This is a genomic window from Streptosporangium sp. NPDC049248 (genome assembly GCF_040678965.1).
GTDB lineage: Bacteria > Actinomycetota > Actinomycetes > Streptosporangiales > Streptosporangiaceae > Streptosporangium > Streptosporangium fukuiense.
The window spans coordinates 695,838-753,508 of sequence record NZ_JBFAQY010000001.1 but is presented as its reverse complement, the minus strand read 5'-3'; the positions used below and the strand labels follow the sequence as shown (position 1 = coordinate 753,508).

Here is a 57,671-nt window from a genome sequence, read left to right as displayed (position 1 = left end):
CGGTGCGGTCCGGCGTGCCGGTGGCCCGGATCCGGCCGGTCAGCGCCGTGAGCCGCTCACCGGCGGCGACGATCCGCTCGTCCTCCACCAGCGGCGCCCCCTCCAGCCGGTTCTCGTGGACCTTCCCGTCCTGGCCGGTCACGGTGATGACGGCGAAGGGCTGGTCGGTGGCTCCCCCGGTACGGTCGAGTGTGCCCTCCCGTCCCGCCAGGGCCTCGACCAGCCCGGCCCGCAGGTCCCCCAGCTCGGTCGCGGAGAGCCGGACGGCGACCAGCTCCCCGTCCCGCAGCGAGACGGCCCGCCCGTCACCGGTGACGCTCAGGCTGTCACCGCCGACGCAGGTCATCGGGCCGCACCTGAGGAACCGGACCACGACGTCGTCGGCCTGAGCTCCTGCCCGCGCGACGGTCGCGGTGGTTTCGAGGGTCGCGGTGGTTTCGGCGGTCGCGGAACAGCCGGTCAGCAGGAGCACGGCGGCCAGCAGAGAACGGATCACACCACTGTGACGACCCGGGAACCGACTTGGTTCACCCGCCTTTCCCCCACCGGAGGCGGGTCAGGACCTGGCGGCCTGGGCGGTTTCCCTGGCCCAGCGGTAGTCGGCCTTGCCCGCCGGGGAGCGGACCATCTCGTCGACGAAGGCGAAGGTCCTGGGCACCTTGTAGCCGGAGAGCCTCGCCCGGCAGTGCGCGTCGAGGTCCGCCGCCGAAGGGGTCGTGCCGGGACGGAGTTCGACCACCGCGGCGACCCGGCTGCCCCAGCGTTCGTCGGGGATGCCGGTGACGACCGCGTCGAAGACCGCCGGGTGCCCCTTGAGCACCGCCTCGACCTCCTCGGGGAACACCTTCTCACCGCCGGTGTTGATGCAGACCGAGCCTCGCCCGAAGATCGTGATGGTACCGTCCTCCTCGACCTGGCCCATGTCGCCGGTGAGCAGCCAGCGCACGCCGCCCGAGTCGGTCACGAAGGTCTTGCCGGTCTTGTCGTCGTCCTTGTAGTAGCCGTAGGCGATCCGGCCGCTCCTGGCGACCATGCCCAGCTCACCCCCGCCGGGCTTGACCGGCTCCAGCCTCTCGTTGAGCACGGCCAGGTTGACCGCGACGTTGGCCTGGAAGCGCTGGCCCGACTCGGGCGAGGAGCCGGGGACCGCCGAGGCGGTGTATCCGGACTCGCTGGACCCGAAGTTGTCCAGGATCATCCTGCCGGGCAGCAGCTCCGCCAGGCGGTCGCGGAGGGAGCCGGTCAGGATGGCGCCGGTGGAGCTGAGCACGAACAGCGACGACAGGTCGTAGCCGCCGCCCGCGAGCTCGTCGATCAGCGGACGGGCCATCGCGTCGCCGGTGATGTTGATCGTCAGGACCCCCTCCCGCTCGATCGCACGCAGTACCTCGGCCGCGTCGAACTTGCGGACGTAGACCATGGTCCCGCCCATCCACCAGGTGATGAAGGTGGCCATCTGGGCCGCGCCGTGCATCAGTGGGGCCGCCGCCAGCATGGTGACGGGCCCGGAGGCCACCGCCGCCTCGATCACCTCCTCCGGCGTCGCCCGCGGCTCCCCACCCGGATTGCCGCCGCCGAAGGCGAAGAACAGGTCCTCGACCCGCCACATCACGCCCTTGGGCATGCCGGTCGTGCCACCGGTGTAGATGATGTAGACGTCGTCGCCGGACCGCGCGGGGAACCCGCGCTCCGGCGACCCGGCCGCCAGTGCCTCCTGGTACGGCACCGCGGTCTCGACCTCGGACACCCCGCCCACCGCGATCAGGTGCCGGAGCCGCGGGACCTGCGGGACGGTGGCCGCCACCCGGCCGTCGAACTCCACGTCGAACAGGAGTGCCACGATGTCGGAGTCCTGGTAGAGGTAGCGCAGCTCGGCCTCTACGTAGCGGTAGTTCACGTTGATCGGCACGGCCCGGATCTTGAGCGCGGCCAGCATCCCCACCAGGTACTCGATGCCGTTGTAGAGGTGGATGCCCACGTGCTGACCGGCCGAGACGCCCCGGTCGAGCAGGTAGTGCGCGAGCCGGTCGGCCTCCGCGTCCAGTTCCGCGTAGGTCCGGCGATCATCTCCGCAGATGGCGGCGGTGCGGTCCCCGACCGCGTCCACGATCCCCTCGAACAGATCTGCGTGGTTGAACTCCATGTGCCCCTCCCGGGGGGATCAGGGTCTGTCGCTGCCGACCATCCACATCGCGAAGAACTGGGCGCCTCCCCCGTACGCGTGCCCGAGGGCCCGCCTGGCGCCGTCCACCTGGTGTTCCCCCGCCATCCCCCTGACCTGGAGCGCCGCCTCGGCGAACCGGATCAGCCCGGAGGCGCCGATCGGGTTGCTCGACAGCACGCCGCCCGAGGCGTTCCACGGGATGTCGCCGTCCAGCGCGGTCGCCCCGGACTCGGTGAGCTTCCAGCCCTCCCCCTCGGTGGCGAAGCCGAGGTTCTCCAGCCACATCGGCTCGTACCAGGAGAAGGGCACGTACACCTCCGCCACGTCGATCTCCCTGCGCGGGTCGGTGATGCCGGCCTGCCGGTAGACGTCCGCCGCGCAGTCCTTGCCACCCTGCGGGTTCACCGTGTCACGGCCCGCGCGGAAGATCGGCTCGGAACGCATCGCGGTGCCGAGGACCCAGGCCGGCGTGCTGTCGGTCAGCTTGCCGGCGGCGGACAGCACCATCGCGCAGGCGCCGTCGGAGGACGGGCAGGTGTCGAGATAGCGGATCGGCTCCCAGAGCATCGGGGTCGACTCGACCATCTTCAGGTTGATCCCGGGGATCCTCAGATGGGCGTACGGGTTCTTCAGGGCGTTCTGCCGGTCCTTGACGGCCACCAGGTGGCCGATGTGCTCGGGGGCGCCGGAGCGGCGGATGTACTCGCGGATGTGCGGGGCGAAGTAGCCGCCCGCGCCGACGACCAGCGAGGCACTGAACGGCAGGTGGGTGGAGAGTGCCCAGGTCGCGTTGGACTCCGACTGCTTCTCGAAGGCCACCACCAGCACCCGGTCGTGCACACCGCCCTGGATCAGCGAGGCGCCGACGAGCGCGGTGGAGCCGCCGACCGAGCCCGCGGTGTGCACCCGCATCATCGGCTTGCCCGCGGCGCCCAGCGCGTCGGCCAGGTACGCCTCGGGCATCATCACGCCCTCGAACAGGTCAGGCGCCTTACCGATGACCACCGCGTCGATGTCCTTCCAGGTCAGGCCCGCGTCCTGGAGAGCACGCAGGGCCGCCTCGCGGACCAGGCCCGCGATGGAGACATCGCGCCGCTTGGTCGTGTAGCGGGTCTGGCCGACGCCGATGACGGCACAGGGATTACTCATGATCGCTCAGGCCTCCATCACGGTGACGAGGTTGTGCTGGAGGCAGGGGCCGCTGGTGGCGTGTCCGAGGGTGCGGCTCGCGGTGCCGTCCAGGATGTGCCGGGCCGCCTCGCCGATCCTGATGAGGCCGGTGGCCATGACCGGGTTGGCCGCCAGGGGGCCGCCGCTCGGGTTGACCCGGGTGCCCCCGGGAAGCTCCAGCGCCCGGCGCAGGATGATCTCCTCGTGGCTGAACTGGGCGTGCAGCTCGGCCACCTCGACGTCACCCTTGCCGACCCCCGCCGCTCGTGCGGCATCGGCGGCGGAGATCGACCGGGCGAGGTCCCTCATGCCCAGGTAATGGGGTTCTATGCGGTGCGCGATCCCGGTGATCCACGCGGGGCGCTCGCACAGCTCCCTGGCCAGGTCTCCCGCCGCCAGCACCACCGCGGCGGCGCCGTCGGTGATCGGGGCGATGTCGTACGGCCGCAGCGGCTCGACCTCGGCCCCCTCCCCCGCCGGTTCCGGCAGGTCGAGGGCGTAGGGGTTGGCTCTCCCGTCGGCGCGGCTGCGCCGCACGATCTCGTCCAGCTCGGCCCGCTCCGCCCCGGTGGCCGACGCCTGGAGCGCCGCGAAGGAGACCTGGTCCAGGCCGAGGGGGGCCAGGTAGTACGGGTCCAGCTGGAGCGTCATGATCTCCCGTAGGTCCCCCTGGGAGGACTTGCCGAAGCCGTAGACCAGGGCCGAGTCGACGTCGCCGTGCTGCAGCCTGACCCAGGCCTCGTACAGCGCCCAGGCCGCGTCCATCTCGACGTGGCTCTCCGAGATCGGCGGCCAGGCACCGAGCGCGTCGAGCGCGGAGACGAAGGAGAACGGGGCGCCCGCCAGGTAGTCACACGACCCCGAGCAGGTGAAGCCGAACTTCCGCAGCCCCGTGGCGGCTCTGACCGTCTCCAGCAGGGGCAGGATGAGCTCGGACTCGCTCTGCCCCTCGTCGACGGCGCTGTGCCGGGTCTGCGCGAACGCGACGACCGCTATCTCACGCATCTACAGCTCCACGTCCGGCTCGCCGGTGGGGGCGAACCACTTGATGTTCGACATGGACGTCGTCCGTTCCTCCTCGGGCACCCACACGGCCCGCACCCGCATGCCCTGGCGTACCTCGTGGGCCGCGATCCCGCCGACCAGGGCGATCATCGGGATGTCGGTGCCGTCGAGCTGGATGTAGGCCGAGACGAACGGCACCTCGGGGGCGCGCGGGTCGGGCAGGTTGTTGATGGCGAAGGTGGTGACCGTGCCGGTGTCGGGGACGACCACCTCCTCGGTGATCGGGACTCCGCACTCGGGGCAGGACAGCCGGTAGGGCACGTAGACCTTGTGGCAGCCGCCACACCGGCAGCCGATGAGGACACCCTCGGCGACGCCCTGCAGGAACCGGGCCAGCGCCAGGCCCGGCCGGAGCGAGTACTCGACGCGGACCTCGGAGACGATCCTGGTGACCTCGGGAACGAAGCTCTCGATGTCGGTGATGTGCCCGGTGCGCTCGGCCCGCCAGCGGGGGCGTACCCGCAGCCCGGGGCGCATGGCCTTGACGTCTCCCGCGTCCACCGCGTGCACCAGCGCGGTGTCGGCTCCGTCCAGCCGGATCAGTGCCCAGGCGAACGGCCGGTCCAGCGGATGGCCCTTCCTCGGGGTGTTCACCCACGCCCAGCTCTCGACGGTCCCGGCCGGACCGACCTCGACGAACTCCTCGGTGACGGCGTCGCCGGTGTCGGGGTCGTACTCCAGCGGCGGCACCAGGGTCCGCCCGGCCGCCGTACGGACCCCGACGACGCGTCCGTCCCGCAGCTCGGTGAGAAAACGTCCGATCACCGGTCCCGTCGTACGCGTGTAACCGCCGGGGAACTCCAGCGTGTGCCGGGCCCGCAGGGTCGTTGGATCGCTAGATGGCACGTTCGTGTCCCTCCCAGTACGGGTCACGTAGCTTGCGTTTGAGGAGCTTGCCGTTGGGCTCGCGGGGCATCTCGCCGATGAAGTCGATGGACCTGGGCCACTTCATCTTCGACAGGCGGCCTCTCAGCGACTCGATGAGCTCGGCGGCCAGTTCGGGCGAGGGCGCCACTCCCGGGGCCGGCTCGACCACCGCCTTGATCTGCTCGCCCCACTCCTCGTCGGGGATGCCGAACACGGCCACGTCGCCGACCTTGGGGTGGACCATCAGCTCGTTCTCGATCTCGGCCGGATAGATGTTGGCCCCGCCGGAGATGATCATGTCGGCCTTGCGGTCGCAGAGGAAGAGGAAGCCCTCCTCGTTCAGGTAGCCGATGTCGCCGACGGTGAAGTAGTCCTGCAACCGGCCGGCCTCGGTCTTCTCCCGGTCGCCCTTGTACTCGAACCTGACGCCCATCATCTTCATGTAGACGGTGCCGGGGGTCCCGGTCGGGACGGGCTCCATGTCCTCGTCCACGATGAGCAGCTCGCTGATCGGCCAGGCGGTGCCGACGGTGCCGGGGTGCTTCTTCCAGCCCTCCGGAGTGGCGATGGTGCCGCCGCCCTCGGTCGCCGCGTAGTACTCGTAGATGCAGTCGCCCCACCACTCGAACATGGCCCACTTGACCGGGACCGGGCAGGGGGCCGCGGCGTGGATCATCCATTTGAGGGAGGAGAGGTCGTACCGTGACCTCACCTCGTCGGGGAGCGCGAGCAGCCGCTTGAAGTGGGTGGGGACCATGTGCGAGTTGGTGACGCGGTACCTCTCGCAGAGCCGGAGCGTCTGCTCGGCATCCCACTTGTCCATGTATACGAGCGTGTGCCCCATCTGCAGGGCCGTCCCGCCGAACTGGGTGACGGCCGTGTGGTAGTTCGGTGAGGTGACCAGGTGGACGTTCTCCTTGCCCGGCGTGATGCCGAACAGGGCGAGCAGGAAGGTCATCAGCTCGGCGGCGTCGTCGGGGTCCATGCCGTTGAGCGGGCGGCGCACGCCCTTGGGCTTGCCCGTGGTGCCGGAGGTGTAGTGCATGGTGGCACCCGCCGTACGGTCGGCGGGTGCGGTGTCCGGCTGCCCGTCCGTCAGCTCCGCGGCGGGCCGCACCCCGTCCACCTGGCCGAACGCGAAGACGCGGTCCCCGGCGATGCCCGAGGAGGTCACGCCGCGCAGTCCCTCGACGGCGTGGCGCTCGTCTATGAAGAAGGCCTGTGCCTCGCTGTCCGCGACGATGTAGCCGATCTCGGGACCGGTGAGGTGCCAGTTGATCGGGGTGTAGTACCAGCCGGCCTGCAGGGCGGCCAGGTAGAGGACCAGCCCGTCGGAGCCGTTGGGCACGAGCCCGCAGATGCCGTCGCCGGTCTTCAGCCCGAGCTCTCTCAGCCCGTGGACGAGGCGGTTGGCGCGGGCGAGGAGGTCACCGGCACGGTGTTCCGTGCCGTCGGGATCAACGGCGGCCACCCACTCGGGGTCCGCCTGCGCCAGTCTCCAGAAACCGAGCGTACCCATCGGAAATCCTCTCTGTCGAAAGGCCCCGGCTCGCCGGAGTGAATCATGTTCTCTTTATGGCGACAAGCCCTGGCGGAAAGGGGTAAATAGAACAGGAATCTGTTCTTGTACGCATGGGCAGACTAACCCCAGGAAGCACACCTAGCAAGCGCTTGATACGCGCCCTGGCCACTGGATGGACCTTGACCATTTCACGATGATCCGGCCCCCGGAAGGTGTCCGGGGCGGACTTCTCACAGCCGGGCGGCCTGGCGGTGCGGACCGCGCCGGATCTAAGATTGCCTACCAAGCGCTTGGTAAAGTAACGGAGGTCTTCCCGTGGAACTTCTGCCGATCAGCACGCCGCACTGCCGGATCGAGCGCGACGGTCATGTCGTCGTCGTCACCCTGAACCGGCCCGAGGCGAGGAACGCGCTCTCGTCGGACATGCTGGTCGGCCTGGCCGACGCCTGGGCCTACGTCTCCGGCGAGCCCGAGGTCCGCGTCGCCGTGCTGACCGGTGCGGACGGGACGTTCTGCGCGGGCGCCGACCTCAAGGCCATGGGCACTCCTTCGCAGGACCCCCGGGTCAGGGAGCGGGCCGCGGCCATCCCCGACTTCCACTGGAAGGGCCTGCTCCGCGATTCGGACGCGCTGCCGACCAAGCCGATCGTCTGCGCGGTCGAGGGATACGCCGTGGCCGGTGGCACCGAGTTGCTGGTCGGCACCGACCTGCGGGTGATCGCCGAGTCCGCCACCCTCGGCCTCTTCGAGGCCCGCCGCGCGCTGTTCCCGATGGGCGGCTCGGCGATCCGGCTCCCGCGCCAGATCCCGTACGCCTTCGCCATGGACATCCTGCTGACCGGCCGTGCCGTCACCGCGCAGGAGGCGCTGGGCATGGGCCTGGTCAACCGTGTCGTCCCCGACGGGCAGGCGCTGGCCGTCGCGCTGGAGATCGCCGCCCAGGTCGCCGAGTGCGGCCCGCTCGCCGTCCAGGCCATCCTGCGCACCTACCGCGAGACCCTGGGCATGCCCGAGGCCGAGGCGCTCAAGGTCTCCGACGGCATCGGCTGGCCGGTCATCGGCTCACAGGACGCCAAGGAGGGCTCCCGCGCCTTCCGCGAGAAGCGCCCGGCCGTCTACCGGGGCGAGTGAGACCGCCAGGCTCGGGAGGCCCCATACGGAAGAGGGGACGCCCGGCGGGCGCCCCCTCTCATCGGTTCATCGCGGGTTGTCGCGACTCAGCTCAGCTGAGCGCGTCCGCCAGGTCGCGAAGAGCCTTGATCAGCGCGGCCTGCGCGCTGTCGGCGGCGTCGAGCTGGTTGGAGACAGCCCTCAGCTGCGCCACGGCGGCGTTCTTCTGCGGGCCGTCCTTGAACTTCTCGGCCCGGTCGACGAACTTCCGCACGTTGTCGGCGGTGTTCTTCTTCATCGTGCCGGTACGCAGCGCCTGCGCGTAGTACGCCCGCACGACCTCGAAGCTCGGCGCCCACATCACCTTCGGCTGGGTCTGCGCGTTGAAGCCGTCGAAGCGCACCAGGGCCGCGGCGTCGACCTCGGCCTTGTCCAGGTGCTCGCTCGGCGTCAGCGCGAACGTGTCGAAGCCACGGGCCATCTCGCTGCCGTAGACGTGACCGTTGTAGTAGTACGCGGACCAGAACCCGCCGGTGAGCAGCGAGGTCGCGCTGACCGGGCCGCGGTCGAAGAAGGCGATCTCCTTCGGGTTGGCCGAGTCGGTGAAGTCGAAGGCCGAGATGCCGCCCTGGTACCAGGCCTGGACCATGATGTCGCGTCCGGGCACGGGGACGAGCGACCCGTTGTGGGCCACACAGTTCTCCTGGTTGACCTGAGGCACCGGGAGCTTGTAGTAGCTACGGAACTGCATCTTGCCGTCGACGATGTCGAAGATGGCGTTCGCGCCCCACGAGGGATCGTCGGTCGTCCGGCAGCGCGCACCGGTGCCGCCACCCCACTCGTCGGTGAAGACGATCTTCGTCCCGTCGTTGTTCAGGGTCGCCGAGTGCCAGTAGGCGAAGTTCGGGTCGGTGACCTCGTCCAGCCTGACCGGGTTGGCCGGATCGGAGATGTCGAGCAGCAGACCGTTACCGGCGCAGGCCGCCGCGGCCAGGCCGATCGCCGGGTAGGCGGTGATGTCGTGGCAGTGGGTCGTGACCGGCTGCGGCGACCAGGTCGAGCCGGACGGGTGCCGAGGCGCGGGCGGGGTGTTCTGCAGGCCGTTGATCGCACCGGTCTCCCGGTCGGCGAACAGGCGGGGCTGGCTCACGATCGCCGCGTTCTGCGGCGCGGCCAGCGGCACCTTGATGACGTCGATCCGCCACTGCGCGGTGTTCGGGTCCGTCGCGGCCCCGTTGACACAGCCGGCCAGCTCGCTGCCGGACCGGATGCTGGAGGTGCCCGAGACGTAGACGTAGAGGTTGTCCGGGTCGTTCTTGCCGGTCACCAGCGACAGGGTGTGCGATCCGCGGCAGGTCTGGACCGCGGCTACCTGCACCGGGTTCCGGACGTCGCTGACGTCGAAGACCCGGACACCCCGGAACCTGTCGGGGTTGACGGTGCCACTGGCGCCCTGGGTGCCACAGTCGAGCCGACCGCGCGTCTCCTCGACGGCCATGAACAGCAGGTTGCCGTGGACCGACACGTCACCCTGTCCACCCGGGCAGACCACCGAGGTGGTCAGGGTCGGGTTCGCAGGGGTGGAGATGTCATAGATGTTGAAACCATGGAAGTTGCCCACGAAGGCATGGTCGCCGCTGAACGCCATGTCCGAGTTGGCGTACGAAAGACTGCCGACGTTCGTCGGCTGGAAGAACCCCTCGGGCTTGTCGCGGTGTGCCTGAAGCTGCAGTCCGGCACCGGCCTCCTGTGCGTCCAGCCATCCGGCACCGAGACCGATCCGCGGATCGACGTCGGCCGCCACGGCCATGGCGGGCAACATCCCGACCACGACCGCCCCCGTAGCGATCACCACCCCTAGCTTGCTCAACTTGGCACGTCCCCAACGTGCCGCACGGCCCTCACTCATGGGTCGCTGCTCCTTATCTAGTGTTCCATTGACGTGACCCATCGCAGTGCGATAGGGGACCTCAAAGCCCATATCTATACAAGCATCCAAGATCAGCACGTCAGCATAGAAACAGTAACGGAGTGTCGAGAGATGTGCTATACCCTGCGATATCGATTGATTACGGACTTTCAGCACCAATAAGTCGAAAGCGGGTTTATATCATGTTCTCACCACCCCCGCTACGGCAAGTCATATCTCTTATTCTTGTCGTGACAATTCTCTCCGCCTGCACGTCCGAGAACCCCGAGCAGACCGCCGAACGCGCCCCCGTGGTCGTACAGCCGGGCGTCCCCGGAAAGTCAGGTCAGGTGCTCACCGGCAAGAAGCTGCCCCAACCCGAGGAGCAGCGGTACACCGAGGCCGACGTACGCTTCATGCAGGGGATGATCCCGCACCACGCGCAGGCCCTGGTGATGGCCGAACTCGTCCCCGCCCGCAGCACCCGCAAGGACCTGTCACTGCTCGCCAAGCGGATCAAGGCATCACAGCAGGACGAGATCCTGCTGATGCAGAACTGGCTCCGGGCACGCCTCAAGCAGGTGCCGAACGGATCCTCCGGCCACGCGCACGGCGGGATCATGCCCGGGATGCTCACCGAGGCGCAGCTCACCGAACTGGAGAAGGCGAGCGGTGCCGAGTTCGACAAGCTCTTCGTCCAGTTCATGATCCGCCACCACACGGGCGCGCTGAGCATGGTGGAGAAACTCTTCGCCGACGGCGGCGGCCAGGAGCCCGAGACCTACCGCTTCGCCACCGACGTCGACGCGGACCAGCGCATCGAGATCGACCGCATGCAACAACTCCTCGCCCAAATGGGCGGCACCCCACTCGACTGACCGTTCACCGACCGTCCCGAGAATCGTCGAATGCGGGTGACTCACCGCACCGCGGGAACAACGGCTACTCGGCGGTCTCCATGTGCGGGGCATTTCCCGCTCTCGCCCCGCGGCCGGTGGGTGAGTGAGCGCCGACGCGGGCCTCGCCGCCGCAGTGGCGGCAGATGACCAGCGCGTCGAGGGCCTCGCCGCAGGAGTGCCGCCAGCGGACCGGGGGGTCGTCGGGATGCAGGTGGCGGTCGCCCCACCTCATGAGCGTGATCAGGACGTCGCACAGTTCGACACCCGCGGGCGTGAGGTGGTATTCGAAGCGTACGGGGTGGTCGCTGTAGCGCTCCCGCCGGATGATCCCGGCCGCCTCCAGCTTGCGCAGCCGGGCGGTGAGGATGTCGCGGGAGGCTCCGGTGTTGAGCACGATGCCGTCGAACCGCCGCACGCCGTAGCTGAGTTCGCGGATCACCAGCAGGCTCCACCGCTCGCCGACCAGGTCCAGGGTGTCGGCGATGGAGCACTCGCGCGGCTGAGCCTCCTTTGGCATGCCGTGCAGTTTAGCCGCCGTTCTCACCGGACCCGGCCGGCCCATGGCTCAGAGCCTTCGATCCGTCACCAGGCGGAGCTGCCGGGCGGCACCCAGATGGTCCCCGTCGGGCCCCCAGGCGTCGATCCGCTCGTCGAGCCAGCCGTCGGCGCCCGCCTGATGTGTACGGGCGTGCAGGAGTACCCACGGCGACTCCGCCCGAGCGAGCCCGGCACCCGGCCGTACGGTGAACTCGACGGTGGGAATGGGCAGCAATTCCGGCAGGACCGCGGAGTAGGACGGCGCCAGCCCGTCCATCAGCAGGATCAGGCGATGCGCGTCCGGCGGCTCGGAGTCCTCCACCAGGCGGATCCAGGCGGTCAGCTCGGCATCGGCTCCGCCCGAATACGGACGGTTCGGCCCCACCGCACGGATCTCCATGGCCGTGGAGATGGCCACGAACCCGGGCGGGATCGTGAAGACCTCGCAGTCCTCCGGCCGCGGCGCGGCCGGTGCGACGGGCGAGACGACCGGCCAGGAGGCGCGGCCGGGAGACCCGAACATCGCCGAGGCGTCGACATGGACGCCCTGTCCCGTCGTCGCCCGGCCCGCGAGCGAGGAGAGCGTACGGCCGGAGCGCACCGGCGAGACCTCGACGCGGAACTCCCGGTAGAGGGGGCGGTGGTAGCGCGCCGTACTGCTCTGCAGCAGCGCACCCGGCACCTGCTCCCCCATCGCAGCCGTCAGCAGCGCGAGCGTCAGGCCACCGTGCACCCCACCGAAACCCCACAGCTGCTTTCCCGGATCGACAAGGTCGTCCACCGGTTTCCTGAGCAGGGCGGCGACTTCCGCGGTCACGAGTTCTCCCCTCCCGAACGACGACGTACGCACAGGCCTGCCACGGCGGCCGCCGCCGTGGCCAGCAGCGTGAGGTGCCAGCCGGCGTCGAACGCGTCGAGCGCCTCCGCCGTACCACGGGGCACGCCCAGTGCGGCGACCAGCATCGCGACACCGAGCACCGTGCCGACCTGCCGCGCCATGGTCACCACGCCGGAACCTGTCGAGAAGCTCCGCGGCGGGAGCGCGGTGACGGCGGCGCCGATCAGCGTGGGCAGGGTCAGGCCGACCCCGATGCCGGTGAGCAGCATGCCCGGCAGCATCCCTTGGGCGTATCCGGCATCCGGCGTCAGCCGCCAGACCCACCAGGCGATACCGCCGGCGAAGAACACGCACCCGGCCACCGCGATCGGGCCCGCGCCCACCCGCCGCACGATCGGACCCGCGCCGATGGCCAGTGCCGGCACCATGATCGGCCCCGGCGCGATGGCCAGGCCGGTGCGGAGTGCGGACCAGTGCCAGATCTGCTCACACCACAGGACCACCGAGAGCAGCATCGCCGCGAAGGCCACCGCGAAGAGGACGTTCGCCACGGTCGCCGGGCCGAAACCGGGGACGCGGAGCAGTGGCAACGGCAGCACCGGCGACGGATGGCGCCCCGACCGGTACACGAACCAGGCGAACAGCAGCGCGGCGACCGCCAGCGTCCCGGCGACCCCGCCGGGGCCCCAGTCGTCCCCCTTGACCAGGCCGAGGGCGAGGAGGGCGATCGCGGCGGTGAGGAGGGCCGCCCCCGGCAGATCCGGGCGCGCCGTGTCGGCCCGGCCCCCGCCTGCCGTCCGCGGAAGTACCCGCGGTCCCGCGACCAGGACGGCGACACCGATCGGCACGTTCACCAGGAACACCCAGCGCCAGTCGAACTGGGTCAGCACCCCGCCCACGACGGGACCGAGCGCGGCGGCAAGTCCGCTGATCGCCGTCCAGGCGCGGACCATCGAACCGCGCCGCTCGGGTGGGGCCGAGGCCAGCAGCAGTCCCAGCGAGGCGGGCATCAGCAGGGCCGCCCCGGCCGCCTGCGCCACCCGGGCCGCCACCAGCGTCCAGACTCCCGGCGCCACCGCGCACAGCACCGAGGCCACGGTGAAGACGGCGATGCCGACGAGGTAGGCGCGCCTGGGCCCGGTACGGTCCGCGAGGTTCCCCGCGGGCACGAGCAGTGCGGCGAAGACCACCGCGTAGGCGTTGAGAACCCACGACAGCGACGACAGCGAGGCGTCGGCGAAGTGCCCGCCGATCTGGGGCAGCGCGACGTTGACGACGAAGACGTCCAGGTTGGACATCGCCACCCCCGCCGCGACAACGGCGAAGACCACACCGAGCCTGGGCCGGGCAGGGATCTCAGGAGGTACGACGGTCCGGGTATCCGGTGAGTTCACGATTCTCCCATAGGGTTGGATTTTCCAACTAACCCAACGGGAGGACCGTAACAGCAGTCAGTTTGAAAAAACAACCCTCCACTCACGAGCGGCGGCCGCCCCGGGGGATGACGCCTACCGGCGGCGTTCGGGCGGACTGGTGACCCGCACCTGGTGTCCTGGCTCCCACGCTTGGCAGTCGCCGGGAATCCCACCGGCTCCCGGAACGAGAGAGCGGACCGATAGGGCGGACGACTCGGAGAACCCGCCGTTCCCGACCGGTGGACAGCCGGGCACGGCGGCCGTGGAGGTGCTGAGGCAGGCCGTTCTCGCCGGGGACTCGCGCGGAAGACGCAGATCCGCACCGCGGCCATGTCGGCGCCGGCGGTCGATCACCTGGCCGTGCCCGAGGCCGGGCGACTCGTGGTCGCGGGCGGCGGGCAAGGAGGTCGGCGAGGCGCCGTCCCGCTTCGTGTGGACCCGCGTCCGGGCCGGTCGGCCGCCCTCGCGGAGCCTGCCCGGCGGATGGATTCCCGCCGGACGAAGGTCCCCGCGGATTCCTCCGGGACCCGGCTGGATAGGCTTCGGCCAAGCCGTTCGCGAGCGGATCGGCCCCGGTCGGGCCGACGGCGATCCGGGAGGTCCCATGACATACGACGTGACAGCCGTACGGGCGTGTTTCCCCGCCCTCGACGAGGGCGCGGCTCACTTCGACGGGCCGGGAGGCTCGCAGGTTCCCGAGCAGGTGGCGGACGCCGTGGCCGGCGTCCTGCGGGCCGCCGTCGCCAACCGCGGTGCCGGAACCGTCGCCGAGCGCCGGGCCGACCGCATCGTGGCCGAGGCACGCCAGGCGATGGCCGACCTGCTCGGCGGCACGCCGACCGGCGTCGTGTTCGGCCGGAGCATGACGCAGCTCACCTACGACATGGCCCGCACGCTCGCCAAGGAATGGCGTCCCGGTGACGAGGTCGTGGTCACCAGGCTGGACCACGACGCGAACATCCGCCCGTGGGTGCAGACCGCCGAGGCGCACGGGGTCACCGTCCGCTGGGCCGACTTCGATCCGGAGCGCGGCGAGCTGGACGTCACCGCGATCGCCGGCCTGCTCACCGAGCGCACCCGGCTGGTGGCCGTCACCGCCGCGTCGAACCTGCTGGGCAGCCGGCCGGACATTCCGGCGATCGCCGAGCGGGTACACGCGGCCGGAGCGCTGCTCTACGTAGACGGCGTGCACCTGACGCCGCACAGCCCGGTCGACCTCCAAGGGCTCGGCGCCGACTTCTACGCCTGCTCGCCGTACAAGTTCCTCGGCCCGCACCTGGGCGTGCTCGCCGCCGCCCCCGCGCTACTGGAGACCCTCCGCCCGGACAAGCTGTCGCCCTCCAGCGACGCGGTGCCGGAACGCTTCGAGCTGGGCACCCTCCCCTACGAGCTGCTCGCCGGCACGACGGCGGCGATCGACTTCCTCGCCGGCCTGGTACCGGGCCCGGGCACCCGGCGCGAACGCCTGACCCGCTCGATGGCCGCGCTGGAGCGGCACGAGGAGGCCATGCTCGGGCGGCTCGACGCGGGCCTGGCCGAGATCGGCGGGGTGACCTCGTACGGCGCGGCCGCACGCAGGCGGACCCCCACGACGCTCTTCTCCATCGACCGCGTCAGGCCCGCCGACGCCTACCTGTCCCTGGCCGAACGCGGCGTCAACGCGCCCGCCGGCCACTTCTACGCGTTGGAGTGCTCCCGCCACCTGGGCCTCGGCGACACCGGCGCCATCCGCGCCGGAATCGCGCCCTATACCGACGAGTCCGACGTGGACCGGCTACTGAAGGGCATCCGCGAGCTGGCCGGGCAGGACTGAATCCGCCGCGTGAAGGTCCCCCTTCACCGCTCTCAGGGAAGCCGGCCGATCTCGAAGTCGTCGAAGTACGCCCGGGTCTCCGTAGAATCCCCTGGCCGCTTTCCCACGGTGAGCCCGAACCGGGGTCTTCCTTTGGCCCCGCGCGCGTCCTCGTCCACGGTCTCGGCCACGAGACGGTCGTCCACCCAGAGCGCCAGGCGCACCTCGCCCCCGTCCCGGGAGCACTCGGCCCGGAGCGTCGCCTTCTCCTTGGAGAAGGCGGGCGCGAGGAGGTCGGACGTCATGTCCCACGCGGTCGCGCTGGTGCTCTTGCGGATCCTTGCACGTCCGTCCGGACGGATCTCCAGGGTGTAGTAGTGAAGGTGCTCGTCGTCGAGCTTGTAGTCACAGGAGATCCCGGTCCAGGCGTTCCAGGGTGTTCCGTCGGTGATGTTGATCCGAACGGTGACCAGCGCGCGCTCGGGGGGCTCCGCGTTGACGGGCGCATCAGTCCAGCGGTCGCTGTTGGAGATGTCGGTGGCCAGCGTGTAGCGGCCGTCTCCGGTGTACCCGCGGGATGTGTCCACCCGGGTTCCGTCGTTGGGCCAGCCGGACTTGTCATTGCCGAAGTCGTCCCGGTACAGCACGTCGGCGCTCACGGGCGGGTCCTGGGGGAGCGCACGGATCCCGATTACGGCGGCCACCGCCAGCAGGAGGGCACCGGCCATCGCACCGCCCACGACCACCGGACGCTGCCGGAACCACGGCGGTGTCCGGCTCGCTTCCCGCTCCGCCGGATCCGTCGCCCGCACGGTCGGCGGGAGCAGGCCGAAGAGGTTCAGCCGCAGCGTGCCCGCCAGTTTGGCGGTGTCCTCCGCGTCGTTCCGTCCGACCAGGCCGGACAGCAGGTTCTGGGCGGTCGGCCGGGCCGCAGGGTCCTTGTCGAGTGCGGCCTTCACCAGATCACGCAGGTCTGGATCGAGGTCCTCCAGGTCCGGGGTGTGGTTCATGACCCGGTAGAGCGCCTCGGGCATGTTCCGGGCGGCGAAGGGAGACTTCCCCGTCGCGGCGGCGACCACTACGCAGCCCCAGGCGAAGATGTCGGCGGGCGGGCCCGACGTTCCTCCGGAGAACCGCTCGGGAGCCATATAGTCGGGGGTGCCGATGACGTGGCCTGTCGAGGTCTGCCCGCCGTTCGCGTCCAGGGCACGGGCGATGCCGAAGTCGATCACCTTGGGGCCCAGCGGTGACAGCAGCACGTTGGCGGGCTTGAGGTCACGGTGCATGATTCCCGCGCCGTGGATCGCGGTGAGCGCGAGCGCCACCCCGACGGCCAGCGCCTCCAGGTTGGCCCCGCTCAGCGTGCCGTGGTCGCGCAGCACGCGGGCGAGGTCGGGGCCGGCGACGTACTCCGTCACGACCCAGAGCGGCTCACCCTCCAGCCGGGCGTCCAGGACCGGAGCAGTGCAGAACCGGCTGACCTTCCGCGCCGCGGCCACCTCGTTCCTGAACCGCGCCACGAACTCCGGGTCGGCGGCCAGATTCGTGTTGATCACCTTGATCGCTACCGGCCCTGACGGCCCCTCGGCGAGGTAGACCGTGCCCATCCCGCCCCTGCCCAGGCGTCCGGCGATGCGATAGGGACCGAGCGCGATCGGGTCGGCGGGTTCAAGACCGAGCACGGGGGGAAGTCCGTATGCCGTCACAGCGGATGATCCTAGATGAATAGGTCCGATGTGATCAGTGGTCTTAAGCGATCAACGAGCGTGTGACCGGGGCTCCGGTCTTGCGGCTGGAAGCAGCGCCCCGCGCCACGGACGTCCTGGTCGCGACCCCAAGCAGCGGGCAAGTTCGGCCCGGTGACGATGGACGACCCATAGGCGCGGCCATCCGCGCACCATCTCCTGGGCAGGAGCCTCAGAGGCCGATCGCTCCGGGTGTTTCGGGGAAGGATCTCAGCATGTCAGTTGAGTTGAACCACACCATCGTGGCGGCCCGGGACAAGAAGGCGTCCGCCGAGTTCCTGGCGGGCGTCCTGGGCCTTGAGGTCGGGGCCCCCTACGGGCCCTTCATCCCGGTGGCGACCGGCAACGGCGTCACCCTGGACTTCGCCGACAGCCACGAGGAACAGATCACCGCCCAGCACTACGCCTTCCTGGTCTCCGAGCAGGAGTTCGACGCCATCTTCGGACGGATCCAGCAGGCCGGCATCACCTACTACGCCGACCCCTTCCACCGGCAGGCCGGGCAGATCAACCACCACGACGGCGGCCGAGGCCTCTACTTCGAGGACCCGAACCGGCACAACCTGGAAATAATCACCCGCCCCTACGGCAGCGGCGGATGACACGAAGGCACCGACCCCACCACGAGACCTTGCTCCGGCCCTACAGCGCACCGCGGGCAACCCTGCGCTCCTTTCGGAAACGACGCTTCAGCTACGGCGATTCACGCTGAGCGATCTCGTACGGATCGCTTCAGCCGTACGGAGAACACCGGACGATCCGAAAGGGAGCGACTACGGTCCGCTCCGGTACGGCGGGACCGGATGGCGCGGAGGTGGGTGGGTGTTCCGGGCGGCGTATAAAATCCCGAAACCACCGCGCCCGCCAGGCCGAAGGCCTGAGAACACCAGACGGCAACTGAGACGGCCGCCCGGAACACCCACCCACCGGAGCGCGCACACCCGACCGGCCAACTCATCGCTCCCCGCGCCCGGCGCGCGCGACGGTCAGCTGAACGCGGGTGACGCCGAGGGATCGACCAGGCCCCTCGAACGAACCAGGTAGAGCGGAACCACGCCGAGCGGCACGCGTGGACGTGAGAGTCACCGGAGTCCGTTCTACGATGCGAGAAAAGCGGAACGCCGCCCCCCGCGCACCATGAGATGGCGCGTGCCGTTCCGCCGAGACCGGGCACATGACGAGACCCCCGGCAGAACCTCGACAGCGGAGAGCAGGGGCAACGGTGCGCACTTCTGACGGCCCGTCGGGGAACGGCGGGAAACGGAGCGAGACCGCCTCCTCCGCGCTCAGTTCCACCGTTCTGCTGTACTGGCTCCTCGGCCTCACCGTGCTTCTCGTGGTGTCCGGCTACCTGAGCGACAGAGAGAGCCGGCTGGTCCCCTTCCTCATCATCCTGCCCGCCTTCGTCGCCGGGGTGGGGACGGTGCGGCAGACCCTCCTCACCGCCGGATGGGTCGTCCTCGTCGTTATCGGCTCGGTGCTCTACCACCCGTTGCAGACGGCCGCCAACCTGTCACTGATCGCCTTCTCCATCGTGCTCGGCGGGTTGAGCGTCGCGGGGTGCCGGTGGCGGATCCGCAAGAACGAGGAGATCGCCCGGCTGCGCTCGGCGTCGGCGGCCCTGCAACGGCAGATCCTGCGTCCGCTGCCGTTGCTCACCGACCAGCTCCTGGTCGACGGGCTGTACGAGCCCGCGGAGGAGGACAGCATGGTCGGCGGCGACGTCTACGAGGTGGTGGCCTCGCCGTACGGCAGCCGGGTGCTCATCGCCGACGTCCAGGGCAAGGGCCTGCCCGCCATCGGCACCGCCTTCGCGGTGCTGGGCGCCTTCCGGGAGGCGGCCTTCCGGGAGCCGGCTCTCCCCGCGGTGGTGGACGCCCTGGAGAACGCCGTGCTGCGGCACAACGCCTTCGCGAAGCAGACCGGCGACCCCGAACGCTTCGTCACCGCCCTCGTGCTGAGCGTCGACAGCGGGTACAAGGCCCAGGCCGTCAACTGCGGCCATGTTCCGCTGTACATCCTGTACGGCGAGCGGACCGGCCCGGTTCTCTTCCGTGATCCGGGCGTCCCCCTGGGGCTGGGCTCCCTCGCCTCGGAACCACGTGCCGTCGAATGGTTCGACTTCCCTCCCGGCGCGACCCTGCTGCTCTGCACGGACGGCGTCACCGAGGCCCGTGACCCGTCCGGCGCCTTCTACCCCCTGGAGGAGCACCTGGCCCACTGGCATGACGCCTCCCCCGAGCAGGTGGTCAGGGCCCTGCGCGCCGAACTGCTCCGGCACACCCTGGGCAACCTCCGCGACGACCTCGCCGTACTGGCCGTCCGCCGCGACCACTCGCTGACCACGGGCACGTGACACGGCACGCTAGTCCCCGGTCAGCCGACCCAGTCGCTCGGTGGCCTCGATGTACTCCTCCACCAGCCCGAACACCACGTCCTTGGTCGACCGTACCTGGTTCATGGTCCCGATGATCTGACCCGCCGGGAAGGTGGCCAGCTCGGCGGCGTCGGAGCGGGCGATGCGGCGGAGCGCGTCGGAGATCAGCATGAACTGCAGCGGCATCGGCAGGGTGCCGGGCGAGTCGGGCGCCTCCCAGGCGTCGGTCCACTCGTTCCTGAGCAGCCGGGCGGGCTTGCCCGTCCACGAGCGGGAGCGCACGGTGTCGCGTGAGGTGGCCTCCAGGATGCGCTGCTTGGCCATCGCGGGGGTGTCGGCCTCCTCGACGGCGAGCCAGATGGAACCGGTCCACACCCCCTCGGCTCCGAGCGCCATGCCCGCCGCCATCTGGCGGCCGTTGCCGATGCCTCCCGCGGCCAGTACGGGCACGTCCACCGCGTCCACCACCTGCGGGATGAGCACCATCGTGGAGATCTCCCCGGTGTGCCCGCCCGCCTCGGTGCCCTGCGCGACGACGATGTCCACGCCGACCTCGACCTGCTTGACCGCGTGCCTGGGGGTGGACGCCAGCGCCGCCACCTTCACGCCCTTGGCGTGCGCCAGCTCGACCACGTCGGCGGGCGGCGGGCCGAGGGCGTTGGCCAGCAGCGCGATCGGGTGCCGCAGCGCCACCTCGACCTGCGGCCTGGCGGTGGCGTCGGTCCAGCCGAGCAGGGCCCGGCCGGCCTCCTCGCCGGACAGCGGGCCGACGCCGTGCGAGGTCAGCAGGTTGTCGACGAACGCGCGGTGCCCCTCGGGGATCATCCCCTGGAGCCGTCCCAGCAGATCCTCGGGCGAGTCGACGCCCAGGTCGGCTCCCGCGTAGGAGGCGGGCATGACCACGTCGACGCCGTACGGCTTGCCGTCGACGTGGTCGTCGATCCACTTGAGCTCCATCTCGAGCTCTTCCGGGGTGAAGTAGAGCGCGCCGAGCACGCCCATCCCGCCGGCGCGACTGACCTCGACGACGACGTCCCGGCAGTGGCTGAAGGCGAATATCGGAAGTTCGATCCCGAGCATGTCCGTGACACGTGTCCGCATGCGCCCACGGTACGACCCGCCCCCAACAAACTGCAACGTGTTCTAGTCTAGAATGTTTCGTCGGTATTGTTAGGAAACCAAAACAATGCCGGGAAAGCACAACGAGAACCTGTTTCACCGAGGCATTCGGCGCCAGATCGCGCGCGGCAGCACGCGCATCACCGCGAAGAACACCCGCAGCCTGCCGGGAACCCAGACGACCTCGGCGTCGACGCGCAACCCGGCGATCACCGCGTCGGCGACCTGGCCCGGAGTGGACGACATCGGCGCGGGAGACATCCCCTCGGTCATCCTGCCGATCACGAAACCAGGCCGGACCACCATCACCCGGGCACCCGATCCGTGCAGGGCGTCGCCCAGCCCCTGCGCGAACCCGTCCAGGCCCGCCTTGGCCGAGCCGTACACGAAGTTGGCCCGGCGCACCCGTACCCCGGCCACCGAGGAGAGCACCACCAGCGTGCCGTGGCCCTGCTCGCGCAGCCGCCGCGCGGCGAAGAGCCCGGCGGACACGTGCCCGCCGTAGTTGACCGCGACCGCCTCGGCGGCGGCCACCGGATCGGCGTCGTAGGTCCGCTGGCTGCCCAGCACGCCGAAGGCGGGGATGACCACGTCCAGGTCGCCGACCAGCTTCGCGGCGGCCTCGATCACCTCGCCGTGCGTCTCGGGCCGGGAGGCGTCGAAGTCCAGCAGGTGCACCTCGGCGGCCCCGATCACCGGGGGCGGTCCGGCGGTGGCGTCACGGGCGGCGAGCACGACCTGGCGGGCACCGTCGCGGACCAGCCGCTCGACGATCGCCAGCCCGATCTCGCTGCGCCCGCCCAGCAGCAGCACGGTGTCCACCGTGCCCAGGGCGTTCTTCATCCGACCAACCTCCTCATCGGCGTCCCGGAACCGGTTCTCACAGGGAGAGTCTTCTCGCCAGGTCCGAGCGGAACACCCCGCCCGGATCCACCTCGTCACGGACCGCCCGCCACTCCGCCAGCCGGGGGTACATCGCGGCCATCGTCTCGGCCGACATCCGCGAGTCCTTGGCCAGGTAGATCCGCCCGCCCGCCCCGGCCACCCAGCCGTCGAACTCGCGCAGCAGCCCGGCCAGCCCTCGCCGGCCGGCGGGGATGTCCAGGGCGAGCGTCCAGCCGGGAGCCGGGAACGACAGCATCCCCGGCGTGCCGGGCCCGAACCGCTTGAGCACCGTGAGGAAGGAGACCACCCCGAGAGCCGACAGCCGCGAGACGATCCGCCGCAGCGTCGCCTCCTCGCCGAACGGCACCAGGAACTGGTACTGGACGAAGCCGTGCGAGCCGTAGACCCGGTTCCAGCCGTCCACCGAGTCCAGCGGGTGGAAGAACGGCGCGAGCCCCTGGATGAGACCGGTGCCGGGGCGCGACTTCCGGTACCAGGCCTCGTTGAAGGCCCGTACGGTCACCTGGTTGAGCAGCCCGTTCGGCGCCCAGGCGGGGGCCCTCACCACGGAACCGGGAGCGAACGCCAGCGGGTCGGCGCCGCGCGGCAGCTCGTCGCGGGTCGCGTGGTCTCCCCTGGTGAGCACGCTGCGGCCCATCCGGGCGCCCGCGGCGAGCAGGTCGATCCAGGCGACCGTGTAGCGGTAACGGTGATCGGTGGCCGCCATCGTCTCCAGCGTGTGGTCCAGGTCCCGGGTGCGCGTCACGTCCACCCGTACCCGGGAGGTCTCGATCGGCAGGCACTGGAACACCGCCTCGGTGATCACACCGGTGAGCCCCATCCCGCCGACCGTGGCCCAGAACAGGTCGTCGCCCGGTGCCAGCGTACGGCCGACGCCGTCGGCCGTGACGAGGGTGAGGGAGCGCAGGTGGGCGCCGAAGGAGGAGTCGGCGTGGTGGTTCTTGCCGTGCACGTCGGCCGCCACGGCCCCGCCGACCGTCACGTACCTGGTGCCCGGGGTGACCGGGACGAACCAGCCCAGGGGCACCAGGGCGGTCATCAGATCGTGCAGGCTCAGCCCGCCGGCGGCGGTGACCAGGCCGGTCGTCCCGTCCAGGGACCACGAGGTCAGCGCGGTGCAGTCGAGGACCAGGCCGCCGGAGTTCTGCGCGGCGTCGCCGTAGGAACGGCCGAGTCCCCGGACCGCGACGCCCCGGCCCGGTGCCCGCCGTACCAGCTCGGCGACCTCCTCGGCGGAGTGGGGCCTGGCCAGCCGCGCGGGGGTCGGCGCGGTACGGCCCCAGCCGGTCAGGAAGGTCATCGAACCTCCTTGAGCGTGCAGAACTCGGGCCTCGGCCCCGGGCAGGAGGTCAAGGCAGGTAGATCCCGAAGGCGAGCGAGACGAGCAGGAGCGCGACGAACACCTGCGTGGGCCGGTCGCGCAGGGCGAGTTCCTCGGGCTCCTCCCCCACGCCCCGGTCCACCAGCAGATTGTGCCGCAGCACGATGAGCAGGAAGGGCACGATGCTGATCCCGTAGAACGGGCCGGGGTGGTCGTTGAGCGCCCACAGGCAGTAGGTCACGATCATGGCGCCTGACGACATCAGCCGGACGCCGGACAGATAGCCGGGAGTGTAGGCGGCCAGGATGGCGCGGGTGGAGTTGCCGCCGCCGGCGGCGCGCAGCTCGGCCTCCCGCTTGCCCGCCACGAGCTGGAGCGAGCCGAGCGAGATCACCACAAGGAACCAGCTCGTCACCGGCACGTCCACGGCGACCGCCCCGGCGAAGGCGCGGATCACGTGGCAGCCCGCGACCGCGACCAGGTCCACCACCACCTCGTGCTTCAGCCAGTAGGTGTAGGCGAAGGTCAGCACCAGGTATCCGACGACCACGGCCGGCAGCCGCCAGTCACCCGACAGCGCGGCGAACACCGGGGCGAGCACGACGAGCAGGACTCCGACGGTCCATGCGAGCCGTACCGAGACCAGACCGGCGGCGATGGGGCGGTGGCGCTTGCGCGGGTGGCGGCGGTCGGCCTCGACGTCGGCGGCGTCGTTGAGCAGGTAGGTGCCGCCGGCGGCCAGGCAGAACGCCAAGAAGGCGATCAGCGCGCCGAGCAGGCCCTGGACGGTCCCCAGTACGCCGGCCGCCGCCGGGGCCGCGAACACCAGGGCGTTCTTCAGCCACTGGCGCGGGCGGCAGGCCCGGACGAGGGCGACGGGCGAGAAGCGCCGGGCGCCCGCTTCCGGAGCGCCGGGGGAGGTGGGCTCCGGCGCGGCCAGAGCGGCCGCCGGCGGATTCGCCGACGGCCACGTGGCAGGCGCTTTCTCGTTCACCGGATCCTTACTCGCCAGGATCCGGTCGCCGGAGCTCACCGCATTCCGATCGTCAGCCCCGGCCGGTCCTGCGGACCAGGAGGAATCCGGTGACCAGCAGGGCGAGGCCCACCAGCAGCAGGATCACCGGGATCGTCACCTTGAGCAGGGTGATCTGGCTCTTGCCCTCGGTGGCGTTGCGCACCAGCTCGTCGACGGTCTGCGGGGTCATCTTGGCCGTCGCCGCGAAGGCGATGATGCTGTGGGCGCCGTCCTGGGTCCTCAGCACGTCGTTGCGCTGCTGCTCCTGCTTGACCGGCGAGCCGGTGACCGGCTCGATCCAGTAGGTGTTCTTGCCCTCGTAGAACCGGTCCACCTGGACGTCGCCGGTCACGTCCGTCACGCCCATGATCGAGGCGGGGACGGTGCGGGTCTCGGTCTTCGTCTCCGGAGCCACCTGCTCGAACTTGTACGCCGGCAGGCCGTTGACGTCCTCCTCGCCGACGAACGTGGCGTCGAAGGCCATGCCCGCGGTGGAGTTGAAGACCTTGTAGGTCTTCTTCTCGACGTCGAAGGGGAACTTGTAGATCTGGCCTTCGAGCTTGCTGGGCTTCTTGTCGATGTTCACCGCGCAGCAGTTGATGCCCTCGCCGGTGTACTTGTTGAAAGCGCTGCGCCGCTCGCCGAGCGAGATACCCGGGTTACCGTTCGTCGCGTCGTTGACCGCGGTGAACTCGTCCCAGACGACCCGGTCGCCCTGGGACTGGGACACATCCCCACGGGTGGTGACGGTGATGGCGAGGTCGCCGGTCATCACCTTGAGGTCCTTGGCGCTGAAGTACTGTGCGCCGGTGGCCTCCAGCTTACTGATCCCGTACTGGGCGGCCGGGGCCGCGATCAGGCTGCCGCCGATCTGGAAACGCACCAGCGGCGCGAGCACGATGAGGAACGCCCCGACGGCTAACAGGATTACTCCGACGACCCGACGCATCTACCCTCCTGGGGGATTACAGCATGGGGGGTTTGGGGGGAAATATGTGGATTGACAAGGCTACTGACCAGTATGTTAGGTGCAGGGAGTGATCGACGTCACCGGGGGATGCGGAAAAGTGACCGAAACAAGTTCTAGATCGGAACGGCTCTCTCCGCAGGCTCCATCCAAAATAGTCGGTCATCTGGACACTCTGGACGGCGTGCGCGCCGTCGCCTCGCTCGCGGTGCTCGTCTTCCACGTCGCGAGCGAGTCCGGTGCCGCGCTCCGCGAGGGTTTCACCGGCGCGCTGCTCTCCCGCGGCGACGTGGCGGTGCCGATCTTCTTCGCGCTCTCCGGACTGCTGCTCTACCGGCCCTACGCGGCCGCGCTGCTGTGCCGGACCCCCGCCGTCCACACCCTCGCCTACCTGTGGAAGCGGGCGGTGCGCATCCTGCCCGCCTACTGGCTGGTGGTCGTGGTGGCCATGTTCATCTGGTCACGCGACCACACCTCCGACGCCTGGAGCTGGCTGACGCTGCTGACCCTCAACCAGAACTACGTCACCGAGGCCTGGTGGTTCGGCCTGGGGCCCAAGGGCCTGGCCCAGATGTGGAGCCTCTCGGTCGAGGTGGCCTTCTACGTCCTGCTCCCCCTGCTCGCGGCGGGCCTGGCCGCCTTCGCCCGGCGCGGCGGAGCGGACGTGCACCGGCGGGCCCGGCGGCTGCTGGCGGGCCTGGGCGCGCTGATCGCGCTCTCCTACGTCTGGACGCTGCTGACCTACTACCCGGAGTACCGTCCCTTCCTGAACAGCTGGCCGCCCCGCTCGATGATCTTCTTCGCGGTGGGGATGGCGCTGGCCGTGGTGCTGGCCTGGATACGCGCCACCCCGGACGCCGACTCCCCCGCCCGGCGTTTCGAACGGGCGGTGTGGGCCTCCCCCGGCTCGTGGTGGCTGGTCGCCGCCCTGGCGTACGCCGTCGCCGCCTCCCCCGTGACCGGAACCCGCTTCCTCGGCATCGACGGCGTCTGGTCGGGCCTGTTCGAGCTGACCCTCTACGCGATCGTGGCCCTGTGCCTGCTCGTCCCGGCCACACTGCCGCCGCCGGGCGACTCACCGGTGAAGGTCCTGCTCGCCAACCCGGTGATGAGCTTCCTCGGCCGCATCTCCTACGGCGTCTTCCTCTGGCAGTTCGTGGCCATCTACCTGTGGTACGGCTTCACCGAGCAGCAGCAGTTCTCCGGCAACTTCCTGGGCAACCTGGTGCCCGTCACCGTCATGACGCTCGTGATGGCCACCCTGACCTACCGGTTCGTGGAACAGCCCGCCCAGCGCCTCAACCGCCTCATGCGCCCGCCCCTCCGCCCAGAACCGGCCGAGGGATCGGAGCGGCGCCCCTAGGGCTAGGAGGGCTGCCCGCCCTGGGGGACCGGGGCCCCGAGGGCGACACCGGTCAGGCAGAGCGGGGCCGTCGGGTCGTTCATCACGATGTTCATGCCCCTGCTCACCCCGGTCACCGGGAAGTGGACGAGCCCGCCCGAGGTCTCCTTCAGGCTGAGCACGATCCGTTCCTCACCGACCTCCACGGTCACCGAGACCGGCCGATCGGAGATGTAGGCCAGCGCGCCCGCGGTGGCCTTCCCCCCGAAGGAGATCGCGTCGGGGAAGAACGCGGTGCCGTCCAGGGTCGGCATGCACCGCTCGCCCTCGCCCCGGGCGGCGAAGAAGCCGAAGACGCTCATCGGCACCAGCTTGCCGTCCTTGTCGAAGACCCGCGCCTCCTCGGACGGTTCCGGATGCGTCATCCTGACCCGTATGGCCGGGCGGGCCAGCGGAGCGAGCAGGTGGCTGCTGAGCCGCCGTTCACCGTTCACCGGCAGCACGATGTCGTCGGGGAGCGGGGTCGGATAGATCACCACGTTCTCCGGCGCCGCGGCGAGCTGTTCCCTCGCCGTTTCCAGGTAGGCCCGGACCCGGTCGCCGGTGAGGGTGTCCCGATAGGCCCCGATCGAGACCATCGACAGGATGAGGTAGGCGCCCGAGGTCAATCCCGCGACCAGGGAGAGCGAGGACGGTGCGGGCAGCGCGCGCCGGTAGGCACCGCTCTCCCCCTCGACCGGCAGCAGGGCGAGCCCCAGACAGATCGCCAGGATCACGACGGCGTCGGCGACGTAACGGGTCTCCAGGCCCACCAGTGACGTGTAGCTGCCCCGGGCGATCACCGTGGGGACGGCGTCGGCGAGCAGCAGGTAGCCGGCCAGGACGATCCAGGCCCGCAGTGCGCGGCGCCGGTGGAGGACGGTGACCACCAGCAGGGTCGCCAGGATCACCCAGGAGCCGATGACGAGGGCGTCGGAGGGCTCGGCCAGACCGCCGACCGCGGTCGGCGACCAGTCGATCGGGCCACCGATCGCCCCGCTGGGGAACGTCCGGCCCAGCAGGAGCGAGAGCAGTTCGGTGGTCACGTCGGGATCGGGCATCGACGCGCCCTCTCCCGGCGCGGTGCCCCTCCTGGCGAGGTAGAGGACCGTATAGGCGGCGAGCGCCAGCACGTGCGCCGACCAGAGCCGCCAGTGCCGCCGTACCTCGCCGAACGCCGAGGCGATCCAGCCCGTCTCCCTCTCTCGCAGAAAGGCCGTGGTCAGGGCGAAGAGCAGGAACGTGACGAAGACCCCCTTGGTACTGAAGGCCATCCCGACCCCGCACCACGCCAGCGCACGCCAGCCGTACCGGCCGCCCTCGCCCCGGCTGAAGCGGAGCTGGTCGGTCAGCGCGAGGACGAGGACGAGCTGGAGCGGGACCGCGTTGATGGCGGCCGCCCACCAGCCGAACGCCGGGATCGCCAGCGGGGAGAACAGGATCAGGATCAGCAGCGGCAGGATCGCCGGCCGGGTGCCGAACAGGTTCCGCAGCAGCCGGAGCGCCAGCACGCTGAACAGCGCCTGCGCGACGAACGTGACCCCGGCCACCAGCAGCCAGTCGTAGGGCGCGATGCGCGAGAGCACCCAGGTCAGCGCGAGGGCGCCGGGCATGAAGTGGCCCTTGTGCACCCGGGTCACGAAGTCGAGGGTGAGGTCGCTCCGGTAGGCGTCGCCGACGAAGAGCAGGTCGTCCTCGACGAAGTAGGAGTCACGCAGGATCAGCAGCCGCAGCACCAGCGATGCCACGATGAGCAGGGCGGCGCCGAGCAGCACCGGGCTGCGGAGGGCCGCCAGCCAGCCGGGCAGCACGATCCGCAGCGCCGGTGGCTCCGGCCGCTCCGGCCGTTCTGTCTCCGTGGCCTCCACTGGCCCTCCCCTGCTGATCCCCGTGTTCCGGCGGAACACCCTACGATCGTGAAAAGTTCGCTGGCGATGCGGTGTTATGCTCCGCCCCACCTGGTTTGTTCTACTCCGTAGAGGAGCAGCGTTGGAGACCCACCCGGCATCGTTCCGTGCCACCCTGGGCCGGTCTGTCGCCCTGCTCAGCGGTTTCCGCAAGGAGCAGAGCGACCCGGACTTCTTCTACGGCATGCTGGCCAGGGACACGGTGGCCCAGCTCGCCTCCTACACCGAACTGGACGGCGCGCTCGTCGCGGACGTCGGCGGCGGCCCCGGCTACTTCACGGACGTGCTGCGCTCCGTGGGCGCCCGGCCGGTCTGCGTGGACTGCGACGCGGGCGAGATGATGGCCCGCCAGGGCGCCGCTCCGGAGGGCGCCGTGCTGGGCAGCGCGCTCGACCTGCCGCTGGCGACCGGCTCGGTGGACGTCTGCTTCTCCTCCAACGTGCTGGAGCATGTGCCGGAACCGTGGCGGATGGCCGACGAGATGGTCAGGGTGACCCGTCCCGGTGGCGTGATCTATCTGTCCTTCACCAACTGGCTCTCGCCCTGGGGCGGCCACGAGACCTCGCCCTGGCACTATCTCGGCGGCCACCGCGCCGCCGAACGCTACACCCGCAGGTACGGTAAGCCGCCCAAGAACCGCTACGGCGAGAGCCTCTACCCGGTCTCGATCGGCGCGGCGCTGCGCTGGGCGAGACGGCAGCCGGACGCCACGGTCCTGGACGCCCTGCCCCGCTACCACCCGCGCTGGGCGACCCCGGTGATCCGCGTTCCCGGGCTGCGCGAGATCGTGAGCTGGAACCTGCTGCTCATCCTGCGCCGCCACTGAGCACCCCCTCCGGCACCGCCATGCCGAGCACCACCGCGCGCAGGCAGGTCCCGCCGTCCTGGACCGATATCCGTACCGGCCCCGAGGCGACCCCGGCCGGTAGGTAGACCCGGTCCCGGTCGGCCCTGAGCGGGACCTCGGTCCGCCACCCGCCCCTGAACACCGTGGCGCGCGTGTCCCTCGGCACCCGGTAGTCGATGCGGAGGATGTTCCCCGCGCGCCCGTCGGGCAGATCGGCGACGGCGGTGCGGTCGCTCACCGGCAGGCAGCCGCCGTCCCCGGCGGTCATCTGGGCTCCGAAGACCGCGGCGGGCACCAGATGGCCGCGATCGTCGAAGGTCATCGCACGATGAGCCACACCCGGGTACCTGATCCGCTCACCGAGAGCGCCTTCGGCGAGCGGGCTGAGCGCCCGGGAGGTCAGCCGGTCCTCGACGGCCTGCCAGGGGAAGAGCATCCTGTCGGGTATCAGCGCGGGGTAGACACCCGTCTGGGGGTCGAGCCCGGCCAGGTCCGCGCGGGCCGCGTCGAAGTAGGCGCGGTTGCGCTCGCCCGGCAGCCCCTGGGCGAATCCCGCGGCCGACACCAGGGTGAGCGCCACGTAGGCGCACGCGGCGGGAAGAACGAACGGCGAGACCGCGCCGTTCCCTGGCGAGTCCTGCCCCGGGGGCCCGGCTTTCCGCCACGGCATCAGGACCAGGGCCAGGCAGACGGCGAGCACCGGCGTCGCGTCGGCGATGTAGCGGCTCTCGAAGGCGTGCTGCGCCGACCCCGACCGGCTGAACATGATCAGCAGTGCGTCCGCGACCAGCAGGTAGCCCGCGGCCAGCGCCCAGGCACCGGCCGCCTCGGGGCGCCTGCGGCAGGTGCTCACGACGACGATCGCCAGGACCAGCCAGGCCACGATGACCTCGACGGCCCGGTGGGCGACCAGGGGACCCGCCGTGGTCTCCGCCCCCCAGCTCAGCGGGCCGCCCACGAGCAGCGTCGGCACCGTGCCCCCGAGGAAGTCCCCGAGGTACTCCACGGCCGTGTAGAACTCGGGGAGCGCGAACCCCCGCCCGCCGCTCCGCCCCGAGGCCAGCAGGTACCCGGCCAGATAGGCGCCGCCCACCACCAGGTAGGCGAGCCAGAGTCCCCAGTGCCTGCGCACCGCCCCGGCCAGGCCGTGCTCGCGGGCCAGCAGCAGCACCGTGAACAGCAGCAGCACCGGCGGGATGAGCAGCGCCTTCTCGAAGAAGAGCAGCCCGGCGCACGTCCAGGCGATCCCGGTGAACGCGTGCCCGGCGCGGCCGGTACGGATCAGCAGCAGCTGGGAGCGGATCGCCATGATCATGGCGATCTGCAGCGGCAGGATGTTGAGCGCCGCCGCGAACCAGGTGCCGGCCTGGAAGTTGGCGGGCGCGAACAGGAAGAGGGTGAACGGGACGAGGATGAGCGGCCTGGCGCCGCAGAGCAGGCGCAGCAACCGGTAGAGCGCCACGGCCGCGCCCGCGTACAGCGCCATGATCACGATCGAGACCAGGCCCCAGTCGTAGGCGGAGATCGCCGTCAAAGCCCGGACCAGGGCGAGGGCGCCCGGCATCAGATGGCCGATGTGCACCCGGAACAGGTGGTCCCGGCCGAAGGGTTCGGCCAGCGCCCTGCCGACGAAGACGATGTCGTCCTCGGCGAAGTGGGAACGGCTGAGCAGCCACCCCTTGACCACGAGCCCGGCGAGCAGCAGAAGCAGCGCCGCGACCGTGAGCCCGTGCCGCCGGGTGAACGGACTTCGCGTCCAGCCGGGCAGCCGCAGCTCCACCTCCACCTGGCCGCCGCTCATCCGCGCTCACGCTCCGATCCGGCACCGGCGGCACTGGGAGGCCACACCCGCTCCATGACGACGCCGACGGGCTTGGGAGGCCACACCCGTTCCATGACGACGCCGGCGGACTGAGCGGGCTCGGCGAGCTCGGCCGGCCCCGGACCGGCACCGGCAGGCTCCGGAGCCCGGGGAGGTCTGCGGCGACGCAGGCCCCAAAGCCCCAGCAGGAGTCCGGCGGCGAGGAAGACGGCGGGCAGCAGGTCGCGGACGACGAGGACCCAGCGGGTGAAGGCGCGGACATCGGAGACCCTGACCTCGACGTCCTCCTCGGACATCACCAGGTCGGCCCTGAGACTCTCCCTGCGCTCGATGTTGTCGGGGGTGCGCAGTCCCTGGCGGTGTCGTTCCTCCACCTTCACGGTCAGGCCGCTCTCCGGTTCGACCCAGAGCGTGCGGGTCACCTGGGCGTAGCGGGAGACGCCGATGGCCCGCCAGGCGGGCAGCCCCAGCACCTTTCCCGGGAACTGCTGGGGGAAGTCCTCGATCTTCACCGGGCCGGCCGTGTAGGTGTAACGGTAGGTCCGCAGACCGTTGATCTGCTCCTGGCGCTCGTAGTGGAGCGGAACGGCCAACCGGAGCGTCGTGTCGTACATCGGGTACGAGCGCGGCTCGGCGCGGAACGGCAGGCGGAAGGCCAGGCCCGACTGCCGGGCTTCGGGGTCCTCGTCGACATAGCTCTCGCAGCAGTCGACGGCCATCCCGGTACGGCGGTCGAAGGCGGTCCGGCGCTCGTGGTAGTCGATCCTGTTCCCGGCGGCGGTCGTCAGCGAGGTGAACTCCACCCACACCGCCACGTTGGCGTTCCCGGCTCCCGCGTCCCCGCTCAACGTCGTGGTGGACACCAGCGGGACGCCGGTGTGCGCGGTCAGCGTGCCCGTGTCGAAGTAGTCGGCGTCCTGCGCGACCATCCGGTAGGTCCTGCCCTGCTCCAGCGGCAGGACCAGCACGCTCTCGTAGACGTAGAAGCGGAACAGGGCGGCGAGCGTGAGCAGGAAGGCGCCCGCGCCCACGAACACCGTCCGTGGGATCCTGGCCTGGGTCACCGGCCCACCACCACCGATTCGGACTCGGGTTCGGGCCTGCGGGCCGCCGTGCGGCGCGGCGGAGCGGGCGACGCGGCCGGGGCGTGATCGGGAAGCGCGGCCGTCAGCCAGGCGAGCGCCAGCAGACAGAGCACCTGCGGCACCACACCGGTCAGCGGCCCGGTGAACGCCTCGGTCGCGTCGACCCCGCCGTAGAAGGTGCCGGCGGCGAGCGCGAGACCGGCCAGGCCGAGCGGCACGGCCGACGCCCAGGGGGTGGCCACCACGCCCGCCAGGCCGGGGAGCACGCCGAGCCGGGCGTGCCTGGCCTGGGCCATCGCCCCCAGCCAGGCGAACAGGACCGCCGCCCCGGTGACGATCGCGGCGCCCGCGAAGCCTCCGGCCCACAGACCGAGGAGCGGGACGAACGGCCAGACCCAGAGCGCCCGGATCGCGGCGGGCCCCGTCCCCGGCGACCGGGCCGGCCGGGCGGGACGGATGAGCGCCAGCGCCACCACCAGCAGCACCAGCGTCCAGCCGCCGGCCAGCGCCGTGCGGTAGGTGAAGTCGGGCTCGTAGCGCATGGTCACGACACCCTGGCCGGCAGGCAGCTCCCACGCCTGCCGCCAGCCGTCCAGCCTGACCGGCTTCAGCTGCCTGCCGTCGAGGGACGCCTGCCAGCCGACGTTGTGGTTCTCGTTGACCACCAGGTAGGAGGGGACCGTGGTGGAGACCTGGACCTGACGCTCCCCCTGCCCCCACACCCGCGCGGTGGCGGGCGTGGCCGCGACCGCGCTCCGGGTACCGTCGCCGGACGCCCGCACCACCATCGACTCGATCCTGAAGGCGTCGCTGGGGGACGCGCTGATCCGCGCCTCCCCCGCGCCCAGCTCGACCGGCTCGCAGGTCCGGTAGCCGAGCGGGCGGCCGTTGACCACGTCGTCCAGCGTGCCCCCGACGATCTCCGTGGCCGCCGGGTTGCCGTTCACGGTGAGCGTGGGACCGTAGCCGCAGGGCAGCCTGAGCGGGAAGGACGCCAGGGAGCCGATCGGTTTCACCCCCGGAATGGTGATCTCCGATACCTCGACCGTCCGGGACGCCGGGGCGATGAAGCCGATCTCCAGGCGATCGGCGCGGATCGGTGCGAAGGAGACGCGCCCGTCGGGGCCGACCCAGCCCTGCGCGGTACGGCCGCCGCCGCGCACGCTCACCTTGATCGGCGGCTGCCCCAGGAACGAGTCCGGGAAGAGGACCATGATCTGCGAGATCGTGATCTTCTTACCGAGCTTGACGGTCAGCGTCGGACGGCGGTCGCCGGTCTGGGCGTACCAGGCCGTGTCCAGGTCGCCGTCCATGGCCGCGCGGCCGAGCACGGCCGGGTGGTCGACCAGCGTGGAGGAGGCGCTCACCTGGGGGTAGACGCCTGGGATGGTGGTGAGCAGCTGAGCCGAGGCGGGGTCGGTGAGCACCGTCCTGCCGGTGACGGCGCGTTCCCCGGCGTCCCGGACCGTGAAGGTGCGGTCGAAGCCGGAGCCGTCCTCGCCGGTGATCTCCAGGGACGGCGAGCAGGTCCAGGTCGCCGAGCCGTGCATGCACGGCGACGCGGTCCCCTGGCGGGTCAGCAGCACCGTGCCGGGATCCCGCTCGCCGTCGGCGGGAACGACGATGCTGCGCGTCGCCCGCACACCGGGAATCGCGACCTCGGTGATGCCGACCCGGGTGCCGACCCGCGACGCGGGCTCCGAGGCCAGCTTGGTGACCCGGATCCGCAATCGGGAGGTCTTGCCGGCCGGCGGGTTCAGCAGCTGCGGGTCCGCCGAGTCCGCGACCGGCACCAGGCGCGTTCCCGCGTCGGTCTCCAGGGCGACCTCCGCCACGGCGGGCCCGAGCCTCCCCCTCTCGAACGCGACGGTGATCCTCGGCATGTCGACGGGCTCGACGAGGCGTACCTCCAGCCACTCCCCGACGGCTCCACCCCAGCCGTCGGAGCGCCATCCGGTGCGCGGGTCGGCGTCGAACGCCGCGTACGGCTGCCGTCCGGGGTCGCGCCGGTCGGCGGCCCCGATCTGCGACTCGGCGGAGGAGGCACGCACGTCGAGGACGCTGGAGTAGCGGGCGGTCGCGGTGGCGGCGGTCCAGGCGGGGTCGGTGAGGTCGCTCTCCCTGCCGCGTTCCAGCGGCTGGTCCTCGGTGAGCGTGGCGGTGCCGATCCGGCGCAGGTCACCGAAGACGATCTCGCGGCGGCGCAGCGTGTCGGTCATCACGGTGTGCTCGGGGGACGTCGCGCCCGCGCCCGGCTCGTCGCCGACCAGCATGGGCCGGTCATCGTCGAGCAGGCCCTCCTCGGCGAGGGCCAGCGCCGCCTCCGGGGCCCCGGTCACCCTGAGGGTCCCCTCGCGGGGCACCGTGGCGACGAGCGGCGCGGGGTCGGGGACCGCGTAGACCTCCAGCGCCTGGTAGGGCTGCTCGAACCAGCCCGCGGCCGTCGTGCTGGCCCTGGTGCCGAGCTCCGGGCCGAAGGCGGCGACCCGTTCCAGGCCGGTGGACTCGGTGATGGTCTCGTGTACTCGCGCGGGCCAGGCGGTGCCCAGGCTCTCCCTGGCCAGGTCGTTGCGGACGAGCAGGTAGGTGACCCCCATCCGGCGCAGCGCCGAGGTGAGTCCCGGTGAGCCCCTGCCGGTGGCGAAGCGCTCGTCCACCGCCTGGACCAGCCTGGCCAGTCCCGGCGACCCCCAGGGGACGTTGGTGTGGGTGGCCCAGCGCACGGTCAGCAGCGACTGCATGGGCTCGTCCATCGGACGGCCCCACAGGTACTCGCCCCGGCGCGACCCGGGGGCGGCCAGCACCATGCCGTCCCCGGTGTTCCGGTTCAGCCAGGTCGCGGCGTCCCGCCAGTAGGACGGCACATCCTCGAACGCGCCGGTCGGGGTGACGCCCGCGGTGGCGACGGGCAGCGCGCCGAGTGCGACGAGGACCGCGGACGCCGCGAGGACGGGTCTGCGCAGCCGCGCGGGACCGGCCAGTGGCAGGGCGGCCAGGCCGAGGGCGAGCGGGAGCCGCAGTAGCGCGTCGAACTTGTGCAGGTTGCGGAAAGGGGCGAGGGGACCGTCCAGCAGCGCCCTCACCTGCTCGGTCCACGGGTGGGCGAGCACGTCGGCGTGGCCGGCGGAGACGATCACGACCCCGGCCAGCAGGCTGATCGCGAGGAATCCCCGCTCCGGGGTGGAGCGGGCGGCGATCCCGGCCAGGCCGAGCCCGGCGACCAGCGCGGTCAGCGCGATCATCACGGGTCCGGTCGCCTGCTCGAACGCCGCGGGCAGGAACGCCGCCCCGTCGACCGGCAGGAACGCGATCCAGCCCGAGGTGCCGCGCAGGACGTTGATCAGCGAGGTGACGTACGTGGTGGCGTCGGCGGTCTCGATGAAGGGCAGGAAGGAGAAGATGTAGCGGCCCATCACCAGCAGGGGCAGCAGCCACCACATCGACACCGCGCCCACACAGCCCAGCCACCACAGCAGCAGGTGCCTCCTGCGGGGTCCTCGCTCACGGGTCAGCAGGTACAGCAGCGGCACGACGAGCACGGCGAGCACGGCCACCGCGTTGATCCCGCCGGCGAACAGGAGGGCCAGCGCCGACAGGGCCGCCGCCCTGCGCGGGCTCGCCCGCTGCCCGGCACCGTGCACGAGCGGCAGCAGGATCCAGGGCAGCACCGCGCTCGGCTGGAACTCCGAGGAGTTGACCCCGATCAGCGTGACGGCGTGCGGCGCCAGGGCGTAGGCGAGCCCGGCCAGTACGCGGGTGACGGGGGTGCCGATGTCCATCGCACGGGCCACCCGCTCGACGCCGACGAACGCGGCGCACAGGACCAGGGTCATCCACAGGCGCTGGATGTTCCAGGGGGGCATGTCCAGCGCCTCGAAGAGCGCGTAGAACGGGCCCATCGGGAACAGGTAGCCGTGCGCCTGGTTCTGCAGGTGACCGAAGAACGCGCCGTCCCACAGGTGCATCGCCCGGGCGAGGAAGCCGAGGGGGTTGAGCGCCATGTCGAGCTTGGTCTCGGAGATGACCTGGCCGGGCGAGGTGTTGAACGCGATGGCCCCGAGCAGGAGGCAGCCGGCCAGCAGGTGCAGCCGGTGTCGAAGCCGGGCGGGCCCGGTGTCCGTGCTGTCAGGGGTCAATGCGGTGCTCAAATGGGGTCGGTCTCACCCATGGCGAGATGGAGGTCGGGGGTCCTGACCGGCGAGCTCACCGCGCTCACGGGCTGCTGTCGGCGGGCGGCTACGGCGAGCTCTGTGGCGATAAGTCTGGTTATAGTAGCGCCAGTTCTTCCCCAGGTGAACTCGCCCGCCCAGGTCCGGCAGGCCTGCTGGATCGCCGCGCGCCGCACGGGGTCGGCCAGCTCCCCGATCGCCCGGTCCACCGCGTCCGCGAGCGTCTCGCCGTCCCGGACCAGCCAGCCGGTCACCCCGTCCTTGATCGAGTCACGCAGCCCGGCCACGTCGTAGGCGACCGTGGGCACGCCGAAGGCGGCCGCCTCGATCACGGTGAGACCCCAGCCCTCGAACTCCGAGGCGGTCACGTTCAGCAGGGCCGAGCCGAGCACCGCGTTCTTGCCCGGCTCGCTGAGGAACCCGTGCAGGTGCACGCGGTCGGCGACGCCGAGCTTGGCCGCCACCGCCGCGAGGGCGTCGGACTCAGGTCCGCGGCCCACCACGTGTACCCGCAGCCCCGGACGGCTCTCGGCCAGCTCGGCCGCCAGGCCGACGACGCGGTCGACCCGCTTGTGACCGACCAACCGGCCCAGGTACACCACGGCGGGGTCGCCGGGCAGGGGATGCCGCGTGACCGAGCGGGCCGCCGGGCTGCCGTTGGGGACGACCTGGATCGGGGCCAGCCAGCGCAGCCTGGCGCGGAGGTCCGTCCTGGAGGACTCGGAGACCGTGATCGTGGTGCGGCGGCGGTAGAGCAGCCGGGCCACCGGCCCCTCGATGAAGCAGCCGATCCTGGCCAGCCAGGAGGGCAGGAATGCGTGGAACTGCCGGTCGTGCACGTGATGCACCAGGCAGATCACCGTGGTGCGGCGCCGTACCACGAGGGGGGAGAAGAACGGGATGCCGTTCATCGAGTCGATGACCACGTCGAAGCGGCGGCGGTGCAGCAGCAGCCAGAGCGGCACGAGCAGGTAGACGAGGTAGCGGTTGCCCATCCTGCGCAGCTCGACGTCGTTGCGCCGTTCGGCTCTGGCCTGGCCGGGCTCACGGCCGGTCACGAAGTGGACCAGGGCTCCCTGGGCGATCAGGTAGCGGCTGACCTGCCAGGCGTACTCCTCGGCGCCGCCGGCCGCCGACTGCTGTGGCTCGCGAAAGTTCAGCACCGCCACCCGGACCCCGCGCAGGGACGTCTCGGGGGTCTCGGTGACCTCCATGCTCAGGTTGGGCCACGATGGGTTGAACAGACGGGGTCCGGCGTTCACGTTCCCGCCGGAAAAGGCCACGGTGTCGGCCACACTGTCTCCTCGATCCTCTACGGCGACGCGCGCCCGGCTCGGGGCATGGCGGAGCCACGCTCCGTACTGCCATTGGTGTTCAGCCTGAGCGGCTGGGGAAAGACCGCGTCCGAGGGGCCCTTGTCCGGCCCCTCGGATCACCTGTCGCCGTAGTTGTACAGGGGCCGGTTGGGCGGCTCCGGTGTGGGGGCGGCCACGTTCACCACTGCCACGGAGGCACCCACCGCAAGCACCGTGCCAACGGCCAAGGCTGCGATCACTCGTAACACTGAGCTCTCCCTCCAGAATTCGGACAGTGTGCCGAGAGTAGAACGTGATTCATCTCATAAGCCATAGCTTTGGGGAAAATGTGACAAATAAAGTTACCAACGGGTAGTGCGGAGGTCTGGGGATACGCCCAGCTCAGGAAGGTGCGTCAAGGCGCAGCAACCGGAGTTCGGGCCCGCGGAAGACGGTCGTGGCCCCGTGGAGCGAGTCATCGCCCCCCGGGATCTGGAACGGGTTGTCGCTCCCATGAATAAGAACATAACGGACATTCAGTCCTGATAGTGCCGCTATCCGCCCACCCGGCTCGACACCCAGCGCCGCCTCCACCCCGGCGGAAGCCGGATCCTCCGCCGCGACCCGCAGTCTGCCTCCGCCGGGCAACCCCACCAGCAGCGCGTCGTTCCAGAGCACCCGGCGCCGGAACATCTTGGTCGCGGGATCGAGGATCACCCGGTCGTCGTTCCAGCCGAACGCCCGGTGCGCCCCCCACGGCAGCGAGAGCAACGCCCCCGGCGCGGGGTCGGCGTTCACGATCGCCTGGACCTCTCGCCACTCGTCCGGGTAGTCCACCGCCGACAGCCTGCCGAACGCGCCGAGGGCGAAGGTGGGCAGGACCAGGACCGGGACGGCCACCGCGACGGCCGTGACGGCTCGCGAGTTCCAGCGCGCGACGACCGCGGCCAGGCCCACCGCCTGCAGCAGGACGAACGGGGCGAGGTACAGCTGCCCGTCGCGGAGCGGCCCGAACCCGGGCCACCAGCCGATCAGGCCGCCCAGCATGCCGGGGGCGAAGGCCCCCGTCAGCGCCACCGCGAGCCCGGCCACCGCCGCCACCGCAAGCCCAGCCCGGGGCGGCCCAACCGCCCCGGCACCGTGACGCGCCGGCGAGCCCGGCAGGCGGGCGAACCCCCAGACGGCGACCGCGGCGAGCAGCAGCCGTACGATCGCCGACCACCAGGTCTCCTGGCCGGGCAGGACGGCATGGGCGTTCCAGATCCCGCCGAGCGAGAGCAGGCTGCCGACCGTACCCAGTGGGCCGTCGGCCCTGGCCGCGAACGCCCAGGCCCCGGCCGGATCGGTCGCGGCCCGGCTGCTCAGCGCGGGCACCAGCCAGGGCAGGCTCAGCACCGCCATGACCAGCGCGACCTCCAGCACCCGCCGGACCCGCACCCTCCCGGCGGGCGTCGCGGCCCCGCCGGCGGCCGTCGCCGGTACTCTCACCGGCGCCGTCGCCGCCGTCGCGAGCAGGGCGGGCGCGGCGACCAGCATCGCCTGGAATCCGCCCACCGCCGCCGGGAGCAGCGCGGCGACCAGCCGCGACCGCCCGCCGAGCACCACCGCGCGCACCGCCCAGGGCAGTCCGGCGACCCCCAGCAGCAGTGCCCACTGGCCGAGCAGGAGCCGCTGGGCGAGGTAGGCGTTCCAGCTGTAGAAGGCCGCCGCCGCCAGGCGGGGCCCCAGCCTCCGGGAGGGCGCCAGCGCGGCCGCGCCGGACGCGGCCAGCACGAAGACACCCAGCAGGACGACCTTCTGGACCACCTGTTCGGGGACGACCCGGGACAGGAGCGCGACCACCAGGTCACTGGGCACCGCCCGGGGAAACCCCTCCCCGGGCAGCACCGGCGGCGGGTCGGGCACGAACACCATGTCGTACCTGAGCACGAACCCCGGTCCCAGCGCGGGCCAGAGCGCGAGCAGCCCGAACAGCAGGCCGAGCAGGGCGGGCGCGAACCGCTTCGCCGTCTCGCCCCACTCGCCGCCCATGCTGACCGACTTTATGTGCTTGCTCCGGATATACGTGCATATATCCGGAGCTGTGGACTACTTACCCGGCTCGGGATCGCGGGGCAGGCCGAGCATGCGCTCGCCGATGATGTTGAGCTGCACCTCGGTGGTGCCGCCGTAGATCGTCATGGCGCGGGTGGCGAGCACGGCGCGGTTCCAGTAACCGGCGTCGCCGAGCTTCATGTCGGCGGCGACGACGGCCGAGGGGCCGAGCAGCGAGACCGCGCACTCCGAGACGTGCTGGGCATGCGAGGTGGACAGGAGCTTGCGGACCGAGGCGTCGGCACCGGGCTCGGCGCCGGTCAGCTGCTTCAGGGTCACCCGCAGGCCGAGGGCGGCGATCGAGTGCCCCTCGCAGACGACCCGCGCCAGCTCCTGGCGCTCGGCGACGGTCAACTCCCGGCCGAGGCGCCCGGCCAGGCCGAGCAGGTCGGGAACGGACGCGCCGGTGCCGCCCGAGCCACCCGAGAGCGAGACCCGCTCGTTGGACAGGGTGTTCCTGGCGACCTTCCAGCCCTGGCCCACCTCGCCGACGACCAGCTCGTCCGGGACGAACACGTCGTCCAGGAAGACCTCGTTGAACAGGTTCTCGCCGGTCATCTCGGTGAGCGGCCTGACCGTGACGCCCTGGGCCTTCATGTCGACGATGAAGTAGGTGATGCCCTCGTGCTTGGACCCCTCCGAGGAGTTGCGGGCGATGCAGATGCCCCACTCGGCGACGTGCGCCACCGAGGTCCAGATCTTCTGGCCGTTGAGCCGCCAGCCGCCCTCGACCTTCTCGGCCTTCATCTGCAGGGACGCGAGGTCGGAGCCGGCGCCGGGCTCGGAGAAGAGCTGGCACCAGATCATCTCGCCGCTCAGCGTGGGCGGCAGGAAACGCTCCTGCTGCTCGGGGGTGCCGTACGCGGCGATCGACGGCACCACCCAGGCACCGATGATCATCTGAGGCAGCTTGACCCTGGCCGCCTTGAGCTCCTGGAAGATGAGCACCTGCTCCAGCGGCTTGGCGTCGCGGCCCCACGGCCTGGGCAGGTGCGGCATGACGTAGCCGGCCTTGGCCAGCGCCCGCTTCTGCTCCTTGCCCTCCAGCGCGGCGAAGGCGGCGACCTCGCCCCGGATGCTCTCGCGCAGCTCGGCGGCCTCCTCGGGCAGCTCGATCTCCAGCTCCCTGCTCACGCCGTTCAGCGCCAGCTCGGCGACCACCTCGGCCCACTCCGCCGAGGAGCCGAGCAGGGCGCGCAGGGTCAGCGCGCGCCGGTAGTACAGGTGGGCGTCGTGCTCGTAGGTGTAGCCGATGCCGCCGAAGATCTGCACGGCGTCCTTGGCGCAGAGCACGGCCGCGTCGGGGGCGACCACACCCGCGATCGCGGTGGCGTAGGCCAGCTCGTCCGCCGAGACGTCGCCTCCGTCCGCGGCGCGGGCGGCGTCCCACACCGTCGCGCGGGCCTGCTCCAGGGCGACGAGCATCCGGGCCGCCTTGTGCTTGACCCCCTGGAACTGCCCGATCGGACGGCCGAACTGCACGCGGACCTTGGCGTACTCCGCGGCGGCGGTCACGCACCACGAGGCGACGCCGGCGGCCTCGGCCCCGAGCAGGATCACCGCCAGGTTGTGGACCTCGGAGGCCTGCAGCCCGTCGAGAACCCGACCGGCCGGTACGGTGACCGCGTCCAGCTCGACCTTGGCCACGCCCCGGGTCAGGTCGAGCGAGTCGACCGGCGTCACGGTCGCCGCGGAGGCGTCCACCGCGACCCACTCCTCGCCGCGGTCGGTGCTCACCGGGAGCACCAGGATGTCGGCCAGCGCGCCGCCCAGCACCAGATCCACGGTGCCGCCGATCGTCAGGGCGCCGTCCTCGCCGCGGGTGGCGGTGATCGAGGAGAACGGCGCGACCGCACCGGTCAGCGTGCCGTCGGCGAGGCCGGGCAGCAGCTCGCCGTGCGCCTTGCCGTCGGAGGCGAGGATCGCGGCACTGGCGAGCACCGTGGGAACGTAGGGTCCGGGCGCGACGCGCTCGCCGAGGGCCTCAACGGCGACGGCGGTCTCCAGCAGGCCGTAGCCGCTGCCGCCGTGCTCCTCTGGGATGTGCAGGCCGAGCAGGCCCTGGTCGGCCAGTCCCGGCCAGAAGCCGGGGCGCTCCTCGCCCTCGGCCGCGATGGCGGCACGCACGACCTCGGACGGGATGTTGCGCTCCGCCCACCCGGTCACCGATTCCCGGAGCGCCTCGTGCTCCTCGCTCAATCCGATCGCCATGACAGCCTCCAGACGCGATTCAGTGACAGAATCATATTCTAGAAGGTGCTTCCATCACAACGCGCGGCCCCGCCCCGGGCACACCGGTGATCGCGGAGAGCCCGGCTCACACAGAACAGGCCTGGCCGCGGGGGCGTCAGAGCGCGCGGACGCTCGCCATCACGGGGGCGATGTCGGCCCAGAGCCGCTTGCGCGTGTCGGGCACGGTCACGAAGAGCACCGAAGGCTTGCGGCGGCCGATGTCGATCACCGCGAGCGCCGCCTGGGAGGTACGCTTCTTGCCCTTGACCTCGTAGGTCACCCGGTAGGCGAGCACCCACCCCTTGCCGGTGGCCAGGCGCTGCGAGGCGGTCCAGGTGACCTTGCCTCCCTCGGGGTGGTGGTTGCGGATCGTCCACTTCACCGCGCTCAACGCCGCCCTGCGGTAGTCGGCGTCGCTCTTGAGCGGCTTGGCCGGGGTGGCACCGGGCAGGGTGCCCGAGGCGATGACCGTGCGCGGCAGCCCGGCCGAACCGACCTGCTGGCCGACGGAGAACGACGGCACGGCCTTGACCGCCCACGGCTTGCCCAGGCTGGCATAGGTCACCGCGGACTTGGCGTCGGTCACCGCGCCCAGCACCACGCTCGGCGTGCCCGGCAGCGCCTTCAGCGCCGTCGGGTCCGGCAGGGCGGGCAGCGTGATCGGAGACACGGTCGGCGAGGGCTGCGCCGTGGGCGCCGCACTCCGGCGGACCCCCACCGGGTCCGAGGGCTCGTCGCCGGAGAAGAGTATGAAGATCAGAACCACGATGACACCGGTGATGACGGCGGCGCCCAGGCTGTAGGCGACCCGGATCGGGATGTCGCCGATCCGCATCAGCAGGCCACCGGACTTCCGTCCCGCTCCGCCCGGCACACCGGGCCGGGCCTGCCCGGCCGGTCGGCCCTGCGTCCCCGGCTCGCCGAACACGCCGGGCCGCTGCGACGCGCCGGGCCACCCCGTCGCGACACCGCCGTCCGCCCCGCCCCCCGTGCCCGCCCGACCGGACGTGCCGGCCTGACCGGACGTGCCGGCCTGACCGGACGTGCCCGTCCTACCGGGAGCACCGGCCCCGTCGGGACGCCAGGGTCCCGCGGAGCCGCCTATCCGCCTGACCGGGATCGTCCCGAGTCCACCGGACTCGCGCACCTGGTCGGTCTCCGCCTCCGGATCGTCCGCCCCGCCCCCGGAGGTCGCGTCGGGACGGCCGGAGCCGGGCGGCGACGAGTAGGGGAACGATCCAGGCGGCGTTGGTCTGGAGACCAACACGGTCTCCTCACCGTCTCCGATGGGAAATCTTCTGGGCACCCGGGGGCTGATGACCGAACCGTCTTCAGCGGGAATGGCGGGAATGGGGGCCGTGGGCGCGTCATATGAGGGGATATATCTCTCGTTAGAGCGCCCGGAGGAGTTGCCGCCGACGTCCGCCATACGCGTCAGGGTATGTCACCTGGGAAAGATTCGACGCATCGTCGTTTATTACGCTTCGGCCACGGGATGTGCATCAGCCCAGGTAACCGCCGTTCCCCTTCCATGAACAGAATCTCGTTCTGTATGGTCGCGCCTATGAAGGGCTTCTACGAGATCGCAACGGCCGACCCCGGGCGCGTCGCCGTCGTCGCGGACGACAGCGTGACCTACGGCGAACTGCACGATCGGGTCAACCAGGTCTCGCACGGCCTTCTGGCGCGCGGTACCCGGCCCGGCGACACGGTCGTGACGGTCCTGTCCAACGGGATCGACGCGATCACGATGATGCTCGCGACGTACCAGATCGGCGCCTATCACGTCCCGGTGAACTGGCACTACACCGCCGAGGAGATCGGCTACGTGATCACCGACTGCGCCGCGCGGGTGGTGGTCGGCTCCGAGCGGTACGGGCACGCCGTGCCGGGCGGGTTCGTGGAGACCGGCGCCCTCGCCGAGGGGCGGCCGACCACCCCGCCGGAGGGGCGCAGGGCCGGGTCGATGATGCTCTACACCTCGGGCACCACCGGCAGGCCCAAGGGCGTACGGCGGCGGCTGATCGAGTTGCCCCCGGAGGGCCTCCACCCGATCCTGATGCGCAAGAGCTGGCGGCATTTCGGGCTCGAATCCGGCGGGGTGCACCTGTTGCTGTCGCAGCTCTACCACTCCGCGCCGTACGGGCAGACGATGATGGCCCTGCACTTCGGCCACACGGTGGTGGTGACCGAGCGGTTCGACGCCGCGGAGACCCTGGCGCTCATCGAGCGGCACCGGGTGACCAACGCCTTCATGGTGCCGACCATGTTCCACCGGCTGCTGGCCCTGCCCGCCTCCGTCAGAACAAAGCACGATTTATCGTCGTTAACGCGCCTCTTTCACGGCGCTGCCCCCTGCCCGCCCGCCACCAAGCAGGCGATGATCGACTGGCTCGGCCCCGTGCTGTGGGAGTACTACGGCTCGACCGAGGCCGCCGTGGTCACCATGGTCTCCTCGGCGGAGTGGCTGCAGCGGCCCGGCACGGTCGGCCGGGCCATCGACGGCATGGAGTTCACCATCGTCGGCGACGACGGCGCCGAACTCCCGCCCGGTGAGCCGGGCCTGGTCTACATCGGCGGCATCAACCGCTTCGAGTACCACCAGGACCCGTCCAAGACCGCCTCGGCGATGCGCGGCCGCCTCTACACCCCCGGTGACATCGGCTATCTGGACACCGACGGTTACCTGTTCCTCTGCGACCGGCGCACCGACCTGATCATCTCCGGCGGGGTCAACATCTACCCCGCCGAGATCGAGGCGGTGCTCCAGGAACACCCCTCGGTGGCGGACGTCGCCGTGATCGGCGTACCCGACCCCGAATGGGGTCAGCGCGTCGTCGCGCTGGTCCAGCCCTCGGCGGACGCCGTGCCCGGCGCGGACCTCACCGGCGAGTTGCTGGCCCACTGCGCGACCCGGCTGGCGCGCCTCAAGCACCCCCGGGTGATCGAATATCGCGACCGGCTGCCGCGCACCCCCACGGGCAAGCTCAGCCGCAGCGGCCTTCGTGAGACGTATCTTCCTGCCTGAGCTGGGAAGATACCCATGCATGGGACGATCGACGACAGGCGTCGCATTGCTCGCGACCGCCGTCATGACGCTCGCGGGCTGCGGCCAGGGCACGGGTCTGCAACCACCCGGGGTGGCCGGCTCACCCAGTGTCTCGGCGAGCGCCTCCCCCGGCGTCTCCGCGGAAGGCTCGCCCGGGGCCACACCGGCTCCCGGAAGCGGTCCGGGTTCCCTGGAGGCCGCCTACGAGCAGATCATCACCAAGGTGCTGCCGTCCATCGTGCAGATCACCACGAGGGACAGCCTCGGCTCCGGGGTCGTGTACGACACCGCCGGCCACATCATCACCAACGCCCACGTGGTCGGGGGCAACAAGCGGTTCGAGGTCACGCTCGCCACCGGGGGCACCCCCCGGTCGGCCAGACTGATCAGCTCGTTCGAGCTGGGCGACCTGGCCGTGATCAAGGTGGACGACCCGACCGGGCTGAAGCCCGCCGTCTTCGGCGACTCCGCCCGGCTGCGGGTCGGCCAGATCGTGATGGCCATGGGAAACCCGCTGGGCCTGTCCGGCAGCGTCACCAACGGGATCATCTCGGCGCTCGGCCGCACCGTCACCGAACCCTCGAACGAGAGCTCGCCCGGAGCGACGATCAGCGGGGCCATCCAGACCTCCGCGCCGATCAACCCGGGCAACAGCGGCGGCGCCCTGGTCAACCTCGCGGGCGAGGTCATCGGCGTGCCGACCCTGACCGCCGTCAACCCCGAACTCGGCAACGCCCAGGCCGCGGGCATCGGCTTCGCGATCCCCTCCAACACCGTCAAGGACGTCGCCACGCAGATCATCAGGGACGGCAAGGTCACCAACACCCACCGGGCCGCGCTCGGCGTCGTGGTACGGACCGTGATCGACATGAGCGGGCAGCCGGCGGGCGTCAGCGTCGTACGGGTGATGAAGAACAGCGGCGCGCAGCGGGCGGGACTCAAGGCCGGAGACCTGATCGTCTCGATCAACGGTACGCCCACCCCGTCGACCCAGGACCTGTCGACGGTCCTGTCGGCCCTCAAGCCCGGCGAGGACGCGAAGGTCGAGATCATACGCCCCGACGGCTCGACGACCACCCTCTCCGTTCCTCTTGAGGAGTTGCACGGGAGCTGAGCCGGGGCGGGACCGGGCTCAGTAGGGCAGGACGCGATCGCTGAAGGACTTGGCCACGAAGGGCGCCTTGAACTTGGGGAAGGCGATCGTCTTCGCGTCGCCGTCGGAGGTGTAACGCTCGTCGGCGTTCGCCTTCAGCCAGTCGAGCCAGGCCACGGAGCAGAACTTGGCGCAGTCCCCCGTCTTGTCCATCGAGCGGATGCGCGGGATGCCGAGCGGGTCGAACTTCTTGTTGAACGGCGACAGCGCGGGAGTGTAACCGGCGAGGAACACACCGCCGTAGTTGTAGGAGACATCACCCGAGGAGCCCTTGAGACCCCACTCCTTGGTGTCGGGCTGGTTGCCGTACGGCAGCGCCAGCGTGACCGGGGGTGTCTTGATCAACCCGGTGATGAGCCGGTGGCCCGCCGCCACCTCCGCGTTCACCGCCTTCTTCTCCTTACCGCGCAGGTTGAGGTGGTCGCGGGTGTGGTTGCCGATGTCGAAGCCCTTGTCGGTGAGCCAGAGGAGCATCTGCGCCCCCTCCTCGGGCGTCTCCTTGCCGAACATGTCGCGCGTGACGTAGAACGTGCCGACCGGGCGGAAGCCGGGGTGGGCCTTGGCGACGCTCTGCAGGATCGCGACCGCGGTGTTCGGCCGGGGGACGCCCACCCCGTCCAGCTCGAACTGCGAGGGCGAGGAGTCGTCGAAGGTGAGGACGACGGGGTGCTTGCCCGCCGGGATGTCGATGCGCCCGGTGACGAACTCGGCCGCGGTGACGGGCACGTAGTTCTCCCTGGCCAGCCGCTCCAGCTCGGTGCGGAACTGTTTGGGAGTGCGGTCGTCCTGGGTCGCGGGCTTGTCGACCACCCGGTGGTACATGAGAACGGGGACCTGGCCGAGCTCGTTGGCCTTGACCTTGGCGGCGGCCGCCGTCCTGGCCTTGAGGAGGTTGGCCTGCGAGGCCGCCGCGGCGGCCGACGCCTTGGCCGCGGCGGCCAGCTTCGCCTTCTGCTCGTCGGCCTCGTCCTGTCCCGAACCGCATCCGGCCAGCACGACTCCCGCCGCGACGACCACCACACCGGCCCTGCCTATTCTGAGACGGCCCATCGAATCCTCCAAGCGCGCTGACGATACGCTTCTCATCCCCCTCTGACCTGCGAGTTGACCTCCGCCACTGGCAAAGGTTCGCGCCGGAGCCACTTTCGGCGACGTCACGCGGGCACTGCCCTTTCCGTGTCGCACCGGTCCCGCCCGGAAGGGGCGTCCGCCGTGGAGAATCGACCGGCGGCGGGATTCTCACCCGGTGTGGAAGCCACGGGTGACAGTCGTCGTCCGGTATTTGACGGTGTTACCGATGACCAATTCTGTTGACCATTATTCAACAATTTAGTCACGTTACCGTTGACCTCCCTCTATTTCGCGCCTACCGTCCGGACATCCGGGCGGGAACCGGACGGCATATGAGACGGCATCTGAGACGGCGTCGTGAGGCGGCATCGTGAGGCGGCATCGTGAGGAGGAGAGATGGCGGAGCGACTGAGGAGCCGTGGGCTTCTCGGCGAGATGGCGGCCGAGTTCACCGGCACCCTGGTTCTGATCCTGTTCGGGGTCGCGGTGGTGGCCCAGGTCGTGGCGGCCGGGATCGGCGACCACGACAGCATCGCCTGGGCGTGGGGGCTCGGGGTGACGCTGGGCGTCTACGTCGCGGCGCGCACCAGCGGCGCCCACATCAACCCCGCCGTCACCGTCGCGCTGGCCGCCTTCAAGGGCTTCTCCTGGCGCAAGGTGCTGCCGTACTGCCTGGCGCAGACCGCGGGCGCGTTCGTGGCGGCGCTCATCGTCCGCTTCAACTACGGCGAGGTGCTGGAGAAGGCGGACCCCGGGCTCACCATCAAGACCCAGCTCGTCTTCTCGACCCTGCCGGGCAACGGGTCCCTGCCCGTCGGCACCTGGGGCGCCTTCCGCGACCAGGTGATCGGCACCGCCATCCTGCTCCTGCTCGTCCTCGCCCTCTCCGACACGCGCAACACCGCCCCCATGGCCAACCTCGCCCCCTTCATGACCGGCCTGGTGGTGGTGGCCATCGGCATGGCCTGGGGTAGCAACGCCGGCTACGCCATCAACCCCGCCCGCGACTTCGGACCGCGACTCGCCTCGTTCCTGACCGGGTACGAGACCGCCTGGCAGGACCAGTACGGGCAGCTCTACTTCTGGGTGCCGATCGTGGCGCCCCTCATCGGAGGGCTGATCGGGGCGTTCCTCTACGAGATCCTGGTGGCCAGATTCCTTCCTCCCGAGGAGGCCGGCCCCGAGGTGGGGCGGGTGACGCCCGAAGACCCGCGCCACCCCTGAACGGGCGCGCGGCGACCGCGGGTAAGAACAGCAGCAGATCTGCCGGAGAGTCTCACCAAGGAGGCACCACGCAATGCCTGACTTCGTCGGAGCGGTCGACCAGGGCACGACGAGCACCCGTTTCATGATCTTCGATCACGGCGGCAACGAGATAGCCCGGCACCAGCTCGAACACGAGCAGATCCTGCCGCGGGCGGGGTGGGTCGAGCACAACCCCACGGAGATCTGGGAGCGCACCAGGGCGGTGATCGAGACGGCGCTGAACAGGGCCGGTCTGGTGGCCGCCGACCTCGCCGCGCTCGGCATCACCAACCAGCGCGAGACCACGGTGGTCTGGAACCGGACCACCGGACGCCCGTACCACAACGCGATCGTCTGGCAGGACACCCGCACCGACCGGATCGCCTCGGCCCTGGACCGCGACGGCAGGGGCGACGTCATCCGCCACCGGGCGGGCCTCCCCCCGGCGACGTACTTCTCCGGTGGCAAGATCCAGTGGATCCTGGAGAACGTCGACGGGGTACGCGAGGCGGCCGAGGCCGGAGAGGCGATCTTCGGCAACACCGACACGTGGCTGCTGTGGAATCTCACCGGCGGTACCGACGGCGGCGTGCACGTCACCGACCCCACCAACGCCAGCCGCACGATGCTGATGGACCTGGAGACCCTCGACTGGGACGACGAGCTGCTGTCGTTCTTCGGCATCCCCCGCCGGATGCTGCCGGCCATCGCCCCCTCGTCCCACCCCGGTCTCTACGGCACCACCAGGCGGGGCGGCCCGCTGCGTGGCGAGGTCCCGCTCTCCGGTGACCTGGGCGACCAGCAGGCCGCCACCGTCGGACAGGTCTGCTTCGAGGTGGGCGAGGCCAAGAACACCTACGGCACCGGCAACTTCCTGCTGCTCAACACCGGCACAGATCTGGTCCGCTCGGAACACGGCCTGCTCACCACCGTCTGCTACCGCTTCGGTGAGGAGCCGCCGGTGTACGCGCTGGAGGGTTCCATAGCCGTGACCGGCTCCGCCGTGCAGTGGCTCCGCGACCAGCTCGGCATCATCTCGGGGGCGGCGCAGAGCGAGTCGCTCGCCCGGCAGGTCGAGGACAACGGCGGCGTCTACTTCGTGCCCGCCTTCTCCGGCCTCTTCGCGCCGTACTGGCGGTCGGACGCCCGGGGCGCGATCGTCGGCCTGTCACGCTTCAACAACAACGCCCACCTGGCGCGGGCCACCCTGGAGGCGATCTGCTACCAGAGCCGCGACGTGGTCGAGGCGATGCGGCAGGACTCCGGCGTCACCCTCGACGTCCTGCGGGTCGACGGCGGCGTCACCGCCAACGACCTGTGCATGCAGATCCAGGCCGACCTGCTCGGCGTACCCGTCTCCAAGCCCGTGGTGGCCGAGACGACCGCGCTGGGGGCCGCCTACGCGGCGGGGCTGGCCGTCGGCTTCTGGAAGTCGAAGGACGAGCTCAAACAGAACTGGCAGGAGGGCCGCCGCTGGGAGCCGCAGTGGTCCGAGGAGCAGCGGGCCGTCGGCTACGCCGGCTGGAAGAAAGCGGTGGAGCGCACTCTCAACTGGGTCGACGTGTCCTGAACGCCCTGCTCCGTACGCTCCGCCGCTTCGCGTCGAGGGCTCGCTCACCGTCCAGGCCCGGGAGAACCGCCGCCTGGTGCGGAGCCCGGCGCGCGAGTCCGCCACATCCTGCGGGGCCGCGCCTCCGACGAGGGCGAGAGAGGTCATCGTGCTGACAGCGGACGCCCCCGTATGAACGAAGGGCGGCCGGGGCGGCGAGATCGCCGCCCCGGCCGCCCTTCGGCGAGCTGTTCCGCACGGTTCGGGCGCGGAACGGGGGTGGAGGTGGCGGGAATCGAACCCGCGTCCTTCAACTCCAAGACAGGGCTTCTCCGGGTGCAGCCTGCTGTGCTTTTCTCAGCCCCGGCGATCACGCAGGCAAGTCGCCGACGGGCTCAGCCACTGTAAGATTTCCCGATCTTCCCCGTGGCCGGGTCGATCGGTTGAGCCTCCTAGCGATGCCGGATCCGGGCCGGAGGCGCTCCCGGGCCGGCAGAAGTCACTCGCTGCTTAGGCGGCGAGTGCCAGGTTGCCCTGGCTGACTTCGGAGTGCGTCTTATTGGCACTTGTTGGTCGCGGTCACAGTGTTAACGAGGTTATGTCCGCAGTCCTCGACCCGCTTCACCTGGCTTGCAAAGCCAAAGTCGAAACCAGTCACCCCCCTGTTGAATTTTCAACCCGTCCCCGAAGGGGCGAGCTATCCGAAGATACCTGTTACAACAGAGGTAACGCCAATCGAATTCCCGCCCGGTGCGCCGGGCGAGGCGGCGGCGGCATCGTATGGCGGTGGGGACGCGGCGGAGTGCGGGCACCGGTCGGGAACACCGGGTGGGAACGCGGAAACCCCGGGGACGCCCGCGAATCGCGAGCGCCCCCGGGGTCGACCGGCAGGGTCGAGCCGGTCCTGACGGGCAGGGCCTCCCCCGAGATGAGGCCCTGATCTCATCACAGCGACCGAGTCCGCAACCCCCCAAGCGGTGCTCGGTCACTTAGAAGGACGCAAACGAGGCACCCTTCGGTTGCTCAGGATGAAAAGAATATTCCGGGAGGTCACAGCCCAGCGTGGAGCCCCTGGAAGAACCGTCCCGCGGCGGCCGCCCCCGCCCCGGGGTCGGGGCTCTGCATCAGCACGGCGACGGCCACGTCTCCCTGCCATCCGACGAACCAGGCGAGCGGCTTGCGGTTCTGCGAGGCGGCGGCCGTGATGCCGTGGACCGGGTCACCGGGAGCCGCGGCGGCACGTGCCGAGCCCGCGGTCACGCCACTGCGCATGAAGGTGCGGAGGGTGTCGACGGTCTTGTCGTCCAGTTTGATCGGATCGGGCGCCTTGTAGGGCTCGGTCTCCGTCGTGGGGTCGCTGGTCCGGGGATCGGTGACCAGGACCGGCGGACGCCAGGTGCCCGAGGCGACCGCCCCGGCGACCAGCGCCATGGAGAGCGGGCTGACCAGCACGTTCTGTCCGGCGAGCGCCTTCGCCGTGGCGGCGTCGTTCTTGAGCGGCCGCATGGAACCGCTGAACCCCTTCAGCGGCAGGGCCCAGGGCGCCCCGATGCCGAACTTCGCGGCGGCGGACGCCAGCTCGGAGCCGTCGATCCTGCGGGCCAGCGAGGCGAGCGCGGTCACGCAACCGGTGGCGAAGTTGGCCTGAAGGGTCGGTGTCACCCCGACGGGCGCGCCCTCCTGATGGAACGGGACACCGCCGACGCTCCGGTCCGCGGGGCAGGCCAGCTTCTGTTTGGGGCTGATCCGCGCCTTGAGCATGCCCTCGACGGACATGATGGAGAACGCGGTTCCCGCGGGGAACCTCCCGGCGAGGGCGTGCTTCTCCTGGTTGTACTCGTTGGTGCTGGACACCGCGAGGATGTCGCCGGTCGAGGCCTGAACCGCGACCATCATGCCGGACCCGCCCAGCAGCGCGCTGTCGGCCGCCTTCTGGTGGGCGCGGTCGAGCGTGGTCTGCACCGGCGAGGTGGACCGGTCGGGCCGCCACTTCTTGAGCTCGGTCACCTTGAGCGTCTTGAGGTCGACAGTGATCACACGGGTGTCGGTCGAGCCGGTCAGGTGCTCCTGGTAGGCCTTCTGCAGACCGGCTCTGCCGACCGTGTCCCCGGCCCGCTGCGGGCCGCCGAGCTGCTGCTCGGTCTCGGGGGTGACGGCGGTGACGGTGCCGACGATCTGGGTGGGCGAGGCGGGGGCGACCGACTGCTCCTGCTCGGAGAGGATGATGCCGGGGATCGCCTCCAGCTGGGCGCGGAGCTGCCCGAACTTCGTACGGCCGAAGGTGACCAGCGGGACCTGGAGGTTGGGCTGGGCGGAACGGATCCGGCTCAGCAGGCGGTCATGCGGAAAGCCAGTGATCTTGGAGAGCCGCTGGCAGAGCCTGTCCGCCTCGTCGTTCTTCAGGTTGGCCGGAACCACGCTCGCCACGTGCAGGACGGCCTTCTCCTGCAGCGGGTCGCGGTTGCGGTCGAGGATCGGCTGGCGCCCCTCGGGGGTGACCTTCACGGCGAACCGCTGCCCCTCGCGCAACTGGGGGTGGAGCACGCTGGGCGACCAGCGCACCTTCCAGCTGCCGTCGACCAGGTGGAGCGGGAGCTTGCCCTCGTACTCCCACAGGGGGTTGTTCTCCCCCAGGTCGACCTCGGCGTCGAAGTCGGCCTCGACCTCGTCCGCGGCGCGCCGCATGCTCTTGACGTCGAAGCGGAACGAGGCCGCGTCGAGCTGGAGTTTGGCGTCTTCGAGCGCCTTGCTGACCACCTTCTCGTCGCCGTCGGTACGCCTGGCCGCCGCGGCGTAGTCGCCCGTCTGCCAGCCGATCAGGAAGTCGCGCACCGCCTCGTGGGCCGAGGGCTCCTCGAAGCAGGCGGACAGCATGGGAGCCGTCACCGCCAGCGCGAGCGCCGCGGAGGCGGCACGCCTGGCCCTTCCTCGCACCGTCATCTGTTCCTGTGCCTGAGCGCGCGTGCCATCTCCCGCTTGGCCTGGTTCTCGGCCAGCGTCTGCCGCTTGTCCCAGTCCTTCTTTCCCTTGGCTAGGCCGATCTCGATCTTGGCCCTGCCGTCCTTGAAGTAGATGGCGAGCGGCACCAGGGTCAGGCCGCCCTCCTTGGTCTTGGCGACCAGCTTGTCGATCTCCTTGCGGTGCAGCAGGAGCTTGCGGGTGCGGCGTGCGGCGTGGTTGGTCCAGGTACCCATGGTGTATTCGGGGATGTGGACGTTGATCAACCATGCCTCGCCGTCCTTGATGACGGCGTACCCGTCGAGGAGGGAGGCGCGGCCGAGCCGCAGCGATTTGACCTCCGTGCCCTGGAGCACAAGACCAGCCTCGTAGGTGTCCTCGATGTGGTAGTCGTGCCAGGCACGCTTGTTCTGGGCTATTACCTTCCGCCCGGTCTCACGTGGCATGTCTGGAGCCTACCGGTCAGCGGGGCCGCGAGCCGCGCCCGAGAGCGGCGCGCGGGCGCCGGGCGCCCGCACGACGGTCCTGGAGGGGCCCGGGGACGTCACACCCGCAGGTAGCGGCGGAGCGTGACGAAGGAGGCCAGCACACAGATGAGCACGCCGAAGACCATGGTGACACTGATCACCGAGGCGACGGTCTCCCAGGAGAGCTGGCTGTTGGGGGAGAGGTAGAGCTGCACCCCGTCGAAGAGGAAGACCTTGCTGACGATCAGCATCACCGCGGCCAGCACACCGCCGATCAGGCCGGCGATGACGCCCTCCATCACGAACGGGAGCTGGATGTAGAGGTTCGAGGCGCCCACCAGGCGCATGATGCCGGTCTCACGCCTGCGGTTGTACGCGGAGAGCCTGACGGTGTTGCCGATCAGGAGTGTGGCCGCGAAGACCAGGATGATCGCCACCACCAGGGCCGCCCAGCGGAGCTTCTCCAGCAGCCCGAAGAACTTCTCCAGGAGTTCCTTCTGGTTGACCACGTTGGAAACGCCCGGGGCACCCTTGACCGCCTCGATCACCGGCCCGTAGGCCTCCGGGTCCTTGAGCTTGACCCGCAGCGACTCGGGCATGTCCTCGACCTGGATGGCGGAGAGCAGCACGGTGTTGTTGGCGTTCTGCGCCCGGAAGTTCTTGTAGGCCTCGGCCGCGTTCTCCACGGTGACCGTGTCGACCTGCGGCATGGCCTCGATGGTCGCCTTCAGCTCGGCCTGCTCCTGGGCGTTGACGCCGCCGCTGCCCTTGCACTGCGGGAAGGGGTCGTTCTTCTTGCACAGGAAGACCGAGACCTCGACCTTGTCCGCCCAGAAGTCCTTCATGCTGGAGATCTGGGAGTTGATCATCAGACCGACGCCCAGCAACGCCATGCCGATCGCCACGGTCACGATGACCGCGATGGTCATCGTGAGGTTGCGGCGGAGGCCGATCCAGACCTCGGAGAAGATGAAGTTTGCCCGCATGCTCTTCCTGTCGCTCTTTCCGGTCCTGGTGTCAGTACGCCTGGCCGTACACGCCCCGCGACTGGTCACGGACGATCTTGCCGTCCTCCAGTTCCACCACCCGCTTGCGCATGGAGTCGACGATGGCCGCGTCGTGCGTGGCCATGACGACAGTGGTGCCGGTCCGGTTGATCCGGTCGAGCACCTTCATGATGCCGATGCTCGTCGCGGGGTCGATGTTTCCGGTCGGCTCGTCGGCCAGCAGGATCATCGGCCGGTTGACGAACGCCCGGGCCATCGCGACCCGCTGCTGCTCGCCACCGGACAACTCGTCGGGCATCCGGTGTGCCTTGCCCTCAAGGCCGACGAGCTCGACGACCTCGGGGACCACCTTACGGATGAAACGCCGTGGCTTGCCGATCACCTCCAGAGCGAACGCGACGTTCTCGTACACGTTCTTGTTCGGGAGCAGCCGGAAGTCCTGGAAGACACAGCCGATCCGGCGGCGCAGGTGCGGGATCTTGAAGTTGGACAGTCGGGCGAGGTCCTTGCCGGCCACGTGGATCGCGCCCGAGTTGGGGCGCTCCTCCTTCAGGACCAGGCGGAGAAAGGTCGATTTCCCGGACCCCGAGGGGCCAACGAGGAACACGAACTCGCCCTTGTCGACATCGACGCTGACGTGGTCCAACGCGGGCCGGTTCTGGTTCGCGTAGACCTTGGTGACATTATCAAAATGGATCACGGGCGCATCACGGCATGCCAGTCTAGGGGGTAGGACGGTCGCAGGAGTGGCAGAGGGCCACTTCCACCTCTTGCCGGTCGGGGGGCGCCGGTCATTTACGCTTGATCGACGTTCCGGTTGGCCGGTGCCCAGTCTAGGGGGAAGACTGACACGGAAAGCCCATAACGGAAACAAAACGATTCGGCGCCCGGTAACGAGCGGATAAAGTGGTTCTGACCTCGAAGAGGGAGGACGGCATGAGCTGTGAAGACCTGGTCTGCGCGGGGTGCGCTCACCCCGTGGCCGAGGGCCGCTGCCCCCGCTGCCGCGCATACCGCGCTCAACACCACCACGGCCCGTTCGGCGGCATGACCCCCGCGTTCATCGCGCTGGTGCTGATCGCGCTCTTCTTCCTCACCCTGGCCCTGAGACACCTCAGCGGGGCCTGACGGCGTCTCTGAAGGGGCACGGCCTCACGGGACGCCCGGAGGCGCCCGTGAGGCGAGACGCGGGGCCTACCCGCCCTCGACGCCCGCCTCCTGGCGGCGGGTCCAGCGGATCTCGGCCTCGATGAAGCCGTCCAGGTCTCCGTCGAGCACCGCGCTCGGGTTGCCCGCCTCGGCGCCCGTCCGCAGGTCCTTGACGATCTGGTACGGGTGCAGCACGTAGTTGCGGATCTGCGTGCCCCACGCGGTGGCCGACTCGCCGCGGATCTCGTTCAGCGCCGCCTTCTCCTCCTGCCGCTTGCGCTCCAGCAGCTTGGCCTGCAGGACCACCATCGCGGTCGCCTTGTTCTGCAGCTGCGAGCGCTCGTTCTGGCAGGAGACCACGATGCCGGTGGGCAGGTGGGTCAGCCGGACCGCGGAGTCGGTCGTGTTGACGCCCTGGCCGCCGGGGCCCGAGGAGCGGTAGACGTCGACGCGCAGGTCGTCCTCGTTGATGTCGATGTGATCGGTCGTCTCGACGACCGGCACCACGTCGACGCCCGCGAAGGAGGTCTGGCGGCGGCCCTGGTTGTCGAACGGGCTGATCCGGACCAGGCGGTGCGTGCCGTGCTCGCCGCGGAGGGTGCCGTACGCGTACGGCGCCTTGACCGTGAAGGTCGTCGACTTGATCCCGGCCTCCTCCGCGTAGGAGGTCTCGTAGACGTCCGTCGGGTAGCCCTTGCGCTCGGCCCACCGCAGGTACATCCGCTGGAGCATCTGGGCCCAGTCGGCGGCGTCCACGCCACCGGCCTGGGACTGGATGGTGACGACCGCCTCGCGGGCGTCGTACTCGCCGGACAGCAGGGTGCGGACCTCCAGCGCGCCGATGTCGCTCCTCAGGGACGCCAGCTCGCGGTCGGCCTCCTGCTGGGTGTCCTCGTCGTCCTCGGAGGCGGCCAGCTCGTACAGCACGGAGAGGTCGTCCAGCCGCCGTCCCAGCGACTCGACCCTGTTGACCTCGCCCTGGAGGTAGGAGAGCTTGCTGGTGACCTTCTGTGCGCGCTCCTGGTCGTTCCACAGGTCCGGCGCGGCGGCCTGATCCTCCAGCTCCTCGATCTGCTTGCGAATCGCGCCGAGGTCGAGCACGTCCTGGATGCTGTTCAGCGTCCCGGTAAGCTCGTTGATCTGTTCTGCCGGATCGATGAGTGCCACGTCTGTAAAGGGTACGCGACCTTCGCACCCGATCGTGTACGGCACTCTCCCCCACCATGGCTAGCATGGCCCGCATCGGGGAGCATCGGGAGGTGAACGTGCGCGGACACAGGCGAAGGGGCGTGCTCGCGCTCGCACTGGCACTGGTCGCCGTGACCGCGGCGTGTTCCGATCCCCGTTCCGTCTCCGGTGACGCCCGGTCCGGGCGGAGCCCGTCGGGATCTCCGGCCGGTGACACGTCGGCCGCCCGCCCCACGCCGACGCCGTCACTCCCGGCGCCTCCGGTCACGCTCGACGAGGCGGCGAGGGCACTGGCCGGCTTCCTGGGCGCCGACGGGGTGCTGGGCGCGGCGACCCCGCGCCTGGACGTCGAGCGCAGGCTCATGCTGGAGCAGACCCGCGACGGGCAGCAGGCCCTCACCGCGGCGGTCTTCAGCGGCGCCGTCGAGGCGCTCCCCCCGTACACGTGGGGCACCCCCGAGTTACTGGTCCCGCGTGTGCAGCAGGGGCCCCTCTGGTTCACCGCGATCGTGGACCGCGAGGAGCCCTCGGGCAAGGTCCGCACCGCCGTGCTGACCCTCATCCGACAGGGTGGGGAGGACTGGCGGCTCAGCTCGACCTCGCTGCTCGACGAGGGCATCCGGCCCCCCGAGGTCGCCAAGGACGCCGACGGGTACGCGACGGCGCTGGGCGAGGAGGACACGACCGTGGCGATCAGCCCACGGCTCATGGCCCCGCTGCACGCGACCTCGGCCGAGGAGGGCGAGCGCGGGTTCGCGGCCGGACTGATCGAGAAGAGCCCGCACACGACCGGCTTCGCCGACGAGATCGCGAAGCGGCGCACGGACGGGAAGAGCGAGTGCCTGGGCTACGACTCGATCTTCGCCGCGAGCAGCTATCCGGTGCACGCGTTGCGCACCGCCGACGGCGGCGCGCTGGTCGTCTACTCGCTGATCAGGACGACGACCAGGAGCGTCAAGATAGATCCGTGCGCGTCGGACGCCCGTATCCCGCCGGACGCCAGGAAGCTGACGACGGAGAGCTTCATCCGCGAGGAACTGCGCACCGTCGAGACACAGCTGTACGTGAGCACGGTCCCGGCCAAGGACAGCGGCCGGCCCGCCAGGGTCATCGGTTACCTGGGCGGCCTCACGAAGGTCATCGTGAGCTGACCGGTCCGCCCCGGGGCCCCCCCGGGGGCCCCGGCGGGCGGGGCACCCCGCGGGCGGGGGGGGGGGGTACGTGGGCCCCCACCGGGGGGGGCGGCCCAGCCCCACCCACACGGT

43 protein-coding genes and 1 other RNA gene (1 of these 44 only partly in view) are annotated in these 57,671 nt (G+C 70.6%); 13 read left to right on the top strand and 31 right to left on the bottom strand.

The features are described 5' to 3' along the window. The 6 genes in view from AB0K21_RS03400 to AB0K21_RS03375 are tightly spaced (at most 60 nt apart) and all read right to left on the bottom strand, a layout consistent with a single transcriptional unit that may run on beyond the window. Nucleotides 1–496, bottom strand: the 5' portion of a protein-coding gene (locus tag AB0K21_RS03400; protein WP_343973598.1) for a hypothetical protein. Its footprint begins 239 nt before the window's first position; only the first 496 of its 735 coding nucleotides appear in the window; it begins with the start codon at nt 494–496; the stop codon falls past the left edge of the window. A 60-nt stretch (nt 497–556) separates the two neighbouring features. Next, nucleotides 557–2,143 carry an acyl-CoA synthetase gene (locus AB0K21_RS03395; RefSeq protein WP_343973601.1) on the bottom strand — a complete coding sequence of 529 codons (1,587 nt, stop codon included), beginning with the start codon at nt 2,141–2,143 and terminating at the stop codon, nt 557–559. 18 nt (nt 2,144–2,161) lie between these two features. Further along, nucleotides 2,162–3,313 (bottom strand): thiolase domain-containing protein, encoded by a 1,152-nt coding sequence (locus AB0K21_RS03390; RefSeq protein ID WP_343973604.1) that lies wholly within the window; start codon nt 3,311–3,313, stop codon nt 2,162–2,164. 6 nt (nt 3,314–3,319) lie between these two features. After that, a complete protein-coding gene (locus AB0K21_RS03385) occupies nt 3,320–4,339 on the bottom strand; it encodes a thiolase domain-containing protein (protein WP_343973607.1) in 1,020 nt (339 codons plus the stop codon). Next, nucleotides 4,340–5,245 carry an OB-fold domain-containing protein gene (locus AB0K21_RS03380; protein WP_343973610.1) on the bottom strand — a complete coding sequence of 302 codons (906 nt, stop codon included), beginning with the start codon at nt 5,243–5,245 and terminating at the stop codon, nt 4,340–4,342. Further along, nucleotides 5,235–6,785, bottom strand: a complete 1,551-nt coding sequence (locus AB0K21_RS03375; protein ID WP_364147436.1) for an acyl-CoA synthetase — start codon at nt 6,783–6,785, stop codon at nt 5,235–5,237. The genes AB0K21_RS03380 and AB0K21_RS03375 overlap by 11 nt, the downstream gene beginning before the upstream one ends. A gap of 318 nt (nt 6,786–7,103) precedes the next feature. Between AB0K21_RS03375 and AB0K21_RS03370 the strand changes: the two genes are divergently transcribed. Then, nucleotides 7,104–7,919: a crotonase/enoyl-CoA hydratase family protein gene (locus AB0K21_RS03370; RefSeq protein ID WP_364147433.1), complete on the top strand. Its 816-nt coding sequence runs from the start codon at nt 7,104–7,106 to the stop codon at nt 7,917–7,919. 91 nt (nt 7,920–8,010) lie between these two features. Here the strand turns inward: AB0K21_RS03370 and AB0K21_RS03365 are convergent, their stop codons facing one another. After that, the gene (locus AB0K21_RS03365; RefSeq protein ID WP_364147430.1) at nt 8,011–9,807 is read right to left on the bottom strand and encodes a hypothetical protein; all 1,797 of its coding nucleotides are present in this window, start codon (nt 9,805–9,807) and stop codon (nt 8,011–8,013) included. Between the two features lie 251 nt (nt 9,808–10,058). Between AB0K21_RS03365 and AB0K21_RS03360 the strand changes: the two genes are divergently transcribed. Continuing rightward, nucleotides 10,059–10,685 carry a DUF305 domain-containing protein gene (locus AB0K21_RS03360; RefSeq protein WP_364147427.1) on the top strand — a complete coding sequence of 209 codons (627 nt, stop codon included), beginning with the start codon at nt 10,059–10,061 and terminating at the stop codon, nt 10,683–10,685. A gap of 64 nt (nt 10,686–10,749) precedes the next feature. On the opposite strand, the gene AB0K21_RS03355 is transcribed toward AB0K21_RS03360, so the two are convergent. Genes AB0K21_RS03355 through AB0K21_RS03345 form a run of 3 tightly spaced genes read right to left on the bottom strand, consistent with a single transcriptional unit; the run spans nt 10,750 to nt 13,475 of the window. Then, nucleotides 10,750–11,223, bottom strand: a complete 474-nt coding sequence (locus AB0K21_RS03355) for a helix-turn-helix domain-containing protein (RefSeq protein ID WP_343973625.1) — start codon at nt 11,221–11,223, stop codon at nt 10,750–10,752. 48 nt (nt 11,224–11,271) lie between these two features. Beyond that, nucleotides 11,272–12,060 carry a thioesterase family protein gene (locus tag AB0K21_RS03350; protein ID WP_343973628.1) on the bottom strand — a complete coding sequence of 263 codons (789 nt, stop codon included), beginning with the start codon at nt 12,058–12,060 and terminating at the stop codon, nt 11,272–11,274. Continuing rightward, nucleotides 12,057–13,475, bottom strand: coding sequence for an MFS transporter (locus AB0K21_RS03345; RefSeq protein ID WP_364147424.1), 1,419 nt, complete (start codon nt 13,473–13,475; stop codon nt 12,057–12,059). Before AB0K21_RS03345 ends, AB0K21_RS03350 begins: the two co-directional genes overlap by 4 nt. A gap of 625 nt (nt 13,476–14,100) precedes the next feature. Between AB0K21_RS03345 and AB0K21_RS03340 the strand changes: the two genes are divergently transcribed. Continuing rightward, nucleotides 14,101–15,309, top strand: coding sequence for a cysteine desulfurase-like protein (locus AB0K21_RS03340; RefSeq protein WP_343973634.1), 1,209 nt, complete (start codon nt 14,101–14,103; stop codon nt 15,307–15,309). A 32-nt stretch (nt 15,310–15,341) separates the two neighbouring features. Here AB0K21_RS03340 and AB0K21_RS03335 read toward each other — a convergent pair whose 3' ends face one another. After that, a complete protein-coding gene (locus AB0K21_RS03335; protein ID WP_343973637.1) occupies nt 15,342–16,994 on the bottom strand; it encodes a serine/threonine-protein kinase in 1,653 nt (550 codons plus the stop codon). 254 nt (nt 16,995–17,248) lie between these two features. On the opposite strand from AB0K21_RS03335, the gene AB0K21_RS03330 reads away from it, so the two are divergent. Further along, nucleotides 17,249–17,635, top strand: coding sequence for a VOC family protein (locus AB0K21_RS03330; protein WP_343973640.1), 387 nt, complete (start codon nt 17,249–17,251; stop codon nt 17,633–17,635). Between the two features lie 620 nt (nt 17,636–18,255). Next, nucleotides 18,256–19,389, top strand: a complete 1,134-nt coding sequence (locus AB0K21_RS03325; protein WP_343973643.1) for a PP2C family protein-serine/threonine phosphatase — start codon at nt 18,256–18,258, stop codon at nt 19,387–19,389. 9 nt (nt 19,390–19,398) lie between these two features. Here AB0K21_RS03325 and AB0K21_RS03320 read toward each other — a convergent pair whose 3' ends face one another. The 5 genes from AB0K21_RS03320 to AB0K21_RS03300 form a co-directional block, all read right to left on the bottom strand. After that, nucleotides 19,399–20,511, bottom strand: coding sequence for a nitronate monooxygenase family protein (locus AB0K21_RS03320; protein WP_364147418.1), 1,113 nt, complete (start codon nt 20,509–20,511; stop codon nt 19,399–19,401). Between the two features lie 114 nt (nt 20,512–20,625). Then, a complete protein-coding gene (locus AB0K21_RS03315) occupies nt 20,626–21,372 on the bottom strand; it encodes an SDR family NAD(P)-dependent oxidoreductase (RefSeq protein ID WP_364147416.1) in 747 nt (248 codons plus the stop codon). 37 nt (nt 21,373–21,409) lie between these two features. Next, on the bottom strand, nt 21,410–22,735 hold the full coding sequence (locus tag AB0K21_RS03310) for an FAD-binding oxidoreductase (RefSeq protein ID WP_343973652.1): 1,326 nt from the start codon (nt 22,733–22,735) through the stop codon (nt 21,410–21,412). 49 nt (nt 22,736–22,784) lie between these two features. Further along, on the bottom strand, nt 22,785–23,750 hold the full coding sequence (locus AB0K21_RS03305; protein WP_343973655.1) for a decaprenyl-phosphate phosphoribosyltransferase: 966 nt from the start codon (nt 23,748–23,750) through the stop codon (nt 22,785–22,787). Between the two features lie 52 nt (nt 23,751–23,802). Beyond that, on the bottom strand, nt 23,803–24,720 hold the full coding sequence (locus AB0K21_RS03300) for a DUF3068 domain-containing protein (RefSeq protein ID WP_343973658.1): 918 nt from the start codon (nt 24,718–24,720) through the stop codon (nt 23,803–23,805). 202 nt (nt 24,721–24,922) lie between these two features. Between AB0K21_RS03300 and AB0K21_RS03295 the strand changes: the two genes are divergently transcribed. After that, complete coding sequence (locus AB0K21_RS03295) at nt 24,923–26,101, top strand: acyltransferase (protein WP_343973661.1); 1,179 nt, start codon at nt 24,923–24,925, stop codon at nt 26,099–26,101. Between the two features lie 2 nt (nt 26,102–26,103). Here AB0K21_RS03295 and AB0K21_RS03290 read toward each other — a convergent pair whose 3' ends face one another. Further along, complete coding sequence (locus tag AB0K21_RS03290; protein ID WP_343973664.1) at nt 26,104–27,987, bottom strand: hypothetical protein; 1,884 nt, start codon at nt 27,985–27,987, stop codon at nt 26,104–26,106. Nucleotides 27,988–28,108: 121 nt separating this feature from the next. Here AB0K21_RS03290 and AB0K21_RS03285 point away from each other — a divergent pair, with 121 nt between their 5' ends. Further along, nucleotides 28,109–28,852, top strand: coding sequence for a class I SAM-dependent methyltransferase (locus AB0K21_RS03285; RefSeq protein ID WP_343973667.1), 744 nt, complete (start codon nt 28,109–28,111; stop codon nt 28,850–28,852). On the opposite strand, the gene AB0K21_RS03280 is transcribed toward AB0K21_RS03285, so the two are convergent. The 7 genes from AB0K21_RS03280 to AB0K21_RS03250 form a co-directional block, all read right to left on the bottom strand. Next, nucleotides 28,833–30,674 carry a hypothetical protein gene (locus tag AB0K21_RS03280; RefSeq protein WP_364147410.1) on the bottom strand — a complete coding sequence of 614 codons (1,842 nt, stop codon included), beginning with the start codon at nt 30,672–30,674 and terminating at the stop codon, nt 28,833–28,835. The two genes, AB0K21_RS03285 and AB0K21_RS03280, sit on opposite strands and share 20 nt — an antisense overlap. Continuing rightward, nucleotides 30,671–31,759 (bottom strand): DUF3068 domain-containing protein, encoded by a 1,089-nt coding sequence (locus AB0K21_RS03275; RefSeq protein WP_343973673.1) that lies wholly within the window; start codon nt 31,757–31,759, stop codon nt 30,671–30,673. Before AB0K21_RS03275 ends, AB0K21_RS03280 begins: the two co-directional genes overlap by 4 nt. Then, nucleotides 31,756–35,928, bottom strand: coding sequence for an alpha-(1->3)-arabinofuranosyltransferase family protein (locus AB0K21_RS03270; protein WP_343973676.1), 4,173 nt, complete (start codon nt 35,926–35,928; stop codon nt 31,756–31,758). Before AB0K21_RS03270 ends, AB0K21_RS03275 begins: the two co-directional genes overlap by 4 nt. Then, nucleotides 35,925–37,244, bottom strand: coding sequence for a glycosyltransferase family 4 protein (locus AB0K21_RS03265; protein WP_343973679.1), 1,320 nt, complete (start codon nt 37,242–37,244; stop codon nt 35,925–35,927). Before AB0K21_RS03265 ends, AB0K21_RS03270 begins: the two co-directional genes overlap by 4 nt. 402 nt (nt 37,245–37,646) lie before the next feature. Further along, complete coding sequence (locus AB0K21_RS03260; protein ID WP_364147405.1) at nt 37,647–39,275, bottom strand: hypothetical protein; 1,629 nt, start codon at nt 39,273–39,275, stop codon at nt 37,647–37,649. Nucleotides 39,276–39,332: 57 nt separating this feature from the next. Further along, on the bottom strand, nt 39,333–41,549 hold the full coding sequence (locus AB0K21_RS03255) for an acyl-CoA dehydrogenase (RefSeq protein ID WP_343979106.1): 2,217 nt from the start codon (nt 41,547–41,549) through the stop codon (nt 39,333–39,335). Nucleotides 41,550–41,685: 136 nt separating this feature from the next. Continuing rightward, entirely contained in the window at nt 41,686–42,834 is a 1,149-nt protein-coding gene (locus AB0K21_RS03250; RefSeq protein WP_364147402.1) for a hypothetical protein, read from the bottom strand. Nucleotides 42,835–43,134: 300 nt separating this feature from the next. Between AB0K21_RS03250 and AB0K21_RS03245 the strand changes: the two genes are divergently transcribed. Both AB0K21_RS03245 and AB0K21_RS03240 read left to right on the top strand, forming a co-directional pair. Further along, a complete protein-coding gene (locus AB0K21_RS03245; protein ID WP_343979100.1) occupies nt 43,135–44,598 on the top strand; it encodes an AMP-binding protein in 1,464 nt (487 codons plus the stop codon). Nucleotides 44,599–44,617: 19 nt separating this feature from the next. After that, a complete protein-coding gene (locus AB0K21_RS03240; RefSeq protein ID WP_343979097.1) occupies nt 44,618–45,733 on the top strand; it encodes a trypsin-like peptidase domain-containing protein in 1,116 nt (371 codons plus the stop codon). A gap of 18 nt (nt 45,734–45,751) precedes the next feature. On the opposite strand, the gene AB0K21_RS03235 is transcribed toward AB0K21_RS03240, so the two are convergent. After that, nucleotides 45,752–46,822 carry a polysaccharide deacetylase family protein gene (locus AB0K21_RS03235; protein WP_343979094.1) on the bottom strand — a complete coding sequence of 357 codons (1,071 nt, stop codon included), beginning with the start codon at nt 46,820–46,822 and terminating at the stop codon, nt 45,752–45,754. 417 nt (nt 46,823–47,239) lie between these two features. Here AB0K21_RS03235 and AB0K21_RS03230 point away from each other — a divergent pair, with 417 nt between their 5' ends. Both AB0K21_RS03230 and glpK read left to right on the top strand, forming a co-directional pair. Next, nucleotides 47,240–48,067 carry an MIP/aquaporin family protein gene (locus tag AB0K21_RS03230; RefSeq protein ID WP_343979090.1) on the top strand — a complete coding sequence of 276 codons (828 nt, stop codon included), beginning with the start codon at nt 47,240–47,242 and terminating at the stop codon, nt 48,065–48,067. Nucleotides 48,068–48,140: 73 nt separating this feature from the next. After that, on the top strand, nt 48,141–49,658 hold the full coding sequence (gene glpK / locus AB0K21_RS03225) for a glycerol kinase GlpK (RefSeq protein WP_343979086.1): 1,518 nt from the start codon (nt 48,141–48,143) through the stop codon (nt 49,656–49,658). Between the two features lie 256 nt (nt 49,659–49,914). On the opposite strand, the gene ssrA is transcribed toward glpK, so the two are convergent. The 5 genes from ssrA to ftsE all read right to left on the bottom strand — a co-directional run bounded on the left by ssrA (nt 49,915) and on the right by ftsE (nt 54,769). Further along, nucleotides 49,915–50,299: a transfer-messenger RNA gene (ssrA, locus tag AB0K21_RS03220) on the bottom strand. A gap of 388 nt (nt 50,300–50,687) precedes the next feature. Continuing rightward, nucleotides 50,688–52,577, bottom strand: a complete 1,890-nt coding sequence (locus tag AB0K21_RS03215; RefSeq protein WP_364147397.1) for a penicillin-binding transpeptidase domain-containing protein — start codon at nt 52,575–52,577, stop codon at nt 50,688–50,690. Further along, nucleotides 52,574–53,041, bottom strand: coding sequence for an SsrA-binding protein SmpB (gene smpB / locus AB0K21_RS03210; protein WP_326636230.1), 468 nt, complete (start codon nt 53,039–53,041; stop codon nt 52,574–52,576). Before smpB ends, AB0K21_RS03215 begins: the two co-directional genes overlap by 4 nt. A 98-nt stretch (nt 53,042–53,139) precedes the next feature. Then, nucleotides 53,140–54,048, bottom strand: coding sequence for a permease-like cell division protein FtsX (gene ftsX / locus AB0K21_RS03205; RefSeq protein ID WP_343979078.1), 909 nt, complete (start codon nt 54,046–54,048; stop codon nt 53,140–53,142). A gap of 31 nt (nt 54,049–54,079) precedes the next feature. After that, nucleotides 54,080–54,769, bottom strand: coding sequence for a cell division ATP-binding protein FtsE (gene ftsE / locus AB0K21_RS03200; RefSeq protein WP_012888192.1), 690 nt, complete (start codon nt 54,767–54,769; stop codon nt 54,080–54,082). Between the two features lie 236 nt (nt 54,770–55,005). Between ftsE and AB0K21_RS03195 the strand changes: the two genes are divergently transcribed. Next, nucleotides 55,006–55,197: a hypothetical protein gene (locus AB0K21_RS03195; RefSeq protein ID WP_343979066.1), complete on the top strand. Its 192-nt coding sequence runs from the start codon at nt 55,006–55,008 to the stop codon at nt 55,195–55,197. Between the two features lie 66 nt (nt 55,198–55,263). On the opposite strand, the gene prfB is transcribed toward AB0K21_RS03195, so the two are convergent. Further along, entirely contained in the window at nt 55,264–56,385 is a 1,122-nt protein-coding gene (prfB, locus tag AB0K21_RS03190) for a peptide chain release factor 2 (protein ID WP_364147393.1), read from the bottom strand. Nucleotides 56,386–56,450: 65 nt separating this feature from the next. Here prfB and AB0K21_RS03185 point away from each other — a divergent pair, with 65 nt between their 5' ends. Next, nucleotides 56,451–57,557 (top strand): hypothetical protein, encoded by a 1,107-nt coding sequence (locus tag AB0K21_RS03185; protein ID WP_343979060.1) that lies wholly within the window; start codon nt 56,451–56,453, stop codon nt 57,555–57,557. Nucleotides 57,558–57,671 lie beyond the last annotated feature (114 nt).

Excerpts from the sequence above, each read along its gene's own strand:
- AB0K21_RS03255 (WP_343979106.1), bottom strand. The coding sequence starts at position 41,549 with ATGGCGATCGGATTGAGCGAGGAGCACGAGGCGCTCCGGGAATCGGTG.
- AB0K21_RS03215 (WP_364147397.1), bottom strand. The coding sequence starts at position 52,577 with ATGACGGTGCGAGGAAGGGCCAGGCGTGCCGCCTCCGCGGCGCTCGCG.
- smpB (WP_326636230.1), bottom strand. The coding sequence starts at position 53,041 with ATGCCACGTGAGACCGGGCGGAAGGTAATAGCCCAGAACAAGCGTGCC.
- AB0K21_RS03330 (WP_343973640.1), top strand. The coding sequence starts at position 17,249 with ATGTCAGTTGAGTTGAACCACACCATCGTGGCGGCCCGGGACAAGAAG.
- AB0K21_RS03315 (WP_364147416.1), bottom strand. The coding sequence starts at position 21,372 with ATGAAGAACGCCCTGGGCACGGTGGACACCGTGCTGCTGCTGGGCGGG.
- AB0K21_RS03230 (WP_343979090.1), top strand. The coding sequence starts at position 47,240 with ATGGCGGAGCGACTGAGGAGCCGTGGGCTTCTCGGCGAGATGGCGGCC.
- AB0K21_RS03245 (WP_343979100.1), top strand. The coding sequence starts at position 43,135 with ATGAAGGGCTTCTACGAGATCGCAACGGCCGACCCCGGGCGCGTCGCC.
- AB0K21_RS03310 (WP_343973652.1), bottom strand. The coding sequence starts at position 22,735 with ATGACCTTCCTGACCGGCTGGGGCCGTACCGCGCCGACCCCCGCGCGG.
- AB0K21_RS03240 (WP_343979097.1), top strand. The coding sequence starts at position 44,618 with ATGGGACGATCGACGACAGGCGTCGCATTGCTCGCGACCGCCGTCATG.
- glpK (WP_343979086.1), top strand. The coding sequence starts at position 48,141 with ATGCCTGACTTCGTCGGAGCGGTCGACCAGGGCACGACGAGCACCCGT.
- AB0K21_RS03375 (WP_364147436.1), bottom strand. The coding sequence starts at position 6,785 with ATGGGTACGCTCGGTTTCTGGAGACTGGCGCAGGCGGACCCCGAGTGG.
- AB0K21_RS03235 (WP_343979094.1), bottom strand. The coding sequence starts at position 46,822 with ATGGGCCGTCTCAGAATAGGCAGGGCCGGTGTGGTGGTCGTCGCGGCG.
- AB0K21_RS03195 (WP_343979066.1), top strand. The coding sequence starts at position 55,006 with ATGAGCTGTGAAGACCTGGTCTGCGCGGGGTGCGCTCACCCCGTGGCC.
- AB0K21_RS03390 (WP_343973604.1), bottom strand. The coding sequence starts at position 3,313 with ATGAGTAATCCCTGTGCCGTCATCGGCGTCGGCCAGACCCGCTACACG.
- AB0K21_RS03300 (WP_343973658.1), bottom strand. The coding sequence starts at position 24,720 with ATGCGTCGGGTCGTCGGAGTAATCCTGTTAGCCGTCGGGGCGTTCCTC.
- AB0K21_RS03340 (WP_343973634.1), top strand. The coding sequence starts at position 14,101 with ATGACATACGACGTGACAGCCGTACGGGCGTGTTTCCCCGCCCTCGAC.
- AB0K21_RS03280 (WP_364147410.1), bottom strand. The coding sequence starts at position 30,674 with ATGAGCGGCGGCCAGGTGGAGGTGGAGCTGCGGCTGCCCGGCTGGACG.
- AB0K21_RS03355 (WP_343973625.1), bottom strand. The coding sequence starts at position 11,223 with ATGCCAAAGGAGGCTCAGCCGCGCGAGTGCTCCATCGCCGACACCCTG.
- AB0K21_RS03185 (WP_343979060.1), top strand. The coding sequence starts at position 56,451 with ATGGCCCGCATCGGGGAGCATCGGGAGGTGAACGTGCGCGGACACAGG.
- AB0K21_RS03385 (WP_343973607.1), bottom strand. The coding sequence starts at position 4,339 with ATGCGTGAGATAGCGGTCGTCGCGTTCGCGCAGACCCGGCACAGCGCC.
- AB0K21_RS03320 (WP_364147418.1), bottom strand. The coding sequence starts at position 20,511 with ATGCGGACACGTGTCACGGACATGCTCGGGATCGAACTTCCGATATTC.
- ftsX (WP_343979078.1), bottom strand. The coding sequence starts at position 54,048 with ATGCGGGCAAACTTCATCTTCTCCGAGGTCTGGATCGGCCTCCGCCGC.
- AB0K21_RS03395 (WP_343973601.1), bottom strand. The coding sequence starts at position 2,143 with ATGGAGTTCAACCACGCAGATCTGTTCGAGGGGATCGTGGACGCGGTC.
- AB0K21_RS03365 (WP_364147430.1), bottom strand. The coding sequence starts at position 9,807 with ATGAGTGAGGGCCGTGCGGCACGTTGGGGACGTGCCAAGTTGAGCAAG.
- AB0K21_RS03260 (WP_364147405.1), bottom strand. The coding sequence starts at position 39,275 with ATGGGCGGCGAGTGGGGCGAGACGGCGAAGCGGTTCGCGCCCGCCCTG.